57 protein-coding genes (1 of these 57 cut by a window edge) are annotated in these 55,897 nt (G+C 61.9%); 31 read left to right on the forward strand and 26 right to left on the reverse strand.

From position 1 onward, the window contains the following. On the reverse strand, positions 1–547 hold a 547-nt coding region (locus NKH04_RS23365), incomplete at its 3' end, for a helix-turn-helix domain-containing protein (RefSeq protein ID WP_353045043.1). A 178-nt stretch (positions 548–725) separates the two neighbouring features. Next, positions 726–2,291, reverse strand: a complete 1,566-nt coding sequence (locus tag NKH04_RS23370; RefSeq protein WP_352970556.1) for a hypothetical protein — start codon at positions 2,289–2,291, stop codon at positions 726–728. A gap of 177 nt (positions 2,292–2,468) precedes the next feature. Here NKH04_RS23370 and NKH04_RS23375 point away from each other — a divergent pair, with 177 nt between their 5' ends. Both NKH04_RS23375 and NKH04_RS23380 read left to right on the forward strand, forming a co-directional pair. Continuing rightward, entirely contained in the window at positions 2,469–3,554 is a 1,086-nt protein-coding gene (locus NKH04_RS23375) for a hypothetical protein (protein ID WP_353045044.1), read from the forward strand. 408 nt (positions 3,555–3,962) lie between these two features. After that, positions 3,963–4,202: a hypothetical protein gene (locus tag NKH04_RS23380; protein WP_352541361.1), complete on the forward strand. Its 240-nt coding sequence runs from the start codon at positions 3,963–3,965 to the stop codon at positions 4,200–4,202. 207 nt (positions 4,203–4,409) lie between these two features. Here the strand turns inward: NKH04_RS23380 and NKH04_RS23385 are convergent, their stop codons facing one another. Beyond that, positions 4,410–4,796: a hypothetical protein gene (locus NKH04_RS23385; RefSeq protein WP_352970552.1), complete on the reverse strand. Its 387-nt coding sequence runs from the start codon at positions 4,794–4,796 to the stop codon at positions 4,410–4,412. On the opposite strand from NKH04_RS23385, the gene NKH04_RS23390 reads away from it, so the two are divergent. Together NKH04_RS23390 and NKH04_RS23395 are read left to right on the forward strand one after the other, a co-directional pair. Then, the gene (locus tag NKH04_RS23390; RefSeq protein ID WP_352472779.1) at positions 4,795–5,433 is read left to right on the forward strand and encodes a cupin domain-containing protein; all 639 of its coding nucleotides are present in this window, start codon (positions 4,795–4,797) and stop codon (positions 5,431–5,433) included. The genes NKH04_RS23385 and NKH04_RS23390 overlap by 2 nt on opposite strands. A 48-nt stretch (positions 5,434–5,481) precedes the next feature. Further along, complete coding sequence (locus tag NKH04_RS23395; RefSeq protein ID WP_352457462.1) at positions 5,482–5,682, forward strand: DUF2905 domain-containing protein; 201 nt, start codon at positions 5,482–5,484, stop codon at positions 5,680–5,682. 55 nt (positions 5,683–5,737) lie between these two features. Here NKH04_RS23395 and NKH04_RS23400 read toward each other — a convergent pair whose 3' ends face one another. Continuing rightward, the gene (locus NKH04_RS23400) at positions 5,738–6,352 is read right to left on the reverse strand and encodes a TetR/AcrR family transcriptional regulator (RefSeq protein ID WP_352702335.1); all 615 of its coding nucleotides are present in this window, start codon (positions 6,350–6,352) and stop codon (positions 5,738–5,740) included. Between the two features lie 90 nt (positions 6,353–6,442). Between NKH04_RS23400 and NKH04_RS23405 the strand changes: the two genes are divergently transcribed. The 6 genes from NKH04_RS23405 to NKH04_RS23430 all read left to right on the forward strand — a co-directional run bounded on the left by NKH04_RS23405 (position 6,443) and on the right by NKH04_RS23430 (position 12,250). Further along, complete coding sequence (locus NKH04_RS23405) at positions 6,443–7,549, forward strand: polyamine ABC transporter substrate-binding protein (RefSeq protein WP_352970549.1); 1,107 nt, start codon at positions 6,443–6,445, stop codon at positions 7,547–7,549. 13 nt (positions 7,550–7,562) lie between these two features. Beyond that, positions 7,563–8,405, forward strand: a complete 843-nt coding sequence (locus NKH04_RS23410) for an ABC transporter permease (RefSeq protein WP_352472776.1) — start codon at positions 7,563–7,565, stop codon at positions 8,403–8,405. Positions 8,406–8,407: 2 nt separating this feature from the next. Beyond that, entirely contained in the window at positions 8,408–9,190 is a 783-nt protein-coding gene (locus NKH04_RS23415) for an ABC transporter permease (protein WP_352451075.1), read from the forward strand. Then, positions 9,187–10,257, forward strand: coding sequence for an ABC transporter ATP-binding protein (locus NKH04_RS23420; protein WP_352835930.1), 1,071 nt, complete (start codon positions 9,187–9,189; stop codon positions 10,255–10,257). Before NKH04_RS23415 ends, NKH04_RS23420 begins: the two co-directional genes overlap by 4 nt. After that, complete coding sequence (locus NKH04_RS23425) at positions 10,254–11,015, forward strand: MBL fold metallo-hydrolase (protein WP_352970545.1); 762 nt, start codon at positions 10,254–10,256, stop codon at positions 11,013–11,015. Before NKH04_RS23420 ends, NKH04_RS23425 begins: the two co-directional genes overlap by 4 nt. 461 nt (positions 11,016–11,476) lie before the next feature. Continuing rightward, positions 11,477–12,250, forward strand: a complete 774-nt coding sequence (locus tag NKH04_RS23430; RefSeq protein ID WP_023679915.1) for an NAD kinase — start codon at positions 11,477–11,479, stop codon at positions 12,248–12,250. Between the two features lie 81 nt (positions 12,251–12,331). Here NKH04_RS23430 and NKH04_RS23435 read toward each other — a convergent pair whose 3' ends face one another. Further along, a complete protein-coding gene (locus NKH04_RS23435) occupies positions 12,332–12,985 on the reverse strand; it encodes an outer membrane protein (RefSeq protein WP_352451078.1) in 654 nt (217 codons plus the stop codon). Positions 12,986–13,332: 347 nt separating this feature from the next. Between NKH04_RS23435 and NKH04_RS23440 the strand changes: the two genes are divergently transcribed. After that, positions 13,333–14,928 carry a DEAD/DEAH box helicase gene (locus NKH04_RS23440; protein ID WP_352970542.1) on the forward strand — a complete coding sequence of 532 codons (1,596 nt, stop codon included), beginning with the start codon at positions 13,333–13,335 and terminating at the stop codon, positions 14,926–14,928. 140 nt (positions 14,929–15,068) lie between these two features. On the opposite strand, the gene NKH04_RS23445 is transcribed toward NKH04_RS23440, so the two are convergent. Further along, a complete protein-coding gene (locus NKH04_RS23445) occupies positions 15,069–15,962 on the reverse strand; it encodes a LysR family transcriptional regulator (protein WP_352472770.1) in 894 nt (297 codons plus the stop codon). A 127-nt stretch (positions 15,963–16,089) separates the two neighbouring features. Between NKH04_RS23445 and NKH04_RS23450 the strand changes: the two genes are divergently transcribed. Both NKH04_RS23450 and NKH04_RS23455 read left to right on the forward strand, forming a co-directional pair. Beyond that, entirely contained in the window at positions 16,090–16,974 is an 885-nt protein-coding gene (locus NKH04_RS23450; protein WP_353045045.1) for an NmrA/HSCARG family protein, read from the forward strand. Positions 16,975–17,024: 50 nt separating this feature from the next. Beyond that, complete coding sequence (locus tag NKH04_RS23455) at positions 17,025–17,297, forward strand: DUF2798 domain-containing protein (protein WP_023679921.1); 273 nt, start codon at positions 17,025–17,027, stop codon at positions 17,295–17,297. A 90-nt stretch (positions 17,298–17,387) separates the two neighbouring features. Here NKH04_RS23455 and NKH04_RS23460 read toward each other — a convergent pair whose 3' ends face one another. From NKH04_RS23460 to NKH04_RS23485, 6 genes are all read right to left on the reverse strand, one after another. After that, positions 17,388–18,035 (reverse strand): YiaD family glycine zipper/OmpA-like lipoprotein, encoded by a 648-nt coding sequence (locus tag NKH04_RS23460; protein ID WP_254817106.1) that lies wholly within the window; start codon positions 18,033–18,035, stop codon positions 17,388–17,390. A gap of 174 nt (positions 18,036–18,209) precedes the next feature. Next, positions 18,210–18,578 carry a GFA family protein gene (locus NKH04_RS23465; protein WP_023679923.1) on the reverse strand — a complete coding sequence of 123 codons (369 nt, stop codon included), beginning with the start codon at positions 18,576–18,578 and terminating at the stop codon, positions 18,210–18,212. Between the two features lie 192 nt (positions 18,579–18,770). Further along, positions 18,771–19,157 (reverse strand): hypothetical protein, encoded by a 387-nt coding sequence (locus NKH04_RS23470; RefSeq protein ID WP_352970538.1) that lies wholly within the window; start codon positions 19,155–19,157, stop codon positions 18,771–18,773. A 473-nt stretch (positions 19,158–19,630) separates the two neighbouring features. Then, positions 19,631–20,762, reverse strand: a protein-coding gene (gene prfB, locus NKH04_RS23475) for a peptide chain release factor 2 (protein ID WP_352451084.1) whose coding sequence is annotated in 2 segments (ribosomal slippage) — positions 19,631–20,695 and positions 20,697–20,762 — 1,131 coding nt in all. Because the reading frame shifts where the segments join, the coding sequence is not laid out codon by codon here. 168 nt (positions 20,763–20,930) lie between these two features. After that, a complete protein-coding gene (locus NKH04_RS23480; RefSeq protein ID WP_352472768.1) occupies positions 20,931–23,387 on the reverse strand; it encodes a penicillin-binding protein 1A in 2,457 nt (818 codons plus the stop codon). 213 nt (positions 23,388–23,600) lie between these two features. Further along, positions 23,601–24,863: an N-acetylmuramoyl-L-alanine amidase gene (locus NKH04_RS23485; protein WP_352970535.1), complete on the reverse strand. Its 1,263-nt coding sequence runs from the start codon at positions 24,861–24,863 to the stop codon at positions 23,601–23,603. A gap of 668 nt (positions 24,864–25,531) precedes the next feature. Between NKH04_RS23485 and NKH04_RS23490 the strand changes: the two genes are divergently transcribed. Further along, a complete protein-coding gene (locus tag NKH04_RS23490) occupies positions 25,532–28,510 on the forward strand; it encodes an Rne/Rng family ribonuclease (RefSeq protein WP_353045046.1) in 2,979 nt (992 codons plus the stop codon). Positions 28,511–28,602: 92 nt separating this feature from the next. Here the strand turns inward: NKH04_RS23490 and NKH04_RS23495 are convergent, their stop codons facing one another. Together NKH04_RS23495 and NKH04_RS23500 are read right to left on the reverse strand one after the other, a co-directional pair. After that, entirely contained in the window at positions 28,603–29,550 is a 948-nt protein-coding gene (locus tag NKH04_RS23495; protein ID WP_352766713.1) for a glutaminase, read from the reverse strand. An 11-nt stretch (positions 29,551–29,561) separates the two neighbouring features. Beyond that, positions 29,562–30,710, reverse strand: a complete 1,149-nt coding sequence (locus NKH04_RS23500; protein WP_352766715.1) for a pyridoxal phosphate-dependent aminotransferase — start codon at positions 30,708–30,710, stop codon at positions 29,562–29,564. 145 nt (positions 30,711–30,855) lie between these two features. On the opposite strand from NKH04_RS23500, the gene NKH04_RS23505 reads away from it, so the two are divergent. The 6 genes from NKH04_RS23505 to aat all read left to right on the forward strand — a co-directional run bounded on the left by NKH04_RS23505 (position 30,856) and on the right by aat (position 36,202). Beyond that, the gene (locus tag NKH04_RS23505; RefSeq protein WP_352501647.1) at positions 30,856–32,250 is read left to right on the forward strand and encodes a M48 family metalloprotease; all 1,395 of its coding nucleotides are present in this window, start codon (positions 30,856–30,858) and stop codon (positions 32,248–32,250) included. Positions 32,251–32,320: 70 nt separating this feature from the next. Next, a complete protein-coding gene (locus NKH04_RS23510) occupies positions 32,321–33,124 on the forward strand; it encodes a DsbA family protein (protein ID WP_352451092.1) in 804 nt (267 codons plus the stop codon). A 163-nt stretch (positions 33,125–33,287) separates the two neighbouring features. Beyond that, positions 33,288–33,722 carry a type II 3-dehydroquinate dehydratase gene (aroQ, locus tag NKH04_RS23515; protein ID WP_023717478.1) on the forward strand — a complete coding sequence of 145 codons (435 nt, stop codon included), beginning with the start codon at positions 33,288–33,290 and terminating at the stop codon, positions 33,720–33,722. Between the two features lie 26 nt (positions 33,723–33,748). Then, positions 33,749–34,207 (forward strand): acetyl-CoA carboxylase biotin carboxyl carrier protein, encoded by a 459-nt coding sequence (gene accB / locus NKH04_RS23520; RefSeq protein ID WP_292662508.1) that lies wholly within the window; start codon positions 33,749–33,751, stop codon positions 34,205–34,207. Between the two features lie 19 nt (positions 34,208–34,226). Beyond that, the gene (accC, locus tag NKH04_RS23525; RefSeq protein ID WP_023674822.1) at positions 34,227–35,570 is read left to right on the forward strand and encodes an acetyl-CoA carboxylase biotin carboxylase subunit; all 1,344 of its coding nucleotides are present in this window, start codon (positions 34,227–34,229) and stop codon (positions 35,568–35,570) included. A gap of 14 nt (positions 35,571–35,584) precedes the next feature. Beyond that, positions 35,585–36,202 carry a leucyl/phenylalanyl-tRNA--protein transferase gene (aat, locus tag NKH04_RS23530; RefSeq protein WP_352766716.1) on the forward strand — a complete coding sequence of 206 codons (618 nt, stop codon included), beginning with the start codon at positions 35,585–35,587 and terminating at the stop codon, positions 36,200–36,202. Between the two features lie 82 nt (positions 36,203–36,284). On the opposite strand, the gene NKH04_RS23535 is transcribed toward aat, so the two are convergent. From NKH04_RS23535 to NKH04_RS23545, 3 genes are all read right to left on the reverse strand, one after another. After that, positions 36,285–36,653, reverse strand: coding sequence for a hypothetical protein (locus NKH04_RS23535; protein WP_352472795.1), 369 nt, complete (start codon positions 36,651–36,653; stop codon positions 36,285–36,287). 88 nt (positions 36,654–36,741) lie between these two features. Further along, positions 36,742–37,224 carry a DUF2155 domain-containing protein gene (locus tag NKH04_RS23540; protein WP_023674819.1) on the reverse strand — a complete coding sequence of 161 codons (483 nt, stop codon included), beginning with the start codon at positions 37,222–37,224 and terminating at the stop codon, positions 36,742–36,744. 156 nt (positions 37,225–37,380) lie between these two features. Further along, positions 37,381–37,779: an NADH:ubiquinone oxidoreductase subunit NDUFA12 gene (locus NKH04_RS23545; protein ID WP_352970529.1), complete on the reverse strand. Its 399-nt coding sequence runs from the start codon at positions 37,777–37,779 to the stop codon at positions 37,381–37,383. 255 nt (positions 37,780–38,034) lie between these two features. On the opposite strand from NKH04_RS23545, the gene NKH04_RS23550 reads away from it, so the two are divergent. The 5 genes from NKH04_RS23550 (at position 38,035) to NKH04_RS23570 (ending at position 43,050) form a co-directional block, all read left to right on the forward strand. Then, complete coding sequence (locus tag NKH04_RS23550) at positions 38,035–39,195, forward strand: helix-turn-helix transcriptional regulator (RefSeq protein WP_352472759.1); 1,161 nt, start codon at positions 38,035–38,037, stop codon at positions 39,193–39,195. Positions 39,196–39,403: 208 nt separating this feature from the next. Continuing rightward, a complete protein-coding gene (locus tag NKH04_RS23555; protein WP_352970526.1) occupies positions 39,404–40,804 on the forward strand; it encodes an ArnT family glycosyltransferase in 1,401 nt (466 codons plus the stop codon). Positions 40,805–40,898: 94 nt separating this feature from the next. Next, positions 40,899–41,198, forward strand: coding sequence for a hypothetical protein (locus NKH04_RS23560; RefSeq protein WP_352570904.1), 300 nt, complete (start codon positions 40,899–40,901; stop codon positions 41,196–41,198). A gap of 147 nt (positions 41,199–41,345) precedes the next feature. Continuing rightward, complete coding sequence (locus NKH04_RS23565; protein WP_353045047.1) at positions 41,346–42,557, forward strand: hypothetical protein; 1,212 nt, start codon at positions 41,346–41,348, stop codon at positions 42,555–42,557. 151 nt (positions 42,558–42,708) lie between these two features. After that, positions 42,709–43,050, forward strand: coding sequence for a hypothetical protein (locus NKH04_RS23570; RefSeq protein WP_352501642.1), 342 nt, complete (start codon positions 42,709–42,711; stop codon positions 43,048–43,050). A 16-nt stretch (positions 43,051–43,066) separates the two neighbouring features. On the opposite strand, the gene NKH04_RS23575 is transcribed toward NKH04_RS23570, so the two are convergent. The 4 genes from NKH04_RS23575 to NKH04_RS23590 all read right to left on the reverse strand — a co-directional run bounded on the left by NKH04_RS23575 (position 43,067) and on the right by NKH04_RS23590 (position 46,545). Beyond that, positions 43,067–43,555, reverse strand: a complete 489-nt coding sequence (locus NKH04_RS23575; protein WP_352970522.1) for a GNAT family N-acetyltransferase — start codon at positions 43,553–43,555, stop codon at positions 43,067–43,069. Position 43,556: 1 nt separating this feature from the next. Further along, positions 43,557–45,056, reverse strand: coding sequence for an Asp-tRNA(Asn)/Glu-tRNA(Gln) amidotransferase subunit GatB (gatB, locus tag NKH04_RS23580; protein ID WP_352970520.1), 1,500 nt, complete (start codon positions 45,054–45,056; stop codon positions 43,557–43,559). A 189-nt stretch (positions 45,057–45,245) separates the two neighbouring features. After that, positions 45,246–45,677 carry a CBS domain-containing protein gene (locus NKH04_RS23585; RefSeq protein WP_023674810.1) on the reverse strand — a complete coding sequence of 144 codons (432 nt, stop codon included), beginning with the start codon at positions 45,675–45,677 and terminating at the stop codon, positions 45,246–45,248. A 100-nt stretch (positions 45,678–45,777) separates the two neighbouring features. Next, a complete protein-coding gene (locus NKH04_RS23590; RefSeq protein ID WP_352614202.1) occupies positions 45,778–46,545 on the reverse strand; it encodes a rhomboid family intramembrane serine protease in 768 nt (255 codons plus the stop codon). Between the two features lie 392 nt (positions 46,546–46,937). On the opposite strand from NKH04_RS23590, the gene NKH04_RS23595 reads away from it, so the two are divergent. From NKH04_RS23595 to NKH04_RS23605, 3 genes are all read left to right on the forward strand, one after another. Next, complete coding sequence (locus NKH04_RS23595; RefSeq protein WP_023674809.1) at positions 46,938–47,576, forward strand: PAS domain-containing protein; 639 nt, start codon at positions 46,938–46,940, stop codon at positions 47,574–47,576. A gap of 117 nt (positions 47,577–47,693) precedes the next feature. Continuing rightward, positions 47,694–48,311, forward strand: coding sequence for a PilZ domain-containing protein (locus NKH04_RS23600; RefSeq protein WP_352702380.1), 618 nt, complete (start codon positions 47,694–47,696; stop codon positions 48,309–48,311). Between the two features lie 395 nt (positions 48,312–48,706). Beyond that, complete coding sequence (locus NKH04_RS23605) at positions 48,707–49,306, forward strand: transglutaminase-like cysteine peptidase (RefSeq protein ID WP_352451124.1); 600 nt, start codon at positions 48,707–48,709, stop codon at positions 49,304–49,306. A gap of 721 nt (positions 49,307–50,027) precedes the next feature. On the opposite strand, the gene NKH04_RS23610 is transcribed toward NKH04_RS23605, so the two are convergent. Continuing rightward, complete coding sequence (locus tag NKH04_RS23610) at positions 50,028–50,924, reverse strand: LysR family transcriptional regulator (RefSeq protein ID WP_352541384.1); 897 nt, start codon at positions 50,922–50,924, stop codon at positions 50,028–50,030. Positions 50,925–51,020: 96 nt separating this feature from the next. Here NKH04_RS23610 and NKH04_RS23615 point away from each other — a divergent pair, with 96 nt between their 5' ends. Next, complete coding sequence (locus NKH04_RS23615; RefSeq protein ID WP_353045048.1) at positions 51,021–52,208, forward strand: MFS transporter; 1,188 nt, start codon at positions 51,021–51,023, stop codon at positions 52,206–52,208. 30 nt (positions 52,209–52,238) lie between these two features. Beyond that, positions 52,239–52,985, forward strand: a complete 747-nt coding sequence (locus NKH04_RS23620) for an SDR family oxidoreductase (protein ID WP_353045049.1) — start codon at positions 52,239–52,241, stop codon at positions 52,983–52,985. A gap of 57 nt (positions 52,986–53,042) precedes the next feature. Here NKH04_RS23620 and NKH04_RS23625 read toward each other — a convergent pair whose 3' ends face one another. Then, positions 53,043–53,570 carry a gamma carbonic anhydrase family protein gene (locus NKH04_RS23625; RefSeq protein ID WP_352472744.1) on the reverse strand — a complete coding sequence of 176 codons (528 nt, stop codon included), beginning with the start codon at positions 53,568–53,570 and terminating at the stop codon, positions 53,043–53,045. A gap of 18 nt (positions 53,571–53,588) precedes the next feature. Next, on the reverse strand, positions 53,589–53,933 hold the full coding sequence (locus tag NKH04_RS23630; protein ID WP_254817711.1) for a DUF6949 family protein: 345 nt from the start codon (positions 53,931–53,933) through the stop codon (positions 53,589–53,591). 119 nt (positions 53,934–54,052) lie between these two features. On the opposite strand from NKH04_RS23630, the gene NKH04_RS23635 reads away from it, so the two are divergent. Beyond that, a complete protein-coding gene (locus NKH04_RS23635) occupies positions 54,053–54,784 on the forward strand; it encodes a hypothetical protein (RefSeq protein WP_352684867.1) in 732 nt (243 codons plus the stop codon). 260 nt (positions 54,785–55,044) lie between these two features. On the opposite strand, the gene NKH04_RS23640 is transcribed toward NKH04_RS23635, so the two are convergent. Continuing rightward, a complete protein-coding gene (locus NKH04_RS23640) occupies positions 55,045–55,248 on the reverse strand; it encodes a DUF3126 family protein (RefSeq protein WP_023674799.1) in 204 nt (67 codons plus the stop codon). A 113-nt stretch (positions 55,249–55,361) separates the two neighbouring features. Further along, a protein-coding gene (gene cysE, locus NKH04_RS23645) for a serine O-acetyltransferase (RefSeq protein WP_023717455.1) crosses the window boundary here: on the reverse strand, positions 55,362–55,897 show its 3' portion. It continues 313 nt past the right edge of the window; only the last 536 of its 849 coding nucleotides appear in the window; its start codon lies beyond the right edge, outside the window; the stop codon is at positions 55,362–55,364.

Below are 55,897 nucleotides of genomic sequence, written 5' to 3' on the forward strand. Positions count from 1 at the left end.
GCGCTTCGCAGGCGAGCACATAGCGCGAGATCTGGTCGGTGACCGTCAGGGGGTAACAGTAGCTACCGTTGCCGAGCCTGAACTCCCCCTTGAAGTCGGTGCACCACAGATCGTTAGGGGCGGCGGCTTGCGACAATGGCGTGCCCACGGCCTTGCTCGCCCGGTTCCTCTTGCGGGCCTGGCTCACAAGGCCGTGACGGTCGAGCACGGCATGCACGGTGCTTTTGGCCGGGATACGCACATCACCGGCGAGCTTCCTGACCAGCAACTCCCTGATCTTGCGAGCGCCCCAATGCGGCTTCTCGCGCTTGGTCTCGACGATCAGCCGCTCGATCTGCTCGGGCAACTGGTTGGCGTACCTCACCGGCCGCCGCGAGCGGTCGCAAAGCGCCTCCAGCCCTTCCTCCCTATAGCGGTTGAAGATCTTGTAGCCAGTCTTGCGCGAAATCCCGAAATCCCGGCACACATCGCTCATGCCTTCTCCCTCGAGAAGGCGGGCAACGAAATGTAGACGTTCCTCCATCACCGAACACTCTCTCCACGGCATCAACACCTCCGGCCAAAAGCCAAAAGTGTTACCCATGTGTCCGGTACAAAACGTCACCTATGTCTCAGGCCGCGCAATTACTTAGATACGTCCCGATATCTGATTGGTGCCACTAAACGCAGTTGCGGGTAATGTCAGGGGTAAAAGTCGACTACCTCTTGGCTGGCGGATTACCCCTTCAAGCAGCACCATCCAGCTTCTTTGCCCACCAAGGTAGCAGTTCACTCGGATCGAACGCATATTTTTTTGTCCCTTTGAGCGTCGGCACAGCGTCTGCTCGCACCTGGGCGATGCTCCAACCTTGATAATATGGTTCGCATCCAGCCCTGAAGGCTGCGAGCAGTTGCTCTTCGTTTGAGAGCGTAAGCATAACGTCTAGCTCTCTGATGGGACAAAAGATCGGATGTCTCCTGTCTTCATCGGTCATATCAGGCTCTTTCTCATAAGAGATTTTCCTCGCCTCAGTGATTAACCGGTCACGGAGTGGGCGTGACATCTGGGTCCACGCGTCCATGGTGAGAACCACCGCTGGAGCATCGGCATCGATGTCGAATTTGATAATCCCTCGTCGGACATGTGAAAAGAATCGCCAAAGTTGAAAAATCGCCTTCGCGATCTGCGCATAGCCGTCGTTAGCGCTTTCTACAGGATCGTCGGCGTACTGAGCTTCAAAGGTAAGTTTAGTGGCCTTGCATTCAAAGACAGCGACGATGCGCCCGGCCTGCATCAAAAGGATGTCCGGTGTCTCGACCGGGTTCTTTTTGTATCTGTATTTCACTGCCGGCGCGCATTCGAATCCTGGGCAATGCGCACTGATCGATCGGCGGGCATAATCCTCGAACCGTTTCGTAGCTTCGTTGGTAATAGTGGTGCCTCCGCCTTGGAGATCATAGTACAGGCCCACAGTGGCCCGCAGGATGATAAGCGCTGGCAGCGGCGCGATATATTGCTGCCGGAGGCCTAAATCCCGGCGGATGATAGGTTTGATGCGCAGGTGGCTAGGTTGGTAGATAACAGGCAAAATTGAACGGGCGCTGGCCTCGAACTTACTCAAAAGTTGGCGCGATTCATGCCGAGCGGACCAGATGTCTGCGGAAAGGAGTTTGAGACTCTTTTCGACTGCATCCGACGAAATCCCCAAGAAACTTAAGTCATGAATTGGTGGGCTCCATGGACCCCGCATCAAATGTGCGAAATAACTGAAAGCAACTGCAAAGAAGTCAGCGATGGTCACACAGTAGATCTTTTCGAAGTAATCGGCACACTCTCCCTGCCCGTAAATGAATATGTACCGGTAAATGTCGGAAACGCTAGCAAATCTCCGTTGCCAACCAAATTGCCTATGACCAATGCGATGAACCTCCATTAATACGTTGGTTTCATCCACCCTGCCCGGCGTCTCGTCGTCTTCGACTGAGCGAAGCAGGTTTACAATGTCTGCGACCGTGTTGAATTCACGTGTGTTCAACGGTCGAGTTGGCATTCTGATTTTGGGAGTATTAAAATCTAGAGTGATGAGCGTCTCAAGGTCCCAAGGGAATGCCATGTATGTTGAGCCCAAATCTTGTGTAGCAGCCTCTTTCGGGTAGTTCAAAAATTTTGCGGCCCCGCTATTTCGTCCGTCTTGAATGGCGTGGACAGCCCAAATCATGCACAAAAAGTGCGCGTCGTCAGTTTCGGAGAGAAGCCTTCTCAACGTTGGAAGCGCTAGCGCGGGATCAATTTTATTTGTTTGTTTTGCCAAGACGTAGGTCTTTCGCGAAGACAATTATTTTCAAGCAGTGAACTAGGGCAACGGGCGGGTCGCCTGCAATCGGTTTCGATCTTTGATATAGGCTGGACTTTGGACGACGGTTGATCTCGCTAGCCGGCAATGTAGAAATGCCGCTATACGTGAATAAGAAATCGGAATGGGGGCTTCGTGAACATATTCGAACTTTATGATTTGGCGAGTTGGTACAAAACGTACCTTAAGCCCTTGAGGACTCTTTACACCGAACTGCACAACGCGACCAGCAACAACGCTAGTCAGCCGAGCAAAGTACCGATTGAGGCTCCCTTGTCGGCACTTGTGCAATTCCTAAATGAGATGGCGATTGGTCAGTTGTCCCTTCAGCAGTTAGCGCTCTTGCGCGACTTAAAAGTGCAGGAGTTGGTAGGGCCTGAGGGAGCGCGGTGGATCGGAAGCATAGTGAGGGCCGAAGCCTACGATCCCGCGACGACCAATCAAAACGTCGCCGATGCAATCGAAGCAATCAACGCTGCAGGTCAAAAGCTCAGTGGATATGCGACCGCCGTCGACCAGCTTGGTCTTGACCGTGAAAAACTATCCGACGAGGACGGACGGATAACGGTTCGAATTGGCTTTCGAAATGACGCGTCAATCCGAAATATTAAGGACTGGAAGACGTCGGCGGACGAATGGTATCAGATCGTTCGCGGGGTTGCGATGATGAGCGGAGAGGCACCCGAAGACGCCAAGGTGATCGGTGCCTCGACGGGTTCGGTAATTCTGGTCCTGTCTGTTACGTATGCTCTGAGCAGACTTCTCGCGACTATCGCGAAGCACATCACTAGCACCGCCAAGGAGGTGCTATCGCTTCAAGCAGCACTGGAAAACTTGCGACAGCAGAAAATCCTGACGAAAACTATGGAAGCCGAATTTGATAGGCTCCGGAACGAAGCGAGAGCAGGAGCCGAAAAGCGCATCGAGGCGCAGATTGCGGCCATGGTGCCGGGCGCTGTCGATGGGGACAAAACCAACGCGTTGGGCAAAGCCATTCAGAAACTACTCCGGTTTGGAGAGAGCGGGGGAGAAATTGATTTCGTCGCTCCTCCCCCGCCAGATGAAAACACGGAAGACAACGGGGCCGATGGTGATGGCGAAACGAAAGAGTTGATTGCCGCTATCTTGGGGGCTCGCAACGCAATTCTGCCTTACCAACAAGAGCGCGAGGCGGTGAAACTGCTGTCCGATAAAGCCGGTGGCGGCGGCCCCGGATGGTAGTTCTCACAGCAGATTTACGGACGTGCATTGGACGGCACTTTGCCCCTGCCATTCCCCTGCTCGCACCCATTTGCGTCTTGGCAATCGTTAGTTGTTGAAACTACAAGGAATTCACGTTTGCTGAGCAGTACCAGCGGCTCTTTGAATGTTTGCTGCTCATACCTGGAGGAGAAGCTGTCGCAGCCGGCTGGTGTCGTTGAGGTCCGAACATCCATGTGACGTTATTCGCCAAAATGGAATGAACCCTTGGCGTCCTTGGCGTTATAGACCCCATGCAGTATTCTAGATTCCCGCCTTCAAGGGCATCGACGTCAGGTCATCCCCGATTTCCACAGGGTCGGGCCGTCAAGAGCGGTGGCACATCAATTCAAACGCATATAACTGCATCGGAAACCATGGGAGTTTCCGTTGGAGCAGAAACGCACGACCGCCCCCTTCATCAACGGGATGTTTGGCGGCCTTATCGTCTTCGCCTTCGCGTTCGGTTTTCGTTTGCTGACAAGTCCCGACCCCGATCCAACATCAAGAGCAACGACAAGCCTTTCCGTACTGGCCTTCGCCATTTGTTTCGGCGCAGCCTTCCTGCGCGAGCACCGGCGCCAGATTGCCGCCGCCAGAGAATATCTTAGCCGCCCAAGAACGTTTTAGGGCCACGCGTTCCGTCCCCGTCGGGAACCACAAACGTCGCGTGAAATTGCCGGCTTAATCTGACGCCAGATTGCGCTTTGGCATCTCATACCAAGAGACGCCGAGCCCATTAGTGCCTAGCCCTTACAGCCATCATTTCGGCCCCTCTCCGGCTCCGGCCATTTAACAGCATTCGATTAAATTGCCCCTGTGTATATTAGCACTCGCTCAATTAAGCGCGCCGACAATGCCCCGTGGCGGGCCAAACCAACGGGTGTTGTCATGCGAAGTGATTTCGCCGCGGCGCGCGAGCTTTTGGAGTGCGCACAAAACCGCCTCTGCGGCGCAGATGAAACGAGCCGACGCGTCAACGAGGTCCTCGACGCGCTGATTGAAGAAATAGCCATCGCGGAATTCCGCAAGGCGCCACTGACGGTCGTGCCGTTTCCGCGTGCGCGGCCGCCCAAGCATGTTCGATAGAGCGCTGATCGCCCGCGTCGCCGAAGAGCCGGCAGCTGGTGTTTCCGCAATCGCCTGTTCGAGCGTCGTTGAACGATCAATCGGTTGACGATAAAGTTGCTGGACACCGGTGCTCTGAACCCGGAGCTGATCCATGTCACACTGTGGAGATGTCTACGAGAACAAGGTGACCGGCGAATATGCCGTCATCCTGCGTGGCACAGAAGACCGCGGCCAGGGACCTGGCATCGCTCATCTGACCGCCCGGCCGGGAGCCGCAGTGGTGGGCGAGCACTTCCACCCGAACCTGACGGAACGGTTTACCGTCCTCCGTGGCCGTCTCGACGCTTGCATCGCCGGGAAGACTTTGTCCCTGGAGCCTGGCCAATCCGCCACGGTCGAAGCAGGCGTCGCACATGATTGGTGGAACAGCAGCAAAACCGAAGAAGCGCATGTCCTGGTCGAAGTCGACCGGGCGCCAGGTGCGGACAATGTCGACCCGAACCGTTTCGAGCTGCTGATCGGCATGCTCTTCGGCCTGGCCAATGCCGGCAAGGTGGACAGAAAAGGTAGACCTTCGCCGCTTCAGGCAGCAGTCATCGCCAGGGAATTTGCCGACGTGATCGTCTTCACGCACCCGCCACCTGCGATTCAGCGAGTGGCGCTGGCGATCCTGGCGCCACTCGGCCATCTGCTCGGCTATCGCGCGATCGACCCGGACTACTGCAAGCCGCACGGGCATGTCACGCCGGCTCCTGAAATCCTCGCTCGAGCAGGCCTAGTAGCCGGATGATCGGGGTCCATATTGGGCGCCCGGCATTTTTGTCGGCTGGATGCTGCCATGTCGCGAACTCTGATCGTCGTTGGTCTCAGCATAGTCGCCTTAGGCCTGCTGTGGCCTTGGTTGGCTCGGACCGGCCTTGGCAGGCTGCCCGGCGATATCGTGATCGAGCGTGAGAACTTCAGGCTTTATGTCCCTATCACCACGGGGATACTGGTCAGCATCGTGCTCTCGGCCATTCTATGGCTGATCAACCGGTAGGCGATGCTCCGGCTGCGGCGATTTGTGTTGCAGGCTCAACTCGCCCTTGATCTTCTTACACTCCGATCGCCGCCACCAAAATCCGGTTCTGCCGTCGTATCGCCGCCCGCAACTCGGCAATCCTCGCCTCCTCGCGCTTCACGAATTCGATGAACATCATGTTCATGTTGTTGAAGATGAGTTCGCCGAGTGCCGGCCCGTCGATGTCGCGACGCACCAGCCCGAGCGCCTGCAGGCGGACGATCAGCGCGCGGATCTGCTCGGTCAGGGCGCGGTCCAGCCCGGTATAAGCCTGGCCGAACGGGCTGTCGGGCAGCTGCGTCGAGATCGCCATCGCCTGCCGCCACATCTCCTTGCTGAGATAATGCAGCGAGTGCTCGATATAGATGCCGAGCAGCGTATCGAGAGCGTCGCCGACATTGGCCGGCGGGTTGGCGACGACGCCGCGCCCGGCATTCAGCACCTCATTGACCTCCATCGAGACGATGGCGCCGAGGATGTCGCCCTTGTTCTGGTAGTAATTGTAGATGGTGCCGACCGAGACTTCGGCCTGCGCCGCGATGGTCTCGATCTTGGCGCCTTCATAACCGGCATCGCGGAAAAGCGCCGCCGCCGCCTCGATGATGCGGCGGTGCCGATCCGCCTTCTGCCTTGCCCGCAATCCGCTCATAACGGCTGTTTGCCACAAAATCAGAATTGACTCAATTCTAGAATTGGTTCAATTTTTTCTACAAGCCAAAAAGGCAAGGGAGAACACTCGATGTCCGTCAATCCAAAGACCCCCAATCCAACCGTCAGGAATCCGCTTTCCGTTCTGAAGAGCCATCTCCAAGGCGCGTGTGCCGCGGCAGCACTGCTGCTGGCGGCGGGCAGCCTCGCTCAGGCGCAGGATCTCAACGCGCTGATCTGGTGCGATCACGCCGATCCGGCGCTGCTGCAGCCGTTCGAGGAAGCGAACGGCGTCAAGGTCAATGTCAAGGAGTTTGAAGGCACGGGCGCCGGCCTGGCGATCGTCGAACAATCGCAGCCCGGCGACTGGGACGTGATGGTGATCGACAGCATCGACATACCGCGCGGCGTCGAAAAAGGCCTGTTCGAGCCGCTGCCGGAAGACAAGCTGCCGCTGGCCGATCTGTTTCCGCAGGTGAAGATGGACAGCTCCACCGTCGTTGACGGCAAGCGTTACGGCATCACCGAAAAGTTCGGCTACAACACGATCGGCTACAACAAGACTAAGGTCGACCCGGCCGACATGCAGACGATGGCGGCGCTGACCGGCGACAAATACAAGGGCAAGATCGCCATCTACGATTATTACCTGCCGGTCATCGGCATGGCCGCACTGGCGATCGGCAAAAAGACCGCCGACCTGACCGAAGCCGACCTTCCCGCCATCAAGGAAGAGTTGCTCAAAATGAAGGCCAACGCCAAGCTGGTCGGCGAAGTGACCGCCAGCCAGACGGCGCTGGCGACCGGCGAGGTCGACATTCTGGTCGGCGGCGGCGAATGGGTGACGGCGGGGCTGGCCAAGGAAAACCCTGCCCTGGACTTCTCTATCCCGAAAGAAGGCGCCGTGCTGTGGTCGCAGTCGCTGGCAATGTTCAAGGATTCCAAGAACAAGGAGCTGGCGCTTAAATTCATCCAGCACATTATGAGCCCCGAAGGCCAGGCGCGGCTCGCCACCTCGTCCTGCTATTGGGGCATGCCGGCCAACAGCAAGGCGGCGTTGAGCGACGAGCAGAAGAAGATCCTGCGCTTTGACGAGCAGCCGGAATTCCTCGCCCGCGCCCAGTCCTATCCTGCGCCGAACGCCGACCTCGACAAGAAGATGCAGGACGTCTGGACCGAAATGCTGCAGGCGCAATGACCGGCTGCCGGTCGTGAACGCCGTCAACAGTGGGCGTGCCCTGCCCTGGGCGCTGGTCACGCCGGCGCTCGGCTGGACGCTGCTGTTCTTCGTGCTGCCCTTCGTCGCCATGGCGGTATCCAGCCTGACGGCACATGAAGGCGGCGGCTTCACGCTGTCCAACTACAGCCAGTTCTTTGCCAATCCGTCCTACTGGCAGGCGATGGTGAACTCGCTGCAGGTCACAGCGATCGTCACCGTGATCTCCGTGCTGCTCGCCTATCCTTTTGCCTGGATCCTGGCCGAGCAGGTGCCGGAGCGCTGGCAGCGGCTGGCGCTGATGCTGGCAGTGCTGCCGTTCTGGACCTCCTATGTCGTGCGCTCCTATTCGTGGCTGCTGGTGCTGGCGCAGAACGGCGTCGTCAACCATGCGTTGACCGGCTCCGGCCTGTTCAGCGAACCGCTGCAGCTCGCCAATACGCGGCTGGCCACCGTCATCGGCTTCGTGCATTTCTTCGTCATGCTGTTGACGCTGACGATCTTCGCCAATCTGAAGCAGCTCAGCCCCAGCTATCGCAAGGCCGCCGCCGACCTCGGCGCCGGGCCGGTTCGGACTTTCCTGCATGTCGTTCTGCCGCTGACGCTCCCCGGTATCATGGTCGGCGCCTTCCTCACCTTCGTGCTGTGCATCGGCGACTACATCACGCCGCAGATCCTCGGCGGCAACAACGAGCTTTTGATGCCGCAGCTCGTCATGATGCAGATCGGCCGGCGCGGCGACTTTCCGCTCGCTTCGGCGTTGTCGATCATCCTGATGGCGGTGGTCACCATTGCCTATCTCGCCTGCTCCCGCTGGCTGAAGATCGAGCGGGCCTGACCATGCGCGCGCTCATCCGCCTCGTCTCCGGCCTTTACGCCATCGCAATCTACGGCTTCATCTTTCTACCGGTCATCGTTCTGGTGCTGTTTTCGCTGCAGGCAACGTCGTTTCCGATCCCGCCCTTCACCGGACCGTCGCTGCGCTGGTACGAGGCCGTGCTCGCCGACACGCGGCTGACTTCGGCTCTGGTCAATTCGCTGCTGGTGGCGGTCGTCTCCTCGGCTGCCGCCGTCACGTTGGGCTTTCTCTCCGCCTGGGGTTTTGCGCGCTTCGCTTTGCCGGGCTCGGGCCTGATGCGCGGGCTGATCACCTTGCCACTGACCGTCAGCTATCTCATCATCGGCATGGGGCTGCTGGTGCTGTTCAACTGGGCCGGCGTGCCGAAGTCGCTCATTGCCGCCGGCATCGGCCACGTGGTGATCAACCTGCCGCTCTGCTTTGCCATCGTCTACAGCCAGATGGGCGACCACCAGATCAACATCGAGCGCGCCGCGCGCGACCTCGGCGCGCCCGAATGGAAGGTGCTGCTGCTGATCACCGTGCCTGTCATGGCACCGGCGATCTTCGCCGGTTTCTTTCTGTCGATGACCTTCTCCTGGGACGAATTCGTCATCTCGTTCCTGTTGACGCGCTTCGATACGACGCTGCCGGTCGAGATCTGGAACCTGCTGCGCTCCGGCCTCAATCCCAAGACCAACGCCGTCGGCTCGCTGGTCTTCGCCGTCTCCATCGTGCTGGTGGTATTGTTCGAGCTGATGCTGTTGCGGAGGAAGCCGGCATGAGTGCGCCACTGGTCGATATAAGCTCCGTCTCGCATCGCTTCGGCCAGCATACCGTGCTGAAGAACGTCTCGCTGACGATCGAGCCTGGCAGCTACACGATCCTGCTCGGGCCGTCCGGGTCCGGCAAGACGACGCTTCTGTCCATCCTCGGCGGCTTCGTCACGCCGAGCGAAGGCAAGGTGCTGATCCGCGGCGAGGACTGCACTGCCGTGCCACCGGCGAAGCGGCCGACGACGACCGTGTTCCAGGACTACGCGCTGTTTCCGCATATGAGCGTCGGCAGCAATGTCGGCTTCGGCCTGCGCATGCGGGGTGTCGATGCCGCAACCCGGGCAGCAAGGGCGCGCGAGGCGCTGGCGCTGGTTGGGCTGGCCACTGCCTTCGACAAGAAGCCGCACCAGCTTTCCGGCGGTCAGCGGCAGCGCGTGGCACTGGCGCGCGCCCTGGTGGTCGAGCCGGCGGTGCTGTTGCTCGACGAGCCGCTCGGCGCGCTCGACCTGAAATTGCGCCGGCAGATGCAGGACGAGTTGAAGGCGATCCAGAAACGCGTCGGCACCGCCTTCATCCACGTCACTCACGATCAGGAAGAGGCGATGGCGCTGGCCGATCATTGCGTGGTGATGAATGACGGGCGCATCGAGGACGAAGGACCGCCCGAGCGCGTCTATGCCCGGCCAGCGACGCGCTTTTCCGCGACTTTCATGGGCGAAAGCACGCTGATATCGGGAACGGTGACCGAGGCGAAGAGCGGCAAAATCGCCGTCACCACGAAGCTTGGGTCGCTCTCGCTGCCCGGCACATTGCCGCCCGGCTTGGCCGTTGCGCTGGCCATCCGCCCGGAGCATCTTGTTCTCGGCGCTGCAGGCGGTGCTGTGGCGCTTGGCATGGTCAAGGTCAGCGACGTCGTCTTCCAGGGCAGCTTCAAGCGTGTGCTGGGGACCTCCACGACCGACCCGGCGCTGCACTTCATCGCCAAGGTCGCGGCCGCATCGGCCGTCCAGCCGGGCGACGTTGTCGCGGTATCGTGCGATGCTGGCGACATCATCCTGCTTGCGGACCAAACATGAGCACGCTTCCAATCATCGACGCTCCTGACTGGTACGAAAGTATCCGCATGGGCGATGGCGTGACGCTGATCCACGAGCCGTGGATCAAGCCGTTCTTCCGCTGCAACATCTGGCATGTGCGCGGCCGCGACCGCGATCTTCTGTTCGATACCGGCCTCGGCCATTTCAGCCTGCGCCGCCACGTGCCGCTGGTCACGGAGCGCAAGCTCACCTGCGTGGCCAGTCACACCCATTTCGATCATATCGGCTGCCATCACGAATTTCCCGACCGCTGCGTGCACCCGGCCGAGGCCGAAATCCTCGCCGATCCACGCAACGAATGGACGGTTGCCGACCGCTATGCCACTGACGAGATGTTCGACGGCATGCCGCAAGGCTGGGACACCAAGCGCTACCAGATCCTGCCCGCACCAGCCGGCCGGTTGCTCGAGCAAGGCGACATGGTCGATCTCGGCGACCGTGCCTTCGAGGTCATCCACACGCCCGGCCATTCACCCGGCGGCATTGCGCTCTACGAAAACAGGACGGGCATCCTGTTTTCCGGCGACATCATCTATGACGGCCCGCTGATCGACGACGTCTATCACTCCGATATCGACGATTATGTCGAAACGCTGCTGCGCATGCGCGATCTCGATGTCTCGGTCGTGCACGGCGGCCATTTCCCGAGCTTCGGCAAAGTCCGCTATCGCCAGCTTGTCGACGAGTATCTCGCGCAAAAGCGCCAGGCCGGCTGCCATCTGTTGCAAGCCCGATAAGCACTGGCGCTGTGGCGTCAAAGCGCCCTTTGCGGACAGGGTGTCCCCGCCGCGTCGCCGCAGCGCGAGGCCGTGGGCTCGGGTCTAAAGCTCTTTTCCTCCGCCTGGCGCACCAGTTCCGCGAAAGCCAGGGCAAAACTTGCCAGCATCAGGAAGACAATAATCAAGCGTGCCAGCGGCAATAGATCGGCCTCGACTGGTTAGCCCCCACGCCGCCCGTCCGCTGCCGGCTAACATGATCGATATGGCTTTACGAGAGTTTAAGGCGAGTCTTAACCATCACATCATTTTGTCCTCCGACATGATGCGCGAGTGCGGCTTGTTTGGTCGCCATCTCCAGGCACCTCCCTCCCTTTGCAGAAATGCCCACCCATGCTAACCCGGCGCTGGCGCGGCCCAGCAACCGGTCGCCGCCAATCGGTCGCCAGACGGTCGTCGCCAATCGGTTGTCGTTGAGAGCCATGAGCAAAACCGCCAGCCGTTTCGCCTTCGTCTCATCCGGTACAGCCGACGCCAATGCAGCGCTGGAAAGCCTCTCTGCGCGTTACGGCCAGGCCTCCGTCGAAGAAGCCGGGATCGTCGTGGCGCTCGGCGGCGACGGCTTTCTGCTGCAGACCCTGCGTGAGACGATGAGCACGGGAAAGAAGGTCTACGGCATGAACCGTGGCACCATCGGTTTTCTGATGAACGAATACCGCGCCAGCGGCTTGACCGGGCGCATCGCGGCGGCCGTTGCCGAAACGATCCGTCCGCTGGAGATGCAGGCGGTGACGGCCGAAGGCGAGACGATTTCGGCGCTCGCGATCAACGAGGTCGCGCTTTGGCGCCAGTCGTACCAGACGGCCAAGATCCGCATCACCGTGGATGGGCAAGAGCGGCTGGAGGAATTGCACTGCGACGGCGTGATGATTGCGACGCCGGCCGGCTCGACCGCATATAATCTGTCGGCGCACGGGCCGATCCTGCCGCTCGACGCTCCGCTGCTGGCGCTGACCCCGGTCAGCCCGTTTCGTCCGCGCCGCTGGCGCGGCGCGCTGCTCTCCAACAAGGCGATCGTGCGTTTCGACATTCTGGAGCCGGAAAAGCGGCCGGTGAACGCCGCCGCCGACCACACCGAGGTCAAGGCGGTGACGACGGTCACGGTGAGGGAATCGCCGACGGCAACGGCGACGCTGCTGTTCGATCCCAACCATTCGTGGAACGAGCGCATTCTCGCCGAACAGTTCAGGTATTGAACAGACCGTGCAAATAAAAACCCGGCACGAGGCCGGGTTCCTATTTGACAACACAAGTGTTGCGGCGGCCGATCGTTGCGATCAGAACTTGTAATTCAAGCCGATGACTCCGGTGTGTATGCGGACCTTTGCTTCGACATTCAGGCCGGTGTCGACTGTATAATCGCTCTTGCCCAGATCGAAATATTTGTATTCGCCCTTAAGCGACCAGTGATCGGTAAAGGCATATTCCAGGCCCGCGCCCAGGGTCCAGCCTGCTCTGGTTTTCGAGGTGCCGTTGGTCCCGATCGGACCGCTTGTGCTAATCTCAACCCTGCCGAAGCCGAGACCGCCGGTACCGTAGATCAGCAGCCTATCCATCGCATAGCCAATTCGGCCACGCAGCGATCCGAGCATCTTTACATCGGAATCGCAAGAGAAGGTGGGGTTCGGACAGTCCGTGCCGCCATCGATATGGGCGGCCGAGATGTCCGCCTCGACGCCATAGACTATATTTCCGCTCTGGAAATTGTAACCGGCCTGGACGCCGCCCAGGGCGCCGCTGCCATCATGATCAGCCGTCCCGCCACCAGTATATTCCCAGTCTACTTTGCTGCTGCCACCGCCGACATGTGCGCCTAGATAGAGGCCCGTCCAATTATACGTTGATGCGACCGGCAACTCCACGACATCGGCCGCGATCGCCGGAGTCAAGGCCGCTGCCAGAAACGCAGCGGAGAGAAAAGCTTTCTTCATAATGTGGCCCCCTTAGCCAAGAAAATGGATGAATCGTTTGTGGCTAGTTTTCTGAGTTATTTCAAATCTCAAATGATACTTTGGCGTGTGGTCAGAATGAATGCACCCTGGCGTTGCTGATCTGCAACACCTGCGCTGGTGCGAGAATCTCGCCTTGCTGAACAGCAGGCCATCGACGAGCGGTAACCATCGCGATTAAGCTTACGGCTTCACAATCGCGCCAATGCCGCCCGTTTGTGTTGACAAATCGTGGGCTTGCGCCTACCTGCAGTACCGATCTTGCAGGCGCGCGGCGCTTGCCGCGACTGCATATGTTGCGCCCCCGAACCAGCCAAAGACAGCCAAACTTGTCCTCAGACACCCAGATCGCTCAAGAAGCGTTGACCTTCGCAGACCTCGGCCTGTCGCCGAAGGTCCTTTCCGCAGTTACCGATGCCGGCTACACCGAGCCGACGCCGATCCAGGCTGGTGCTATCCCGCACGCCTTGCTCGGCAAGGACGTGCTGGGCATTGCCCAGACCGGCACCGGCAAGACGGCGTCCTTCGTCCTGCCGATGCTCACCCGGCTGGAAAAGGGCCGCGCCCGCGCGCGCATGCCGCGCACGCTGATCCTCGAGCCGACGCGCGAGCTCGCCGCGCAGGTCGAGGAAAACTTCGTCAAATACGGCAAGAACCACAAGCTCAACATCGCACTGCTGATCGGCGGCGTGTCCTTCGACGAGCAGGACAAGAAGCTCGAGCGCGGCGCCGATGTGCTGATCGCGACCCCCGGCCGCCTGCTCGACCATCGCGAGCGCGGCAAGCTCCTGCTCAACGGCGTCGAGATCCTCGTCATCGACGAGGCCGACCGCATGCTCGACATGGGCTTCATCCCCGACATCGAGCGTATCTGCGAGATGATTCCGTTCACCAGGCAGACGCTGTTCTTCTCGGCGACGATGCCACCGGAAATCACCAAGCTCACCGAGAAATTCCTGCACGCACCGGTGCGCGTCGAAGTGTCGAAGGCAGCATCGGCCGCCACCAACATCACCCAGCGGCTGGTGAAATCCGGCCCGAAACCCTGGGACAAGCGCGAGACGCTGCGCAATCTGATGAAAGCCGAGGATGCCGAGCTGAAGAACGCCATCATCTTCTGCAACCGCAAGATCGAGGTATCGGAGCTGTTCCGCTCGCTGCTGAAATATGACTTCGACGCCGGCGCCCTGCACGGCGACATGGACCAGCGCGCGCGCATGCAGATGCTGGCCAATTTCCGTGACGGCAAGCTGCGCTACCTCGTTGCTTCGGATGTCGCGGCGCGCGGCCTCGACATTCCCGATGTCAGCCATGTCTTCAATTACGACGTGCCGATCCACGCGGAGGATTACGTCCACCGCATCGGCCGTACCGGCCGCGCCGGGCGCTCGGGCAAATCCTTCACCATCGCGACCAAGTCGGACACCAAATACATCGACGCCATCGAGCGGCTGATCGGCACGAAGATCGAGTGGCATGACGGCGATTTGTCGACGGTCGTTGCCAGCGAAGGCGGCGAGGATGAGGCCCCGCGCCGTGGCCGCGGTGCGCCACGCCGTGCCGGCCGCAAGGACGACGCCAAGGACAGGGGCGAGCGCAAACCGCGTGAACGCCACGCCAGGCGCAGCGAAGAAGCAGCGCCGGAAGCAGTTAGCGAAGAACAGCCGGTCGTGGCCGAGGCCACCGTCGCCGACATCGACGAGCGGCGTACCCGCAAAGAGGCGATCCGCTCGGAAAACAGCGAGCGCCAGGCTTCACCTGAACGCAAGGCTTCGCCCGATCGCAACGAACGGCGCGCGCCGGAACGGGGCGACACCAGGCCGCAGCGCGAGCGCCCTGCCCGCCAGCGCCAGGAAGACAATGACGCGACCGTCGGCTTCGGCGACGACATGCCGGCCTTCATGCGGATCGTCGCCAAGGTCTGACACGGCTCGCGCGCGGCCCCGCCGACGCGCGAAGCACCCTCTTTTGAGAAGTACTGCTCTCGGTAATCTTGTGGCGTTGCTGCGAGGCGGTCGATTTTGGTGCTGCCGGCGATCCGTATGCCGCTAGGCTCGCTATGTAGCTAAAGATCCCTGAGTTCCAGGCGGGATGCCAGCAGGTCCAGAAAAGCGCGAACTTTGGCTGAGGACGACCTGCCTTCCGGCCACACGGCGTGTATCGGCACCGGCACCGGCTCGAATTCGGTTAGAACCAGTTCCAGGCGGCCATCGTCCACCAGGTGCTTTACCTGCCAAAGCGGCGAGTAGCCCAGACCCAATCCGTGAACCGCGGCCGCATAGATCGATATCATCAAATTCGACCGGAAGGTACCCGCGACCTTCACCGGCCGGGGCTTGCCTTCAATCTGAAACATCCATTCGCCTGGGCGGCCGTCGACGGTTCGTACGATGCATTGATGCTCACGCAATTCGAGCGGATGGGCCGGTCGGCCGTGTTGCTGGAAGTAGGCAGGTGCGCCGAACACCACGCGCCGCAGCGCGCCCAGGCGCTTCGCACGTAAATTGGAATCCGGCAAATTGCCGATTCGGACAGCCAAATCGAGGCGCTCGGCATCGAGATCGACAAATTCATCGGAAAGCTGGAGGTCAACCTCGACCCGGGGATATGTCCGCATATAATCGGCGATGACCGGCACGAGGAAGTCCGGGCCGAACAGAACCGGGGCACTGACACGCAGGATGCCCCATGGCTCCGACCGTCGATTGGCCGCCTGAAGCCTGGCTTCGTTAATTTCCTCGACGGCGGGTTTGATGCGCTGGAAAAAGGCCGCTCCGGCTTCGCTCGGCGTCGAGCGGCGTGTCGTCCTGTGCAGAAGCTCGACCCCGATTGATTCCTCCAATGTCGCCAGGGACCGGCTGACCGACTGCAGTGAGCGGTTCAGCCGGCGTGCGGCAGCCGTCAGACTGCCATGCTCGACAATGGCAATGAAGGCTTCGAAATCATCTATCCGGCTCATCGCTCATCGCTCCTTTCTACCGAAAATCGGGAGAACCTATCGCAAAATCGATCAATTGTAACGAAGTTCGCTAGATTTTATCTTCCCTGCACAGGCCGAAAGGCAGACTCGAAGGAAGGAGATCGTCATGCGAACACCCAGTCCAACGGTCCTGGTCGTAGGCGCCGCAGGCCGCGTTGCCGGTTTGGTGGTGCCTGAACTCGTCCGCCGCAATGCCAGGGTTCGAGCGCTTGTTCGTGACGCCGCGAGTGCCGAAAAAGCCCGGAAAGCCGGCGCATCCGAGATCGCGATCGGAGATCTGCGCAACCATCGGAGCCTTGAGCAGGCCGTGAAAGGTGTCGACGGTCTCTTTCACATCGGACCGGCCTTTGCTCCCGACGAAGCCGCCATGGGGGTTGCCATGGTTGAGGCGGCGGCGCGAGCAGGCGTTCGAAAGTTCGTCTTTTCGTCGGTGATCCAGCCGACCAATACGAGGCTGGAAAACCATGCAAGCAAGGTACCCGTTGAAGCTGCCCTCTATTCGACGAACATGGAGTACACCATTCTGCACCCGGCCAATTTCATGCAAAATATCGCGCCGGCCTGGCCGTCCGTCGTCGAGCACGGCGTTTTCGCCGAGCCGTTTCCAAGGACGGCGAAGCTCGCCCGCGTCGACTATCGCGATGTGGCTGAAGTGGCGGCAATCGCACTGACCGAAGCGCGTTTGTCCTATGCGACCCTCGAGCTGTGCGCCGACGGTATGCACAGCCGCGAAGAGGTCGTCGCCATGATGAGCGAAGCGCTTGGCCGGCCGGTTTCGGCGGGCGAGCCGACATTTCAGGACTGGGCGGCGAAGGCCCGCCTTCCCTATACCGACCGGCAGTTGCAGATGCTGGCCAAAGTACACAGCCACTACGCCAAATACGGCCTCGGCGGAAACAGCCTGACGTTGCGTGCCGTGCTTGGCCGCGAGCCGCGTTCGCTGCGAAGCTTCATTCAGGAATTGGCGCTGCAGACGGCATATGCCGCCTGATCGTCCTCACAATAACGCTGACGCACATTTTTTCTGATTGGGAGATTTCGATGCAAGCATCACCGGACCGAGCCTTCAAATTGAGAAAGCTGCCGCCCTCCTACGGCGCGGTGGTGATGCCGTTGGTTCTTTCGATTCTGATGTCCTCGATTGTCTCGGCGGTTTCGACGGCAATCGGCGCAGGCTGGACGAACGGGTTTATAGCGGCCTGGAGCTATGCATGGGGCGCTTCATGGCTTGTCGCGTTTCCCAGTCTGCTGATTGTGCTTCCGATCGTGCGCCGGATCGTTGCCGCGATTGTCGATCAGCCGGCCCGGTCCTGACATCACGAACGAAGGATGCCGGCGGACGGAGGGCCGACATAGCCATTAGAGCGGCCCCTTGCGGGGCCGCGGCCGGTTCGTGCGCTTGCCTCAGGTAAGCGGCGACAGCTGGATCTCGACGCGGCGGTTCTGAGCCCGGCCGGCAGCGGTCGCGTTGGAGGCGATCGGACGTGTCTTGCCGAAGCCGGTGACGGCGAAGCGGCGGGAATCGACGCCCTGTCCGGACAGATAGTTGGCGACCGCCAAAGCACGGCGCTGCGACAGGTCGAAATTGTGCTCGTCGCTGCCGGTCGAGTCGGTGTGGCCGAACACGTCGACGGTGGTCTGGCGGAACTTTTTCAGCACAAGGGCCACCGAATTCAGCACCGGATAGAAACCGGCCTTCACCGCGTCCTGGTCGACGTTGAAGGTGATGTCGGACGGCATATTGAGGATGATCTGATCGCCGGTGCGGGTGACGCTGACGCCTGTGCCCTGAAGCTGTCGGCGCAGTTCGGCCTCGTTCTGGTCCATGGTGGCACCGATGGCACCGCCGGCAAGCGCGCCGATGCCCGCGCCGATCAGCGCGTTGCGGCGGTCGTTACCGCCGGCAAGCATGCCGAGCCCGGCACCCGCCAAAGCACCGAGACCGGCGCCGGCAGCGGTGTTGGAAACCTTCTGTTCCCCGGTGTAGGGATCGGTGGTGCATGCGCTCACGAGCACAGCCGTCGCCACGACGGCGAGCACAATCTTTTTCATATGGTGGTCCCTCTCCATTCCACGGCCGCGCAACGGCGCACCGCATCAGCCCTTCCAGCGACTTGTAACATGAAATGCGGCGAAAAGCGGACCAGCAAAAGCCGCTGCCGCGGCTTTCCCCGGCTCAATTCCACACGCCTGCAGCGGCTCGCGCGACCACCGCAATTCGACCGGCTACCAGAGATTCTTGCCGTCGATGACCACCACTTCGACCTTGTCGAGATCGAAATCGTCGAACAGCCGCGAGTTCACGCTGATCTTCGGATTGTCGAAATTCGGCTCGCCTGTCGACCAGTCCGGCGTCTCGGTGAAGGTGCCACAGCCGCAGGTGGCGCAAAAGCCGTGTTTTATGGTTTTCGATCCCCACTGGTAGAACGAAACATTCTCCGGCGGGCTGGTGAGCCTGAATTGCGATGGGGTGTAATAGGCCCACAACGAACCGCGTTTCGAACAGAAGGAACAGGTGCATCGCGTCACTGTCTGCGGCGCTTGCGAGACCTCGAACGTCGTCGCCTTGCAGTGGCAGCTTGCCTTGATCGTCATGGATTGGTCCCTCACAATGCCGCCCGTAAGCAAAGGCAGCATAAAGAAACGCTCCTGACAACTGCCTGTCAGCGACCTGTGAGCCTGCGATGCACAGGTTAAAAGTGCTGGAGTGCCGACCGAAGGCTCATCGATCCAAAGCCGCCGCACACCCCCGGGTCAGCCCGTCGGCAAGCTTTCGGGCGTCATGCGCTAATAGGACGATGGCGGCACGAACAGGCAGATGGTCTTTCCGTCATTGGCACCGGCAACGGAGCACCAATGATATTCGCCGTCGGGCGAATTCTTGATCCGCTTGTCGCTATAGGCCACGACTTCCCCGGTTCCTTTGATGACATAGCCCTCGGGACGTTCGCTGATCGATGTCTGAGAGACCTCGCGGCAATCATAGCCCGAGCAGCAGGAGAAGGGATAGCTCCAGCCTTGCGGCATGGCCGCGGTCGGCCTGGCATCATGCGCCAGAGCAGGCGCCGCAAATGGAATGGCGGCAGCTATCAAAACCACTGCCGCGACAAGTGAATTCAGGAGTCGGCGCGCCGTGCGGGCGACTGGGGCCGGTCTGGTTGTGAGAGCAGGCATGAGCGCAGTTCCTATCAACGGTTGTCAAGCATTTCGCTTGCCCGTTCCCGGAACGTGTCTTCCCAGTGGCCGGATCGTCAGGTCGCAGATACGCCGCGTCCGGCCATAAATGCTTTTTTCCTCCCCAGCGCATGAATGCTGGGCTGATTCCTTGGTCGGCGCAAGCAATTGCTGTCGCAACCGAACGCCGACCTCTGCAGCCGGAACCAACCTGCCGTCCTGATTGACGAAACCTGGTCAACCCCGGCAGCGGGATCGCCAATAACGGGATTTGGCTCGCGCTGGTTCCAGGCTTGGCACCGGCGGCCCGCGGCATCCGCGTCAAAAGCGGAAATCGATTTTTGAAAAATCCGATGAAAAACAAAGTTGTAGAACGACAGGTAAGTGCAAATTGAGAGCTCGTCACTCTCGCGCGATGGCCGTAACTCTCGCGTGATGAACCCACATTCCTGCCGGATTGGTGCCCGGCGGCCTCAGTCGATATCGGCCACCGTTTCGCCGGCGCCACCTTCGATCCGCTGCGACAGTGAGGCTTCCATGAAATCGTCGAGGTCACCGTCGAGCACGCTCGACGGGCTGGTGCTCTCGACACCGGTGCGCAGATCTTTCACCAGCTGATAGGGCTGCAGCACGTAGGACCGTATCTGGTGGCCCCAGCCAATATCGCTCTTCGACGCTTCGGTGGCGTTCGCCACCGCTTCGCGCTTCTTCAGCTCTTCCTCGTAAAGCCGCGAGCGCAGCATTTCCCAGGCCTTGGCCTTGTTCTTGTGCTGGGAGCGCTCGGCCTGGCAGGCAACCGCGATGCCGGTGGCGAGATGGGTTATGCGCACCGCCGAATCGGTGGTGTTGACGTGCTGGCCGCCCGATCCCGACGACCGATAGGTGTCGATACGGACGTCGGATTCGGAAACGTCGATGTCGATCGTATCGTCGATGACGGGATAGACCCAGACGCTGGCGAAGGAGGTGTGGCGGCGCGCATTGCTGTCATAGGGCGAAATCCGCACGAGACGATGCACGCCCGATTCCGTCTTCAGCCAGCCATAGGCGTTGTGGCCCTTGATCAGCAGCGTGGCCGACTTGATGCCGGCTTCTTCGCCGTCATGCACTTCAAGCACCTCGACCTTGAAGCGCCGGCGCTCGGCCCAGCGCGTATACATGCGCAGAAGCATCGAGGCCCAGTCCTGGCTTTCGGTGCCGCCGGCGCCGGCATGGACTTCCAGATAGCTATCGTTGGCGTCAGCCTCGCCCGACAGCAGCGTTTCGATCTGGCGCGCCTTGGCCTCGCCGCGCATCGAGCGGATCGCCGCTTCGGCCTCCGCGATGACGCCCTCGTCGCCCTCTTCCTCGCCAAGCTCGATCAGGCCGATATTGTCTTCCAGGGCCTGGGTGAGGCCTTTGACGGCGGCAATGCCTTCCTCGAGGCCCTGACGCTCGCGCATCAGCTTTTGTGCTTCCAGCGGCTCGTTCCAGAGGCTCGAATCCTCGGCACGGACGTTCAGGTACTCAAGCCGCTTTATGGCTTGGTCCCAGTCAAAGATGCCTCCTCAGCAGGGTGATCGCCTGCCTGATCTCGTCGACAATGTTTTGCGTTTCCGCGCGCATGGCTGGCTGTTCTGTCCTGTTGCTGGATGGCGGTTTGGTGGCGCGATACATAGGGACGGCACGGTCTCCTGTAAAGCGCCGGCCGCTGTAATGTACCGGCCCCCGTTAAAGCGGAATGGACCGGCTCGACCATCATCGTCAAGCCGGCCCGACCCGATGTAGCGATTGTCAGTAGAGCCCGCCGCCGCCCGACTGGATGGCCTGGTTGGCCTGCGGCGACAGCGCCCCGCCGGTGGCGTTGGAGCCGTCCGCACCCATGCCGATCACCCAGTAGCTGTCGGCGGGACCGGTACCCGGCTTGAAGGCTTCGATGATGGTTCCGGCGTCACCCGCGTTGGCTCGCATGCCGGTCTTGCGATTGATCGCAATCAGCTTCATGCCGTCCGGAACCTTGAAGTCGACATTGGGCGTGCCGTCCAGCGCCACGCGCATGAAATCCTTGAAGATCGGCGCGGCAAGGCCGCCGCCGGTCGCGCCCTTGCCAAGGCCTTTCGGCTGATCGTAGCCCATATAGAGGCCAACAACGAGGTTCGGCGTATAGCCGATGAACCAGGCATCCTTTTCGTCGTTGGTCGTTCCGGTCTTGCCGGCGATGTGACGGCCGAGCTCGTTGATGGTGGCGCCGGTGCCGCGTTGCACGACGCCCTCCATCATCGATGTGATCTGGTAGGCGGTCATCGGATCGAGCACCTGCTCGGAATTGTCGACCAGCTCCGGCTCTGGCTGGTTCTGCCACTCGGCGGCGTTGCAGTTCGAGCAGCCGCGTTCGTCCTGCCTGAAGACGGTCTTGCCGTAGCGGTCCTGGATGCGGTCGATCAGCGACGGCTTGATCGACTTGCCGCCATTGGCCATGATCGAATAGGCCGACACCATGCGCATCACCGTCGTCTCGCCGGATCCCAGCGCCATCGGCAGATACGGCGCCAGGTGATCGTAGACACCGAAACGCTCGGCATATTCCACGACCAGCTTCATGCCCATGTCGTTGGCAAGCCGCACCGTCATCAGGTTGCGCGATTTCTCGATGCCGGACCGCAAGGTCGCCGGGCCGGCCACCGTTCCGTCGTAATTCTTGGGCGTCCAGGTCGTGTTGCCGCTCTGGATGGTGATCGGCCCGTCCATGATCACGGAGGCGGGCGTATAGCCATTGTCGAGGGCGGCCGAATAGACGATCGGCTTGAACGACGATCCCGGCTGGCGCATAGCCTGCGTCGCCCGGTTGAACTCCGACTGCGCGTAGGAGAAACCGCCGACCATGGCCAGGACGCGTCCGGTATGCGGATCCATGGCGATCAGGCCGCCTTCCACTTCGGGAACCTGGCGCAAGCTGTAGCTGTTGTCCGAGCCGTCGTTCTTCTGCACAAAAATCACGTCGCCCGGCTTCAGCACGTCGGCCGGCGACTTCGCCTTGACGGTCCTGCCGTCGACGACGTGGCGCATGGCGAAGCTCATGTCTTCCTTGCTGACGGTGCCTTCGACGCGGTCCTTGACGATTTCGCCGGAGATCTGGCGCGTCGGCTGCAGGCCGATGGACAGGCCGGTGGCCGAGCTGTCGAGCACGACGGCGAGCGACCATTCCGGCACATCCTCTAACCGCTTGACGTTGCCCAGCGGCACACCCCAGTCGCCGGAAACGTCGATGCTCGTGACCGGCCCGCGGTAGCCGCGCAGCGTGTCGAACTTCATAAGTCCGTTCTGCATGGCCTTGCGGGCAATCAGCTGCATCTTCGGATCGAGCGTCGTGCGGACGGAAAGGCCGCCTTCGTAGAGCGCATTCTCGCCGTAGCGCGCGATGATCTGGCGACGCACTTCCTCGGTGAAATACTCCCCGGCGAAGAGATAGTTGCCGGTGCGGCGCGGCGTGACGCCGAGCGGCTCGGCCTTGGCCTTCTCGCCTTCCTCATGCGTGACGTAGCCGTTCTCGACCATCTGGTCGATGACCCAGTTGCGGCGCTCCAAGGCGCGATCGGCATGCTTGAAGGGATGGTAGTTGTTCGGCCCCTTCGGCAGGGAGGCGAGATAGGCGGCTTCGGCCACGGTGAGCTCGTTCACCGATTTGTCGAAATAGGTGAGCGCAGCACCGGCGACGCCATAGGCGCCGAAGCCGAAGAAAATCTCGTTGAGATAGAGCTCGAGAATGCGATCCTTCGAGTAGGCCTGCTCGATGCGGAAGGCGAGGATCATCTCCTTGATCTTGCGCTCGTAGGTCTGGTCTGAAGACAACAGGAAGTTCTTCGCCACCTGCTGGGTAATCGTCGAGGCGCCGACCTGGCGCTTTCCCGAACCAACATTCTGCAGGTTGACGACAATGGCCCGGCCAAGGCCGGTCACGTCGATGCCGGGGTGATTGTAAAAATTCTTGTCCTCGGCCGACAGGAAGGCCGCCTTGACACGATCCGGGATCGCCTGAATCGGCAGATAAAGCCGCCGCTCACGCGCATATTCGGCCATCAGCGCGCCATCCGACGCGTGGATGCGGGTCGTCACCGGCGGCTCGTATTTGGCCAGCACCTCGTAATCGGGCAGGTCCTTCGACAAATGGCCGATATAGATCGCCACGCCCGCCGCGACCAAAAGGGCCAGCGTCGTGCCGATGCCGAAGAAATAGCCAATGAGACGAATCATACCCGCTCCAGTCCTTGGTTCGGGAATTTCCTAAACGAAGCCGCCCTTCACGCAAGCTTTCGGGACGATCCAAACCGTAATCGCAAAATCCATGTCGCGACCATGTGGGCAAAATACGGCAGCGCGGGATTTCGGTTTCGAATGCCGGAAATAAAAGCACAGGGTGTTGTCGCCGTGCAACGCTGCTTCAGGTTGTGGGCGCCGGCGGACATTTCAGCCTCCGGCCCCCGTTCCGCTCTTGGCCGAAGCAAACAGGGCAACGGCGTTGGTTATGCTCTGGGTCGCCTTGTTGCGCCAATCGGCGCTGAGCAACTGCGCTTCGTCCTTGGCGTTCGACAGATAGCCGAGTTCGACCAGCACGGATGGAACGTCCGGCGCCTTCAGCACCTTGAAGCCGGCAGAACGCTGCGGGTTGTTGATCAGACCGACGCTGGTGGAAAGCTGGCCGACGAGAGTATGGGCGAAGCTCATCGAAAAATTATGCGTCTCGCGGCGGATCAGGTCGATCAGGATATCGGTCACTTCCTTGCTGTCGTCCTTGATCTCCATGCCGGCGAACTGGTCGGAAAGATTTTCACGGTCGGCAAGCGCCTGCGCCTCGGGATCGGAAGCCTTGTCGGACACGGTGTAGACGGTTGCGCCGCGAATGCCCTTGAGGCTGATCGTGTCCGCATGGATCGAGATGAGCAGGTCGGCCTCATGCTGGCGGGCAATGCGCACGCGGTCGTCGAGCCGCAGGAACTCGTCCGTTTCGCGCGTCAGGAACACGTCGTATTTGCCGCTGGCGGCGAGCTTGTCGCGCAGTTCCATGGCAAAGGCGAGCGTCACGTTCTTTTCGACCGTACCGTTCAGGCCCTCGGCACCGCCGTCGATGCCGCCATGGCCGGGATCGACGACGACGGTGAAACGATGGCCCGGATTGGAGACCGGCCCGGTACCGACCCTGCCGGCCTTGTCGGCGGAGACCGTCGAACCGGTGGTCAGCGCCTGATTGGCGAGCGCTGCGTCGAATTCCCGCTGCGAGGCCGCCGACATGTCGATGGCGATCCGGTAGCCGTTGCCGTCACCGTTCTTGAGCACGTCGAGATTGTCGACGGCGAACGGTCCCTTGCCGGTGAGAATCAGCCGCGATTTCCCCTCGCCGAGTTCGCCGTAACGCACGGCGCGGACAAGGCCGCGCGGCTTCACATCCTTGGCATTGAAGGCGAATCTCGTGGCCGGCAGATCGATGACCAGGCGATCGGGGCCGCGCAGCAGGAACCATTTGATGTCGGGCTCGCGGTCGAAATTGATGACGATGCGCATCTTGGTGGCATCGCCGGCCATCTTGTAGCTTGTGGCACCAAGCGGTGCGTCGGCAGCACGCGAAAGCGGCGAAAAGACCAGGCAAGCCAGGATCAGCGACAGCAGGCAGACGGTACGGAAGAACCAGCCTCCATGATGACGGCCCTTGTCTGCGAAGCCTGCCAGTCCCATCTTTCTACCAATCGCTCCCGTTTTGGCGTCATGCCCGATCGCTTGTCGAAGTGCCCTGTCGCTTGTCAAAGTGCCGGCAGACCGCGAACTCGATTAACGATTGGTATCCAGAGAAGGTTAACCAAGCCTTTTCATGGAAGGCTTGGGACCGGGGCTTCCGCTGCGGAACGGCTTTTTGCCGGCATCGGGAATCGGGGTTGCCTTCCAACCCGCCAAATCATAAAAGCGATGGTGGATCACTGCAATCCTGGAACCGTCCTCCTCCGCAGCTTCCTGCTACAGGTCAGACGCAAGACGGCTCCTTTCGCTTCAGGCGAAGAAGGCATCGGTGATCGCGACGATTTTCGCAGGCGTGCTCCCGTGGCGGGGGAATCGCCTGCGTGAGCAAAACGGCCGGGATTGTCCCGTGCCGGCTCTGTATGAGCAAACAAGCTGGTCCGGTTTTTCCCGGGCTTTGGTTCAAAAGGTTCTGCTGGTGACGATGGCTTCAAGCGCAATCATGGAAAGGTCCGCAACAAACCGCGCCACTACGGCTGCGGGCGGCACCGCCATGGCGCTCAGGCAGCGGCCGGCGGACGTTCAATTGTCCGGCACCCATGTTCCAGGTCCACGGCAGCGGGCATTGCCTCGCAAGCTGCGGCCGACGGCTGCCGGGAGGAAACGAAATAATGCCCAACAAAATGCTGATAGACGCCTCCCACCCGGAGGAAACACGCGTTGTCGTCGTTCGCGGTAACCGTATTGAAGAATTCGACTTTGAATCCCAGGACAAGAAGCAGCTCAAAGGAAACATCTATCTCGCCCGCGTAACGCGCGTCGAACCTTCCCTTCAGGCAGCCTTTGTCGAATATGGCGGCAACCGTCATGGTTTCCTCGCCTTCAGTGAAATACACCCCGACTACTACCAGATTCCGGTCGCCGACCGTCAGGCGCTGCTGCGTGCGGAAGCACAGGAAGCCCAGGACGAAGAGGACGAGGAAGCCGCCGAAGGCGAGGACCGCCAGAGCCGCGACCGTGGCAAGCGCGGACGCCGGCGCGGCGGCAAGAGCCGCGACCGCGGCGAGCACAGGCGCGAGGCAGGCGCGGCCGACGGCGAGAATGGCGAAGATGCCGTCGCAGAAAAGCTGGACGCCGTTGACGACAACACCATGTCCGACATTGCCGGACAGAGCGAGGGTGCCGCCGGGCAGAGCGATGAAGCCGCCGATCGCGGTGAGACCGAGCCGTCCGAAGGCGGTTCGAGTTCCATCGCTGCCAGCGTCGATGCCGACGTAATCTCGGAAGCCGTCCCGCAAGTCGAGGTAAGCGGGCCCGAGACAAGCGGGGCCGAGACAAGCGGCGAAGCAACCTCCGAAGACAATGATCGCGGCATGCTGGAAGAGGTGCAATCCTCGCATCCGGACGATCACGAGGTCGAATCGGTCGGCGCCGAGGACGCGCTGGAAGAAGTGCGCAACCGCCGCAAGCCGGTCCGTCGCCAGTACAAGATCCAGGAAGTGATCAAGCGCCGGCAGATCCTGCTGGTGCAGGTCGTCAAGGAAGAGCGCGGCAACAAGGGTGCAGCGCTGACCACCTACCTGTCGTTGGCCGGCCGCTATTCGGTGCTGATGCCGAACACGGCCCGCGGCGGCGGTATTTCGCGCAAGATCACCAATGCGCAGGACCGCAAGCGGCTGAAGGAAGTGGTCGCCGATCTCGAAGTGCCGCAAGGCATGGGTGTCATCCTGCGTACGGCAGGCGAAAGCCGCACCAAGGCAGAGATCAAGCGCGACTACGAATATTTGATGCGGCTTTGGGAAAACGTCCGCAATCTGACGCTGCAATCCACGGCCCCTGCCCTGGTTTACGAGGAAGGCAGCCTGATCAAGCGCTCGGTGCGCGACCTTTACAACAAGGATATCGACGAGATCCTGGTTTCCGGCGAAGAAGGCTACCGCGAGGCCAAGGACTTCATGCGCATGCTGATGCCGAGCCACGCCAAGGTGGTTCAGCCGTTCCGCGACACGACGCCGATCTTTGTGCGCAACGGCATCGAAGCGCAACTCGACCGCATGCTGCAGCCGCAGGTGACGCTGAAGAGCGGCGGCTACATCATCATCAACCAGACGGAAGCGCTGGTCGCCATCGACGTCAATTCGGGCCGTTCCACCAAGGAGCACTCGATCGAGGACACCGCACTTCACACCAATCTGGAAGCCGCCGAGGAAGTCGCCCGGCAATTGAGGCTGCGCGATCTCGCCGGCCTCATCGTCATCGACTTCATCGATATGGAAGAGAACCGCAACAACCGCTCCGTCGAGAAGCGGCTGAAGGATCACCTCAAGAACGATCGTGCCCGCATCCAGGTCGGCCGCATCTCGCATTTCGGCCTGATGGAGATGTCGCGCCAGCGCATCCGCGCCAGCGTGCTGGAATCGACGATGAAGCCTTGCCCGCATTGCGGCGGCACCGGCCATGTGCGCTCCGATTCGTCGGTCGCGCTGATGGTGGTGCGGGCAATCGAGGAATTCCTGCTCAAGGATTCGCGCAGCCACATCACGGTGCGGACGCCGGCGGCGACCGCGCTCTATGTGCTCAATCACAAGCGCGGCACGCTGGTGGAATTCGAGCATCGCTTCGGCGTGACCATCACCATCGAAGCCGATGACGCGGTCGGTGCACAACACTATGCCATCTTCCGCGGCGCGCTGGCCGAAAAGCCGGAAGGCTTTGTCGAGGCGCGCACGTTCCCGGCCTATGTCGAGCCGGAAGAACCCGAGGACGAGATCGTCATCGAAGAGGAAGACGAGGCACCGGTGCAGGCCGAGCAGCCACGCCCTGCCCAGCAGCCGCAGCAGCCAAGGTCCGGCGAGGACGGCGAAGGCCGCGATCGCAAGCGCCGCAAGCGCCGCAGACGGCGCGGCGGCAAGGATCGTGAACACGGGGATCGTGAACACGCGGACCGCGAACATGGCGCTGCTGTGGAAGGTGCTTCCGTTTCGGCGCCGACGGACGACGCCTTCGTAGCCGCGGGCGACCAAGGCGCCGAAGCGGAACATGAAGCGCCGGCAGGTGTTGTGGCCGAAACGGCGGAAGCGGCGGACGACGGTCACGGCAAGAAGCGCCGGCGCGGCAAGCGCGGCGGCAAGCGCAATCGCCGTGAGGACGGCGAGGACGGCTTGGAAGCTGCCCCCGGCGAACCAGCCGCCATGACGGAAGGTGCCGTGTCGGAAGCAGAGCCCGTAACCGGCGAGCCGGAAGGTGCGCCGCCGGCCGAAGAGCTTGCGGTGCTCGCTCCGGCGAACGACGACATGCCGAGCGCCGAAAAGCCGAAGAAGCCGCGCCGTACCGCCAAGCCGAAGAAAGTTGCGGCGGAAGCAGTTGCCGAGATTGCGGGCGCCGAGACATCGGCTGCCGGGGCCGCCTCCGTGGCTTCCGGCGAGACCGCTGCGCCGCCTTCGCAGGAGACTGAAGTGGCGGCTGCCGAGGAAACGCCGAAGGTCCGGCCGTCGCGGCGCAAGCCGGTACCGGTGGATGCTCCGGTCGTGCCGGTCGTCTCCTCGATCGTCCCGGACGAGGCAAAGACCGACGAGGCAAAGACCGAGGAAGCAAAGGCCGAGGACAAGCCGAAGCGTGCCGGCTGGTGGCAACGGAAGGGCTTTTTCTAAGCCTTTCCGTGCATTAGCCAGACTTTCTGAAAAAAAATCCCGCGCTGCCGATCGGCTGCGCGGGATTTTTTGCTCCAATTCAGGCGACGACACTATGGCGCGAAGATCGACCAGTTCATCATCTTCGCCAGTTTTTCCAGCGCGATCGAACCCAGCCTGGAATTGCCGTTGGCGTTGAGGCCTGGCGACCATACGGCAAGCGAGGCGACGCCCGGCACGATCCCCAATATGCCGCCGCCAACGCCGCTCTTGCCGGGAATGCCGACGCGGAAAGCGAAGTCGCCGGAGCCGTCATAGTGGCCGCAGGTCAGCATCATCGCGCCGATGCGGCGGGCGCGCTCTGCCGACACGACGGAATGCCCGGTCGCCGGGTTCTTGCCGCCATTGGCAAGGAAGCGGCCGGCCAGGGCCAGTTGCCGGCAGCTCATGGCGATAGCGCAATGGTGGAAATAGACGCCCAGCGCCAGTTCCGGCGCATGGTGGAGATTGCCGAACGATTTCATGTAATTGGCAAGCGCGAAATTGCGAAAGCCGGTGGCGCGTTCGGACGCCGCGACCTCGCGGTCGATGACGATGGTGTCGTCATCGGCCAGGAACTGGATGAAGCGCAGGATCTCGCCGATCGCCTCGCGCGGCTGATGGCCGGCAAGCAGGATGTCGGAGACGACGATGGCGCCGGCATTGATGAATGGATTGCGCGGAATGCCGTTCTCGTGCTCGAGCTGGACGATCGAGTTGAACGGATTGCCCGAAGGTTCGCGCCCAACCCGCTGCCACAGCGCGTCGCCGACATTGCCGAGCGCCAGCGTCAGCGTGAACACCTTTGAGATGCTCTGGATCGAAAACGCCTCGTCGGCGTCGCCCGCGGTCAGCACGCGGCCGTCATTGGTCACCGCGGAAATGCCGAATTTTTTCGAATCGATCTTGCCGAGCTGGGGAATATAGCTGGCGACGTCGCCGCGATCGGTACGCTCCGCCATTTCGGCGGCGACCTCGCGCAACGCCTGTTCGAGTTGAGGCGCCTGTTCAAGCTCCGGCATCGTCGCCCCCGCTACTTCAGCCAGCGTTCGATACGCGCCATCGCCTCGACCATGTCGTCGTGGCTGCCGGCATAGGAAAAGCGCATCGTGCGATGGCCTTGCAGCGGGTCGAAATCGCGGCCCGGCGTCGCCGCCACATGCGCCTCGGCAAGCATCCGGCGCGCAAACGCCATGCTGTCATTGGTGTGCCTGGTGACGTCGCAGAAGGCGTAGAACGCGCCGTCCATGGGCGCGGCCAAAGCAAAGCCGAGCTCCGGCAGGCGTTGCATCAGGAGCTCGCGGTTCCAGGCATAGCGCGCCTTCACCGCTTCCAGCTCTGACGTCGCCTTGAATGCCTCGATCGCGGCAATCTGGGACAGTTCGGGCGGCGAGATGTAGAGGCTTTGGGCGATGCGCTCGACTGGCCGCACCAGTTCCTGCGGCAGCACCATCCACCCGATGCGCCAGCCGGTCATGCAATAATATTTCGAGAAGGAATTGATCACCGTCACATCCGCGCCGAAAGCAAGCGCCGTCGTGTCGGGCGCCGCATAGGCCAGCCGGTGGTAGATTTCGTCCGAGATGATGGCGATGCCGAGCTCTTGCGCCGTCTCGACCAGCGCCTCGAGATCGCCGGCGGGAATGACCGCGCCGGTCGGGTTGGCCGGGCTGGCGAACAGCACGCCCTTCAGCGGTTTTTCGCGGTGCGCGGCTTGCAGGTGCTCGGCATGCAGATAGGCGGCGCCGTCCAACTCGATCTCGGCGATGTCGATGCCGAGCGCGGCCATGATGTTGCGATAGGCAGGATAGCCGGGCGCAGCGATGGCGACGCGGTCGCCTGGATCGAACATTGCCAGGAAAGCGAGGTTGAAGGCAGCCGACGATCCGGTGGTGACGGCTATCCGCTCGGGCGAAACGTCAAGCCCGTAATGCTCGCCATAATGCGCCGCGATCGCCTTGCGCAGGCCGGCGAGGCCCAGCGCGTCGGTATAGCCGATGCGGCCTGTCTTCAAGGCATTGGCCGCCGCTTCGCGAACCCCGGCCGGCGCCGGATCGGAAGGCTGGCCGACGGCCATAGAAACGACCGGCAGGCCCTTGGCTTTCAGCCGATTCGCCTCGGCCAGGATGTCCATGGCATGGAACGGTTCGACCGCGCCGCGGCGCGAAAGCGAAACAACCATTTTTCAATCCACCACACTTGTCCACACGTGCCGGCCATGCTGGCCGCGCCGCACAAATGCCCGATTGGTGTGGGGATCACAAGTTCGGTAAGTTTAGGCTGCCGACTTTTCATCCTTCGCCCACTCGTCTACCAGTGGACCTGCCATGTTGAGCCGACCCAAATCGACGATCGCCAGGACAGCGCGCGCCCTCGCGATGCTTTCGCTTGCCGTGGTGGTCGCCATAGCCGGCTCGGTCAATGCCTTTGCGCAGAATGTGCCGGTTGTGCGCGATGCCGAGATCGAGGCGCTGGTGCGCGATTACGCGCGGCCGATCTTCAAGGCGGCGGGCTTGTCGGGCGACGCCATCAACATCGTGCTGGTCAACGACCAGAGCTTCAACGCCTTTGTTGCCGGCCGCCGGCTGTTCATCAACACCGGCGCGCTGATGACGGCCGAAACGCCCAACGAGATCATTGGCGTCATTGCCCACGAGGCCGGCCATATCGCCGGCGGACACCAGCAGAAATTGCGAGAACAGCTCGAGCGCGCCAAGACGATGGCGATCCTGGCGACGCTGCTTGGCGCCGGCGCCATGGTGGCCGGCGCCACCAGCAACAGCCGCGGTCTCGCCGGCGCCGGCATGGGCGTGGTGGCCGGCGGCGGCGAGATGGCGCAACGCAGTATCCTCGCTTATCAGCGCACCGAAGAGATGACCGCCGACCGTTCGGCGATCACCTATCTCAATGCAACCGGCCAGTCCGGCATGGGCATGCTGAAGACGTTTGGCCGCTTCCAGAACGCATTGTCGCTCTCGGGCGCGCAAGTCGATCCCTACAGGATCAGCCATCCGATGCCGCAGGAGCGTATCGCCAATCTCGAAGTGCTGGTGAAGCAGAGCCCTTACGTCGACAAGGTGGACCCGCCGGCACTGCAGCAGCGCCACGACATGATGCGCATAAAGATCGCCGCCTACATGCAGGGCCAGGCGGCGGCGTCGCGATTGATGCGCAAGAACCCCGGCAGCGTCGCCTCACGCTATGGCGACGCGCAGATGACCTATCTGTTCGGCAATCTGGCGTCGGCGCTCACCAAGACCAACGCGTTGATCAAGGAACAGCCGAAAAATCCCTATTTCCAGGAATTACGCGGCGACATCCTGATGAAGGCGAACCGGCCGAAGGATGCGGCGGACGCCTATGCCAAGTCGGTCAGCCTCGATCCGGCGCGATCGGGGCTGCTGCCGGTCTCTTACGGCCAGGCACTGATGGCGATCGGCACGCAGGATTCGCTGAAGAAGGCGGTGGCGCAGATCAACACCGGCCTCGGACGGGATCGCGAAAACGCCGCCGGATACCGCTATCTGGCACAGGCTTACGGGGAACTCGGCAACATCCCGGCCGCCGAGCTTGCAACCGCCGAAGGGCATTTCTATTCCGGCGACTACAAGAATGCGAAAATCTTCGCCATGCGGGCGCAGCAGAGCATGAAGCGGGGCGAGCCGGGCTGGCTTCGCGCGCAGGACATTATAAACTACGCACCATCAGGTAAGAAGAAGTGAACCTTTCGGACGCAGGCTGCGACACAGCCAAACCGGGCGGACCCGAACACAGGCAAGAGGATCGAGGATCATGACCAAGGCAATTCTGCTGGGCACTACCGGAGTGGCAGCGGCTCTCGCCATGCTGGCGTTCGGCTTCGTCGCCGGCAATCCGCAGACGGCGAAGGCCGGCACGGCACAGCTTGCCCAGACGACGTCCTCAGGTACCAAGCTCGACCGTGCCGAAGTCGAAGGCATCGTCCGCGACTATCTGCTGAAGAACCCGGAAGTGCTTCTGGAAGCCCAGCAGGCACTCGAGGCCAAGCAGAAAGAAGAACAGCGCGTCGCCAGTCTCGGCGTCATCAAAGACGCCAAGGACCAGATCTTCAATTCCTCATTCGACGGTGTTGTCGGCAATCCGAACGGCAAGGTCACCATCGTCGAATTCTATGATTATAATTGCGGCTACTGCAAACGCGCCATCGACGACATGCGCGCGCTGACCAAGGCCGATCCGGACCTGCGCTTCGTACTCAAGGAGTTCCCGATCCTCGGCCCGGATTCGCAGAAGGCGAGCGTCGTCTCGATGGCCTTCCATTTGATGAAGCCGGAGAAATACGGCGAATTCCACAATGCGCTGCTCGGCGGCCAGGGGCGCGCCACCGAGGCGGCGGCGATCAAGGTGGCGCTGTCGCTCGGCGCCGACGAGGCGGCGCTGCGCGAAAAGATGAAGGACCCGAGCATCACCGAGGCCTTCTCCAAGACCTATGACCTCGCCACCAAGCTCGCCATCACCGGAACGCCGTCCTATGTCGTCGGCAACGAGGTGGTGTTCGGCGCGCTTGGCCAGGAAGTGCTGGCCGAAAAGATCGAGGCGGCGAAGGCCGCGCTCTGATCAGCGTTCGGGTTTCGATTAGGCTGCGGGTTTCCGGCACGGGCCGTTTTCCGGCTGTTGTGGACGGCGAAAGAACGCACTTGCGCTCTTTTCGCCAGCGTCTATGCCCATTATAGAGGGTCCGGCGCGCCGGCTTAGCCGCGCCGGGAAAGGTCGGCATTTTTTGAAAACGGTTTTCGTCCTGAACGGCCCCAATCTCAACGCGCTCGGCAAGCGCGAGCCGGGCATCTATGGCGGCAAGACGCTTGCCGCGATCGCCGACGACTGCAAGCAGGCAGGTGCCGCACTTGGGCTGGAGATCGATTTCCGCCAGTCGAACCATGAGGGCGACCTCGTCGACTGGATCCACGAGGCCGCCGACAAGGCCGCCGCAATCGTCATCAATCCGGGCGCCTACGGCCATACCTCGATCGCCATTCACGATGCCATCCGCGCCGTCGCGCCGCTGCCGGTGGCTGAGGTGCATCTCTCCAACATCCACGCGCGGGAACCATTCCGCCACGTCTCCATGGTCGCGCCGGTCGCCGTCGGCATGATCTGCGGGTTCGGGCCGCTCGGCTACACGCTGGCGCTGCAGGCGCTGGCTGCACGCCTATGACCGGCCAACAAACAGAAGGCTCGAAAATGTCGATAAAGAAGAACGGTGTTGACCAGCAGCTGATCCGCGATCTGGCGGGCATACTGAACGACACCAACCTGACCGAGATCGAGGTCGAGCTGGGCGATCTGAAGGTGCGCGTCTCGCGGCAGGCGCCGGCCGTCCATGCGGTCGCCGCAGCTCAGCCGGCCTATGCCCCGGCAGCCGCGCAGCCCGCGGCAGCGGCCGCCCCGGCGACGCCCGACGTGTCGAAGAACGCCGTCGCCTCGCCGATGGTCGGCACCGCCTATCTGGCACCGTCGCCGGACGCCAGGCCGTTCATCGAAATCGGCCAGAAGGTCAAGGAAGGCCAGACGCTGCTGATCATCGAAGCAATGAAGACGATGAACCAGATCCCCTCGCCGCGCGCCGGCACGGTGACGGCGATCCTGTTCGAAGATGCGCAGCCGGTCGAATATGGCATGCCGCTCGTCGTGATCGAGTAGAGCCGGGAACAGGCGAAAGATGTTCCAGAAAATCCTCATCGCCAATCGCGGCGAAATCGCCCTCAGGGTGCTGCGCGCCTGCAAGGAGCTCGGCATCCAGACGGTGGTGGTGCATTCGACCGCCGACGCCGACGCCATGCATGTGCGTCTCGCCGACGAGAGCGTCTGCATCGGCCCGCCGCCGTCGCGCGACAGCTATCTCAACATCCACCAGATCGTCGCCGCCTGCGAGATCACCGGCGCCGACGCGGTGCATCCCGGCTACGGTTTTCTGTCGGAGAACGCCAAGTTCGCCGACATCCTCGCCGCGCACAACATCACCTTCATCGGCCCGACCGGCGACCATATCCGCATCATGGGTGACAAGATCGAGGCCAAGCGTACCGCAAAACGCCTCGGTATTCCCGTGGTGCCCGGCTCCGACGGCGCGGTCACCGAGGACAAGGAAGCCAAGCGCATTGCCGCCGCGATCGGCTACCCCGTGATCATCAAGGCATCGGCCGGCGGCGGCGGGCGCGGCATGAAAGTGGCGCGTAGCGAGGCCGATCTCGAGGTGGCGCTGCAGACGGCACGCTCGGAGGCGGGTGCGGCCTTCGGCGACGACGCAGTCTATATCGAGAAATATCTGCAGAAGCCGCGCCATATCGAAGTGCAGGTGTTCGGCGACGGCGCCGGGCGCGGCGTGCATTTCGGCGAGCGCGACTGCTCGCTGCAGCGCCGCCACCAGAAGGTCTGGGAAGAAGCGCCCTCGCCGGCGCTCAATGCCGAGGAGCGCGCGCATATTGGCGGCGTCTGCGCCAGGGCGATCGCCGATCTCGGCTATTCCGGCGCCGGCACCATCGAATTCCTCTATGAGGACGGCGAGTTCTATTTCATCGAGATGAACACGCGCCTGCAGGTCGAACATCCGGTGACCGAGGCGATCACCGGCATCGACCTCGTGCACGAGCAGATCCGCGTCGCCTCGGGCGGCGGGCTTTCGGTGCGCCAGGAGGATATCCGCTTCCACGGCCATGCCATCGAATGCCGCATCAATGCCGAGGATCCGCGCACCTTTACGCCCTCGCCGGGCACCATCACCCATTTCCACACGCCGGGCGGCCTCGGTATCCGCGTCGATTCCGGCGTCTATTCGGGCTACAAGATCCCGCCCTACTACGACAGCCTGATCGGCAAGCTGATCGTGCACGGCCGCAACCGCGTCGAATGCATGATGCGGCTGCGGCGCGCGCTCGACGAATTCGTCGTCGACGGCATCAAGACGACGCTGCCACTGTTTCGCGACCTCGTTGGCAACGCCGACATCGCCAATGGCGACTACGACATCCATTGGCTGGAAAAATACCTGGCCGAAGGCGAGTGATACAGGGCGAAGCGATGACCCGTCCCTACGCACCCGGTTATCGCATCCCGACCGACCTTTTGCTCAAAGCCTATGCCTCCGGCGTCTTCCCGATGGCCGAAAGCGCCAATGACCCCGAAGTATTCTGGGTGCGGCCGGAGACGCGCGGCATCATTCCGCTCGACGGGTTCCACATACCGAAAAGCCTGAGAAAGACGATCCGCAAGAACCTGTTCGAGTTCCGCATCGATTTCGACTTTGAGGCGACGATCGAGGCCTGCGCTGAAAGGCGCGAGGAACGTCGGTCGACGTGGATCAACGCGCCGATCCGCGAAGCCTATATCGAGCTGCATCGGATGGGCCATTGCCATTCGGTCGAGGCCTGGCACAACGACCGATTGGTCGGGGGGCTCTACGGCGTATCGCTCGGCCGCGTGTTCTTCGGCGAGAGCATGTTCGCCAGGGAGACCGACGCGTCAAAGGCCTGCCTGGTTCACCTCGTCGAACGCCTGAGGGCGCGTGGCTTTGCACTGCTCGATACGCAGTTCACCACCGAGCATCTCAAACGCTTCGGTGCAATCGACGTGCCGCGCGGCAAGTACGAGAAGATGCTGGCCGAGGCGCTGAAGGGCGAGGCTGTGTTTTTTCCATAACCTGGAATGGCTCATCGTTTCACAGAAACGCAATTCGGGACGGAAAGCCGTTCACACTTCCTGGAATTGCTCTTGCGGCCGGTCAGCCTTTTGCTGCCGTCACCAGCGGCGTCTGTGCGTGGAACATCATCTTCCAGCCATTGACGCGGTGGACATAGCCGGTGCTGACCAGCGCCGCATAGGCTTCGCCATCTTGCCGCGTCGCACGCGCCTCGTAGGTCAGCATGACGATGTCGCTGCCCGGCTCGATGATGCCCTTGAGGTCGATGTCGAGATCGCGCCAGCGGTTCGGGTCCGTGGCAGTTGCGGCCAGATCGGTATTGCTCATCACCCGCGCCATCTGCGGGAAGGCCACCAGGCAGTCGGTATCGGCATTGGCCTTGAAATAGTCGGCACCGCCGGTCCAGAATCCCCTTTCGATGTCGAGAAGTTCGTTCTTGTTGGCCATCATCATGGCAACCTCCTCCGTAGAGAGGCACCAACGCTCGGGCAACGCGGCGGTTCCGCAGGGCGCGGTATGCGCCGCGCACTGACAGATTCTAGTTGGTTTTGGGGGCGGCGGGTGCCGGCACGTCGGACTTCTGCTTGCAGCCCTTCAGCCAGATATCATAGACGGCATGCTCGACGGCGTTGATCCCGGGGCTTTCGGCAAACATCCAGCCGGTGAAGATACGGCGTATTTTCCGATCGAGCGTGATCTCGTCGACCTCGACGAACGAATCCGTCTTCGGCTCTTCGTTTTCGGGCCGCGAATAGCAGATGCGCGGCGTCACCTGCAAAGCGCCGAACTGAACCGTCTCGTCGATATAAACATCGAAGGTGATGATACGGCCGGTGATCTTGTCGATGCCGGCGAATTCAGCGACTGGATTGGTGATGCGCTCGGATACTGCCGGTGCTGCAGGCGCCACCGACGCGTCCGGCGCAGGCGGCGCCAATTCCTGCGCAGTAGCGAGCGCCACCATAGAAGCGAGAACGACCGCGGTTAATCCGCCCGTCAAAATTCGGCTGAACATGCTCATGCAAGGTCCGGTGGTTTGCGCCCGGGTGATTCTCTTAACGCCAAGGCTAGTTGCTGCTGTCGGATCAGCAAACAGCTAAACAGCAATTGTGGCGACAAAGGACCGCCCTCGTGGGACCGCTCCCCGTGGGGACCGCGCGCGTGTCGCGGCGATCGATCACGAACCAGGCGTCCAGGCGTCGTAGTCGCCCGTCACCTGCGGACGATGCTGGTTGGTCAGCACCGAGCCTTTCGGGCGATAGGCCGCGGGGCTGCCGGTGAGGTTCGGCACATGCGGCTTTTGCCAGTCGCGTGGCTTGTAGTCTTCGCTTGGCGGCGCAAGGTCGACACGATGATGGATCCAGCCATGCCAGCCGGGCGGAATCGCCGAGGCTTCCGAATAGTCGCGGTAGATGACCCAGCGACGGGTGCGGCCTTCCGAATCGACGCCGCCCTCATAGTAGACGTTGCCGACCTCGTCCTGCCCGACCTTCTTGCCGTGCCGCCAGGTGTGGAAGCGCGTTCCCAATGTCTGGCTGTTCCACCAGGTGAAAAACTGCAGAAGGAAAGTCTTCATCCAAATCCTCGTGGCAAGTCCTTGAAGCAAGTCCTCGCGGCGGCTGCGGCGCCTGTTCCTGCTTATGGCGTCACGGCATTGCGAAGGCAAGGGTCTTGCCGCACCAGGCGAGCAAATGGCTGACGGGAAAGCAATACGTTCATGCTATTTTCGCGGCCGTCCGAAGCAGATGAAATAGGTTGTTGGCAACCTTACGCAGCGTTATTCTAGCAGTTGAAGCTTCGTTGCCTCAAGGACGGCAAATGAGAGGGGCTCATGTCATCGCTGGCGGGCACGGCCGGTCGCGCATTGCCGCAGGTCGTTGAGGCGATCTACGATTCGATTGCCGACGTCGACCGCTGGCAGGCGACACTCGAGGCCATCTGCAATCTGGCGGAAGGCCAGCTTGCCATGCTCGCCGTCATCGACACGATCAGCAGCTCCGCGCGATTTTCGGTGTCCTGCGGCGATCCCGCAGTTCTTGAGCCGTTGAAGCATGACTACGGCTCGCAAGTGCCGTTCTATGCGGCGGTTCCCAAGATGGAGATCGACGTGCCGTTCACCGTCGATTCGATCTACGCTTTGCAAGGCCCGGATACGCGACAGAGATGGCTCGAAAGCCGCATCGTGCGCGAATGGGTGCAACCCAACCGCCTAGACGATTTCTTCTGGGTGGCGTTGATGAAGCGGCCGACCCGGATCGGCACGTTGATGGTGGTGACCGACAGGGACAGGCGCCAGATTTCCCGCGAGGATCTCGAGCTTGTCAGCCTGCTGGCACCGCATGTGCGGCGCGCGGTGACCATCGGCGACCTGTTCGAAGCCGAGCGGCGCAAGGCGGAAATCTTCCGTTCCATCATCGAAAGCCTCGACCATCCGGTGCTGATCGTGGCCGAAGACATGACCATCATCTTCGCCAACCCGTCAGCCGAAGCGCTGCTCGCCGAAAACATCTCGGTCGCTTGCGTGCGCGGACAGCTTTCCTTCACCTATGCCAACGCCAACGCCGCAATCGGCCGTGCCGTCCAGCTCGGCACGCGCGACGAATTCGCGCTCGGACCTTGCGGCATCAACATTCCCCTGGCCAGGACGGTCGTTCCGGCAGTGGCCCATGTCATGCCGCTGGCGCGGCGTGAAATCTCGGCGCGCATCTCGCAACGCGCCGCCGCAGCGATCTTCATCGCCGCGGCCGGTTCGACACCGACCCCGGCGCTGGACGCCATTGCGGCGCTGTTCGGACTGACCGCGGCAGAAAGGCGAGTCGCCGGTCACGTTGCCGCCGGCCTGACGCGAAAGGAAATTGCCGCGGCCGGCGGCGTCTCGGACGGCACCGTCAAGTCGCAGCTGGCGACGATCTTCGACAAGACCGGTACCGGCGATCAGCGCGAGCTCGAACTGTTGATGCGCGAATTGTCACCGCCGTTGCGCTCCAGTTGATTTTGCTCAGGTTCCCCGGACCGGCAGCGGTCCAAAAGACTCGGCCGGTAAGTTTTTCAAACCTTTGACACCATCGTCCGCAAAATCTGGGAAACGAAACCGGCATCGTTGCAATTCGGCCAAAATCATGGTGCGGTCGTTCGCGGTCCAGAAACGCGGCACTATGCTCGGCTGGAATGAAAATGGTTTCTGGCGCGGATCTCGATCTTTGACACCGACATCTACCGAGCGACTGCTCCCCTACCTCTTTCTGCTTGGGCTGATCGTAATCGCGGTCGCTTTCCGGCCACTGCTGCCCGTCGACGAAACGCGATATCTCAGCGTCACCTGGGAAATGTATCTGAGCGGACAGATCTTCGTCCCGACGATGAATTTCGCGCCCTATCTGCAGAAGCCGCCACTGCTGTTTTGGCTTATCGACCTTGTCTGGAACATTTTCGGCGCCAGCAGGCCGGCGGCGATGCTGGTCATCTTCGCCGCCTCCTCGCTCGTCATCTGGCTGACGACGGCGTTGGCAAAGACCCTGTTTCCGGGCCGCGACGACATCGCGCGGCGCATCCCCTGGCTGGTTGCCGGAAGCAGCGTGTTCGTCATCTATTCGACGCTGATCCTGTTCGACCTGTTGCTGACGGTCTTTGTGCTCGCCGCGCTGTTGTCGTTGATTGCCTTTGCCCGCAGCGGCAACCGCTGGCAGGCCGTTCTGGCCGGGCTGTTCATCGGCATGGGCGTGCTGACGAAAGGCCCAGTGGTGCTGATCCATATCGGCGCGCCCATCCTGTTCTACCCGTTCTGGCGCGACCGGCGGGCGGGACTGACGACACCGAACTTCCTCGCTGGAGTGGGCCTGGCCCTGCTCGCCGCACTAATTCCGGTGGCGATCTGGCTGGTGCCGGCGACCATCCTGACAAAAGGCAATTTCGTTTATGATCTCGTCTGGAACCAGTCGGCGGGGCGCGTCACCGGCAATTTGCGCAATTCGCATGGCCGGCCGTTCTATTTCTATCTGCTGCTGCTGCCCGTCATGTTCATACCGTGGATCTTCATACCCGAGGTGTGGCGGTTGAAGCTGCGCACGCGGATACGCAACCTGATCGACGCGAAGTCGCCGGATCTGCGCGCCTTGCGCCTGCTGTCATTCTCGTTCGTTGCCGTGTTTCTCGTGTTCAGCGCGATATCCGGCAAGCAGCCTCATTATGTCGTGCCGATGTTGCCGTTCGTGGTCATCCTGTTCGGCTATTTCATGGCGGAGATCCCGCTCGCCAGGCTGAAGAGCTCGGCCATCGTCATGCTTGTCATTTTCGGCATCGGCCACGCGGTGGCATCGGCAACCGCGTTCAAACGCTATGATCTGACGCCGCTCGCCAACTTCATCGACGAGCGAAAGGATGCGGACTGGGCCGTGGCTTTCGACTATCAAGGCGAAGTCGGCATCCTGGCCCGGTTGCAAAAGCCATTCGAAAGCACCGACAAACCGGAAGAATGGCTTGGCTCGCATCCCAGCGGCTATGTCATCGACAAGGTTTCCAAGGATCCCGGCACTGCAGGGCAAATCGCGTTCCGGCTTCGCGTCGAACGCGGCTATCTCGTCGTGCTGAAGGGACAGCATTGACGATCGTCACCGGTATGCGAGTTCGTCCCCCGCGCGGGAGATGAAGGCGTTGCTGCTTCGTGGTTCCATCGCTCGATAGAACCGGGAGGTATTCATGCGCAAGCTCATCTCGACGACGCTTTTTGCCTTATCGCTCGCTGTGGCCGGCCTTGCCGCCGATCCGGCATGGAGCTTCAAATGTCAGTCCGGAACGATTGGGCAAGGCAGTTGCTCCTGCTCCGGGACCGCCGACTGCACCGATATGCGGCATTCCAAAATGTGCAAGGGCGACCTGAACTGCGGTTCGGGCAAATGCTCCTGCACGGCCGCATTGGTAGTCGACCCCGGCCCGAAAACCCCCAAGCCCAAGGTCGTCGCGCCGATGGCGACAACCAAAGGCGTCGTGAAGCAGTAGATATCCAATCCGAAAGGACGGCGGCCCGACGTCGCTGGGCCGGCCCGATGTTTCGCGGTTCGTCCCCCGTGCGGGCGATGAACCGCTGTCGAAGAAATGGTGTTGTCTAGCCGGAGGGTGGTTTCCAACCGAAAGAGCGAGGATACCATGTTGAAAACCTGCACGATGCTGTTTTTCTGCCTGATGGCGGCCGCCGCGGCCGCCCAGCCGCCGCCGTCGGGGCCGCCGGTTCCCAGTGCGGCACTTGCCCCATGCAACGCCACACAATCGAACAGGCCCTGCAAAGCCGAACTCGGCGTGTTCCTGATCACCAACACCGTCCGCAACCTGGCGCAAGCCAAGGTCGACGCCACCAACGCACAGCTGGCCGCCCAGGGACGATCATCACGCGCATCGATCGAATCGCTGAAGCAATGGCGGCCGTCGCGCTTTGCGACGCAGATGCTGAACCAGCCGAACAGCTGGTTTGTCAAAGTTCCTTACATCCTGACCATCAAAGTCTCCATCCCGGTGACCTCCGACCGCCACATCGGCATTCCCATAGACGTCAACGTCTTCTGCAGCGGCTGGCAGACCGATTCCAGCCAGGTCATCATTCGCTCGCAACCCGGCCCGGCGAGCTTCGAGGGCGGCAACATCCTCGAAGACGTTTTCAACGTCGGCAACTACATCGACGCTCAGGTTCGCAGCTCGTTTTCGGCACCTCTGCCGGTGACGACGCCGGTTCCAAATTCGAAATGCTCGGCAATAGACGGCTCCGATGCCGGCACGCAGGCCACCGGCGATGATCTCATCTTCTGGACGGTGCCGCGGCGCAACCTGGTGGTGACGGACGCCATAGCCAAGCCGACGGTTGAAGTGACCTTCGACAGCCTCACACGCCTGCCAGCCCGCGACTTCCACAACAGTGTCGTCTATGCGGAATCCGAGGCCATAAACCTCAACGTCTATGCCAATGAGGATGGCCGTCAGAAGGCGCTGACGATGCGCGAAGGCGACGTGGCTGCGCTGAACGTTCCCGCAGTACGGCTGGACGCGCGAAAATACGATTCGCTGGTCGTCATCGGCAATGTCGACCAGCCGCCGAACGACCCCAGAGACAGCGCCTTCGCAGTAGCGGCCAAGACTGCGGGATTCGGTGCCGGTTCCAAGATCATGCAGATCCCGAAGTGGTATTCGAGGCCGCCGGACCAGTTCAATCCCAAGCCTACATGGATCAGAGTTCCCGGCTATGAGCTGCACTATACGGTACGCTATCTCAACAGCGGCGGGCTGGCCGTCGATGGTGGAACCAGTACGGTCCGGCCTCCAAAAGTCGCCGTTCCGATAGAGACGCTCATCAAGCCGAAAACGCCCTGACGCGGCCGCTCGCGGATGACGGCGGCGGTTCAGACCGCTACCGCCTTCCCCCGCGCGGCAGATGCGGCAGCACCGGCATCATGGCCTGATCTTGCCGGAACAAACGCGCCGCTGCGCCACGAGCGAGCGGCGCCATCGATGGAGACAAACGATGCAGCACCTTCCCCTCACCATGCCCGCCGTCAGGATCATTGCGGCAATCTCGCTGCTTGCCTTCCCGAACTTCCTGCCGCCGGTCACGAGCCCGGCGAACGCGCTGCCGGTCAGCCAATCCTGCCGGATCACCACCTATTACAAGACTGCGGCAAAGGCGACGGAGGTTGGCGTGCGCTCGACGTGCCAGGGCGTCAAAAAATGGGGTGTCACCTCGAAATATTACGAGGTGGAAAAAATCGAAGCCGCCACGCCCCCGCACACGTCGGGCGGCGGCGGCAGCCTGCCGTGCGAGTTTCTCGCTGCCGGCTGCTCCAACCTGCCTGAGAAACGCAACTGAGCGCCAGGCAAACGAGCTAGCCGATCGCCTTCTCCAAAACCAGCGCCGGCAATCCCGAGGCGCCGCCGCAATCGGCCGTGTTGCCGGCGGGCAAGAACCCCCTCGAGCGGTAGAAGGCGACAGCCGGAGCATTTGCTTCCTCGACCTCGACACGCAGCGTCCGGGCCTCCGGAAAGCTGGCCTCGATCTCGCCCAGCAGCGCCTGGCCGATGCCTTGCCTCTGCCAGGCAGGATGCACGTAAAGCTGGTTCAGCATGACGATCCTGGCATCCGTGGTAGCGGCGGCGAAAGCCATGCCGCCGATGTTTTTGCCGTCGTCGGCGACCAGGAACTCCGAGTTCGGCCGCGTCAGCCGTGCCTTGAGCGCGGCGATAGAATGCCATTCATCGATGATTTCGCTGACCCGCGGCCCGCCGTAGATGGCATCATAGGTGGCATGCCATGTCTCGACCAGCAATGCGCGCACCGCCGCAAGATCGCGCTCGCCGGCGGTGCGGACGAACATCCTACTCGATCCCGAGCCTGGCCTTGACCAGCTCGTTGACCGCCTGCGGGTTGGCCTTGCCGCCGGTCGCCTTCATCACCTGGCCGACGAACCAGCCGGCCATGGTCGGCTTGGCGCGCGCCTGTTCGACCTTGTCCGGGTTGGCAGCGATCACCTCGTCCACCGCCTTTTCGATGGCGCCGGTATCGGTGACCTGCTTCATGCCGCGGCTTTCGACCAGCTGACGCGGATCGCCGCCCTCGTTCCAGACGATCTCGAACAGATCCTTGGCGATCTTGCCGGAGATGGTGCCTTCCTTGATCAGGTCGATGACCGCGCCGAGCTGATCGGGCGAAACCGGAGCATTTTCAATACTCTTGCCGGCTCTGTTCAACGCACCCAGCAAATCGTTGATGACCCAGTTGGCGGCAAGCTTGCCATCGCGACCGGCGGCCACCTTCTCGAAATAGTCGGCGACCGCCTTTTCCGATACCAGGATCGAGGCGTCGTAGGTCGACAGGCCGAGCGAGGTGATCAGCCGCGCCTTTTTCGCGTCGGGAAGTTCCGGCAGGTCCGTTGCCAACGCGTCGACATAGGCCTGGTCGAATTCCAGCGGCAGAAGGTCGGGATCGGGGAAATAGCGGTAGTCGTGCGCTTCTTCCTTGGAACGCATCGAGCGCGTTTCGCCCTTGTTGGGGTCGAACAGCCGCGTTTCCTGGTCGATCTTGCCGCCGTCCTCCAGGATGGCGATCTGGCGGCGCGCCTCGTAGTCGATGGCCTGGCCGATGAAACGGATGGAGTTGACGTTCTTGATCTCGCAGCGCGTACCGAATTCGCCGCCGGGCCGGCGCACCGAGACGTTGACGTCGGCGCGCAGGGAGCCTTCGTCCATATTGCCATCGCACGTGCCGAGGTAGCGCACGATGGTGCGCAGCTTGGTGACATAGGCCTTGGCTTCATCGGCGGAGCGCATATCCGGCTTGGAGACGATCTCCATCAGCGCCACGCCGGAGCGGTTGAGATCGACATAGGACATCGTCGCATGCTGGTCGTGCATCGACTTGCCGGCGTCCTGCTCCAGGTGCAGGCGCTCGATGCCGACCTCGATGTCCTCGAATTCGCCCTGCCGGTCCGGGCCGACCGAGACGATCACCTTCCCCTCGCCGACGATCGGCTGCTTGAACTGCGAGATCTGGTAGCCCTGCGGCAGGTCGGGATAGAAATAGTTTTTCCTGTCGAAGACCGATTTGTGGTTGATCTCGGCCTTCAGGCCCAGCCCGGTGCGGATCGCCTGCTTGACGCATTCCTCGTTGATGACCGGCAGCATGCCGGGCATCGCCGCGTCGACCAGGCTGACATTGGCGTTGGGCGCGGCGCCGAAAATGGTCGAGGCGCCGGAAAACAGCTTTGCCTGCGAGGTCACCTGCGCGTGGACCTCGAGGCCGATGATGATCTCCCAGTCGCCGGTGGCGCCGGGAACCAGGCGCTTGGCGTCGGGCGTGCGGGTGTCGATAATGCTCATAAGGGCCTGCATATTGAAATTGCGGATATGCGAGAACGCATATTTTGCTGTGCAACTTCGCTAGTGCAAACCGCCAAAAGAGACAAGCGCAAAGCCGCACGCGCCGACGCGGCACAGGCCCGCACCTGCCGCGACGAACTGCGATAGCAGCTTGAAAAATCGACCTGCCGGCAACCCGGCCGCCGTCACCTATGCCGTGGCGATATAGGCCCTGATCTCCTCGGCCTCGCGCTCGACATCCTCGATGCGCCGCTTGACCACGTCGCCGATCGACACGATGCCGTCGAGCAGCCCGTTCTTTTCCACCGGCAGATGGCGGAAGCGGCCCTTGGTCATGATCTCCATGACCTCGTTGACGGTGTGGTTCTCATTGCAGATCTTCACCTTGGGCGTCATCGCCGAGCGGACGGCAAGGTCGAGCGCCGCCGCCCCCTCTTTGGCGAGAACCCGCACCACATCGCGCTCGGAAAGAATGCCGACGATCTTGTGATCGCCGTTGGTGATGACCAGCGCGCCGATCCTGTGTTCGGAAAGCATGCGGATGGCTTCGCTGAGCTTTTCGTTCGGCCCGAGCGTCACCACGTCGTGGCCTTTTGCCTCGAGAATTGCCTTAACAGTCATGGCGTCCTCCTCTGCATTTCCTGCCGGCTCCTGCCCTGGCCGGCTTGCCCTGGGATGAACATGGTGCGCCGCGAACGGTTGCATTTCAAGTGCGGCCGTCTCAGGTCTCCGGCTCGTCCGCCTGCCGGGGCACCTGCTCTCGCCGATCAAAAAACCGCAGGCCGAAAAAGCCGGCAAGAAAGCCGCCAATATGGGCTTCCCAGGCGATCTGGCCGTCAATGCCAGGCGCCAGGCCGAAGAGGCCGGTCGCGAGGTTGATCACCATCCACATGGCGAGAAAGGTGACGACGCCGCGCGAGCGCAGCACCGCCGCCATCGGCAAAGGCTGGCCGGCGAAGGCGGCCTTGCCCGACGATCGGTCGATGCGGAAGCCGTAGCGTGCCGCGGCGCCCATCATGCCGGAAATCGCGCCGGAGGCGCCGACCAGCGGGGCCTCGCCAAGCGGGTGCATGGCCCAGAACAGCGCCACCGCCGCCAGTCCGGTCGCGGCGAAGAACAGGCTGAAGCGCAGCGCGCCGAAGCGGTTGGCCAACGGTGAGCCGAAGGCCGCGAGCCACACCATGTTGATGGCAAGATGGGCAAAGCCGCCATGCAGGAAGGCATAGGTAAAGGGGCTCGAAAACGCGAAGAAATCCAGATCGAAGCGGCCCGAATAGCGGATGGGGACAAAGGCAGCCCGGACAAGCAGTTCGAAATCCTGGTCGTCGGTCAGCCAATAGACCCGGATCAGATGGACCGCGACGCAGATGCCGATCACCGCCAGCACCACGGGCGGCAGGTTGAACACCGGTTCGCGGCGCTCCGGTTCGCGGGCGACAGGCCCGCTCTCGCCCTGCTCGATCTCCGGTGGGCTTTCTGGGTCGCTCATATGGCTTGCACTCAGTCGCTGGATTGGACTTGGCGAGCATGTAGATCACGGCCAACCGAATCACAAACGGCGAATCAGCAGCCCCGAATCAAAAAAGAAGCCGTCCAAGGTTTCCCTTGAACGGCTGGTCGAGCCCCCTTGCTCCCCCTGAACTCTTGACTGAAGTGCTGCCGATCGTCGCAAAACGACCGCTTCTGGAGTGGTTTTGGTGTGCCACAGGCCTGGCCGGCGCGCAACGTAAACCAGTTGTTAACCTTAACCGCCCCGACCCGTGAACAAGTATTAACGATGCTGGCACGCATCCTGCTCCGCAACGCATGTAGGTCTTCGGAGGGCGCCCTTCTGTTCACCGATGGGACATCAGAAGACAGAATGCGCGGAGCAGCATTAGCATGAACCAGACCGGATCGATCACGCTGTTCCATTATTGGAACCGGTTGCGTGACGGACGCCCTGCCCCGAAGCGCTCGGAAGTCGAACCCGCCGACATCAAGTCGCTGCTGGCCGACACGTTCATCCTGGAAAAGGACACGCGCGGCGAAGCGGTGTTCCGGCTCGCCGGCACCAGGCTCTGCGCGGTCTATGGCCGCGAACTCAAGGGGTTTTCATTCCCTTCGCTGTGGCGCGAGAAGGACCAGCGGCTGATCTCGAAGCTGACCGATGGCGTCTTCGACCTGAAATCGGTGGTGCTCATCACCTATGAAGGTTTCAGCCGCAGCGGCCGTTCCAACAGGTTCGAGCTGCTCGCGCTGCCGCTCGACGGCGGTGTCGAGAGCCCGCGCTGCCTCGGCGTGATAAGCGCCGTCGAAAAGCCCTTCTGGCTGGGCGCCGACCCGGTTCTCGACGCCTTGATCGATTCGATCCGCGTCGTCGATCCCGACAAGGAGCCGATGTTCCCGGGGAACCGTCCGGCGATCGAGGTTCCCTCGCTCGCCCCATCGGAATTCGACCCGCCCGAGACGATTTCGGCGCTCGGCCAGGCCCGCCGCATCCGTCACCTGGTCGTCTTCGACGGCGGACGCGAGGAATGATGCCCAATGCTTAAAGCAACAGCGCCGGGCTTTCCCCTTTGTTAACCTGCTTTGTTGTACTTTTCCGCTGAAATTCCCCGCATCCATGCGCGGAATGCCGAACGGGGTATGGCAGTGATGAGGTCAGCGGCGGTCGACCATGCGCCGTCCCAAGCTGAAAGGCGTAACTTTCAGCGCGTCCGCGTGAAAATTTACGGACGCTTCATGCTGGAAGACCGCACCGAACATCCCTGCCAGGTGGTCGACATGTCGCCCGGCAACGTCGCGCTGCGCACCGAGCGCGCCGGCCTGGCTGGCGAAAAGGTCATTGCCTATATCGATCACATCGGCCGCATCGAAGGCGTCATCACCCGCACTTTGCAGGATGGCTTTGCGATGACCGTCATCGCGTCGGACCGCAAGAGGGACAAGCTCGCCGCGCAACTGACCTGGCTTGCCAACAAGCACGAGCTCGACCTGCCGGAAGACCGCCGCCATGAACGCGTGGCGCCGCGCAACCCGACGAGCGTGCTGCAGCTTGCCGACGGGCGCCAGTACCAGTGCCGCATCATCGACCTGTCGCTGTCTGGCGCGGCGATCGAGATCGACGTCAAGCCGGCCATCGGCGTCCAGGTGATGCTGGGCACCATGCGCGGCCAGATAGTGCGCCATTTCGAAGATGGCGTCGCCATCGAGTTCGCCGTCATCCAGCGGCCGGAAACGCTCGACACTGAATTCAGCTCGTCGCGCGGCTGACGCGGAAGCGTTAGCCCCATCGGGAAGAGAGGCTGGCGATCCTTTGCGCCCCCCTCTGTCTTGCCCTCTTTGCCACCACTTGGCATCTCCCTCACGAGGGGGGAGATCGGCTTTCAAAACGGCTTTCACCAATCTCAAGCGTCCCAGGAATGAGCGGAACGCCGGAACTGCCAATCTCCCCGCTTGTGGGGGAGATGTCCGGCAGGACAGAGGGGGGCGCTGTCCCGCTGTCGCGGATGCACCCGAAGGGCACCCTAACAATTCTATACTCAATTGCGTCAAATTTTATGTTTATTCTACTGGCGTTTTACTTAATGTCTACTTCGCGCTTTTGCGTCAAATAAATCCAGCCGTGTCATTGTCTCCTCAAACGGGGAGACTGAATAATGAACAGGATGAGGGGCAAGCTGTTGCTGGCGGCAATAGCGATGCAGCTTTTCGGTTGGGGGACTGTAAACGCGGCGGAGCCGGCCTTCATGCACACCGGCGGCCGCACCACGCAGCCGGTCGGACACTACGAATTGTGCCAGCAGCTTCCGCAGGAATGCAATCAGAGGACGCCTGGCCGGGCACCCGTCGAGCTGACCCGCAAGCTGTGGGCGACGATCGTCAAGATCAACAATTCGGTCAACAGCAGGGTCGCGCCGCGCACCGACATGGAAATGTGGGGCAAGGAGGAAGTCTGGTCCTTTCCCAATAGCGGCTTCGGCGACTGCGAGGACTATGCGCTGGAAAAGCGCCGCGAGCTGATGAGCATCGGCGTGCCGGCCGGCGATCTGCTGATGACGGTGGTGCGCCAGCGCAATGGTGACGGCCATGCGGTGCTGACCGTGCGCACCAGCCTTGGCGAGTTCATCCTCGACAATCTCCAGCCCAAGGTGCTGTCCTGGACCAATACCGGCTACACCTACCTGAAGCGCCAGTCCGAGCGGAATTCCGGCGCCTGGGTGACGATCAACGACGGCCGCTCCGACGCGGTCGCCAGCGTCCGCTGAGGACGCCAAGGCATGTCGCCCAAAAGTGCGTAGCGGTTTTGGGATAACGACATGCATAAAACAGAGGTTAAGTGCGTCGCATGACTTCGCGCTTTAGGAGAAACCCGGTCGAGTCCCCACCCTCCCCGTCCCCAACGACCGGGTTTAAGGAGCCGGCCCCGTCCCCGGGCCGGCTCCACCATTTTTGGGGAGCGTTTCGGACATCCGGACAGACAGCGGCTATCTTCCACGAAACTCTAGAGCCAAGCAGTTCCCATGATGCCAGTGACATCAGAGACCGCGATCCTAAGCGACACAGTGGGAAGCAGTATCCTTTTTGTGGTTCTCTCCTCGGCCACATTCTACTGCGTTCGTGAACTCGTGTCTGCGTGGAGAACAGGCTCCATTCGGTCAAAAACTGGACTCGTTCTGCGAAGCTCAGATCTTCTGATTTTCCGGCGGCTGGTTCGCGCGATCGCCTTCGCAGTTGCTTTACTTACACTTTGCCTTTTTGCTGTCACCGCCGAACTTATGCGGCATATGTTCGGTATCAGCGAGCTACGGGTGGGAGCGGCAATCGCTGTCTTAACTCTCTTTTTTCTGGTGGCTTTGGCTGCCAAGTTTAGTCGATGAGAAGCGCCGGTTACAGTTATCTCGGCTTTGCCTCCAACTGCGCTTCGTCATCCAAGCTGTCTCACGATCGTTTGTGGGATACGAGCTGCCGTTTGCCGTCGAAACGCTGTTACTTGCCCCTGATACGGAACGCGTCGACAAAGGCGGAAAACGCCGGAGAGGGATGGCGCCGGCTTGGATAGTACAGGTGGTAACCCTGGAACGTTGGGCACCATTTGGTCAGGACTTCCTGGAGAAGGCCACTCTCAATGTGAGGAAGGACGAGTTCGCGCGGCAGATAGGCCAAGCCCACTCCGTCAAGCGCGGCCTGGATCGCCGGCCCCATGTTGTTAAGCGTCAGTTGTCCCTCGACCCGAGCATTGAACTCGCGCGCTCCTTCCCGCAATTCCCAGGCATAGACCGATCCTGACGTCGGCAGCCGGTAGTTGATGCAGTTATGGTCGGTCAGCTCCTGCGGCGTCTCCGGCGGTGTCCGGTGGGCGAAGTAATGGGGTGAGCCGACCACAGTGTAGGTCACGTCGGCTCCGATGCGCACGGCTACCATATCCCGGGCAATGGACTCGCCCAGACGCACGCCGGCATCGAACTGGCGCTCGACGATGTTGGTGAAGGCGTTGTCGACCACCAACTCGACATTGATATCGGGGAAGTCGCTCAGGAACTTTGGCAGCCGGGCGCGGAAGACAATGTCGACCGAATCATCGGTGCACACCAGGCGAATGTTGCCGGACGGCCTGTCGCGAAGGACGCCGAGAGCGCTGACCTCAGCCGCGATGCCTTCGAAATGCGGTTCGATGCCTTCCTTGAGGCGTTGACCGGCCGCCGTCGGGGCCACGTCGCGCGTGGTGCGAGACAGAAGACGGACGCCAAGCCGCGACTCCAGCGACTTGATGGTGTGGCTAAGGGCCGAAGGAGTGACCCCGAGCTTGGCGGCTGCTCGGGTGAAGCTCCGCGTCCGGGTGATCTCCAGGAACGCGCGCATTTCGGCGAACTCGTCGCGTGGCATTGATGAGCCTCATTCACAACCACATCAAAATTATACCCGCTAGTCGCATTTGGCCAGCCCGACTACTTAGTTCGGAAACGGACAGGAGACTGCCTTATGACCATCGATTTCGTGCTGGACGGGGCCACTGCTGCTGACAGCGGGACGACCCCATGGTCTGCGGTGGTCTGCCTGTCGCTGCTGACCTTCCTTCTGGTCGGACTGGAGTTCCTCCCGGTGAGCCTGCTCACCCCGATCGCTCAGGATCTGGCCGTCTCCGAGGGTCAGGCAGGCCAGGCAATCGCGGTATCCGGATTCTTCGCCGTGGTTACCAGCCTCTTCGGCAACTCGCTGTTGCGAAACGTCGATCGACGGACGGTGGTTCTGGTCTATACGGCAGTGCTGGCCGCATCGAGCCTGGCGGTGGCGCTTGCTCCCAACTTCCTGGTCTTCCTGGCCGGGCGGGCGCTGGTGGGCATCGCGATCGGCGGTTTCTGGTCACTGTCGACGGCCATTCTGGCCCGCCTGGCCGCGGGACCCGACCTGCCCAAGGCCATTGCCTTGCTCCAGGGTGGCACTGCCTTCGCATTGGTGATCGCCGCGCCCGTCGGCAGCTTCCTCGGATCGCTGATCGGATGGCGGGGAACGTTTTTCGTCACTGTCCCCATCGGCCTTGCGGCGCTCGTGTGGCAGTTGGCCGTTCTCCCGAAGATGCCGCCGATAGAGATCGCCTCGGTGTCGAGCATGTTCGGCCTGCTGCGGAATCCCAGATTCGCCATCGGCATGGGCGCGACCGGGCTCGCTTTCATCGGGCAGAACGCGCTCTCGATCTATCTGCGGCCGTTTCTGGAAAACGTGACGGGCCTTGAGGTCAACACCCTCTCACTGGCTCTATTGGGCGTCGGCCTCGGTGGCGTGGCGGGACTGTCGATTGTCGGCTTCATACTCCGGCGGCACCTCACAGCCGTGCTGATCGGGCTGCCGAGTGCACTCGCGGTCTTCGCTCTACTGCTGATTGCCTTTGGACCGTTTGCACGCGCCACGGCCGGCCTGCTGGTTCTTTGGGGACTGTTCGCTACCCCGATCCCGGTGGCGTGGAACACCTGGATGAGCACGCTCATCCCTGAAGACCTGGAGGCCGGGGGCGGACTCCAGGTCGCCCTGATCCAGTTCGCGATCGCAGGCGGCGCTATTGCAGGAGGCCTGCTGTTCGACGTGGCCGGCTGGTGGAGCGCCTTCCTTCTCGCCGCCGTCCTGCTCACGGGATCGGCCTTGCTCGCCGCCTCGGCCGGCCCCCGCACCTGAACTCTTTCAATTCTTGTCAAGGAGAATCTCATGTCCGAAGGAATCGAGAACAAGGTCGTCGTCATCACCGGTGCCAGCAGCGGCCTCGGTGAAGCGACGGCACGCCATCTTGCCGCACGAGGCGCTTCCGTGGTCCTGGGTGCACGGCGGTCACACCGCATCGACGCCCTTGTCCAGGAACTGACCGGCGCTGGGCACAAAGCCAAGGCCGTTACTACGGACGTCACCGATGCCGGCCAGGTCCAGAACCTGGTGAACACGGCGGTCCGGGAATTCGGCCGCATCGACGTGATGCTCAACAATGCGGGCCTCATGCCGTTGGCCCCGCTCGAACGGCTCAAGGTCGACGAATGGGACCGGATGATCGACGTCAACATCAAGGGCGTCCTTTACGGCATCGCGGCCGCGCTTCCGTACATGAAGGAGCAGCGATCGGGGCACATTATCAATGTCTCGTCCGTATACGGCCATGTGGTCGACCCGGGTGCGGCGGTCTATTGCGCCACCAAGTTCGCGATGCGTGCGCTATCCGAGGGTCTGCGGAAAGAGGTGAAACCCTACAATATCCGCACCACGGTGATCTCGCCGGGCGCTGTCAGCACAGAGTTGCTCGAGCATATCAGCGAGAAGGATATCCAGCAGGGGACCAGGGACTTCGTGAGCAAGATCGCCGTGGGGCCAGATACGTTTGCCCGAACGGTCGCCTTCGCGATCAACGAGCCCGACGACGTCGATATCAACGAGATCTTGTTCCGGCCGACCGCCCAGCCGGTTTGACTTGGAAGGGGTTATGCTTCGATATCTTGAGGCCCGGCTCCGCCATTTCCGGGTCGGCTAGACCTTCCTCAGCCCCGCCCTGAACCGCCTGCCGTTTGCCACATAATGCGCGGCCGAGGCGCGCAGCCTGGCGACTGCGTCCTCGTCGAGCATCCTGACGACGCGCGCGGGCGAGCCGACGATCAGCGAATTGTCGGGAAATTGCTTGCCTTCGGTGACCAGCGCGCCGGCACCGACCAGCGAGTTGTTGCCGATCTTCGCCCCATTCAGCACGATGGCGCCCATGCCGATCAGGCTGTTGTCGCCGATCGTGCATCCGTGCAGCAAGGCACGGTGGCCGATCGTGCAGCCTTGGCCGACGGTCAGCGGAAAGCCGGCGTCGGTGTGCATGATTGTGTGCTCCTGCACGTTTGTGTCGGCGCCGACGACGATCGGCTCGTCGTCGCCGCGGACGACGACGCCGAACCAGAAGCCGGCATTGCGGCCGATCCTGATATTGCCGATCAGGGTGGCATCGGGCGCGATCCAGTTGCTGTCGGCGTCCTCGAAGGCGGGCGCTTTTCCGTCAATCGCGTAGATCGGCATTGCTGTCTCCAGATCGTCTCACACCGACAAGCTGCCAGACCCTAGAAGCGAAGCCGCCCAGGACGCAATGGCGATCACCACCATGCCCAGCGCCAGCGCCCAGATGGTCGCCGTACAGCCGCAGGAGATCAGCCCCAGCACCGAGATGCGACGCTCGCGCCAGGCGTCCAGCGCCTCGTTGGCGAACATCAGCGGCCCGGCGCAAGCCGTCGCGGCGAGTGAGCGCAGCATGTGCTTCGACGATACATAGGGCTGGACGAAGGCAAGCCTGCGGCCGGCGATCAGCTCCATCGCCGATCCGGCCAGGCCGCAAGCCGTCAGCCCAGCCATAAAACTGAATATGATTTGTTCGACCGGGCCCATCTTTACCCTCCGTTTACCATGAAATCGCACAGTCGCCCGCAAAGCTGCGAAGCAAGAGCCGTGCCGCGCCGAGATGTGCCGTTCAGGTACACCCGATGGGACGGCAAATGAGGGTCGCGATGAAGCAGGCAGCCGCCACTGAGGGCCCGCAACTCAGCGTCGTCGATTCGACGCTGATGAGGCGGGTGTTTTATGCATTCGCGACGCTGGCGCTGCTTTCGGTGGCGATCAGCCTCGGCGGCAAATGGTTCGGCCGCTCGATCGCCATGGCCGGGTACACCGACGACACCACGGTCCACAGGGTCGTCATCGGCAACAACGTCATCGCCGTGCCGGCCAATGTCATCCGCTTTGCCCAGGCCCGGCGCGACGGCATCGCCTCGCGACTCGACCTCTATCTGCGCTATCCCGAGATGGACGGCTACAGCGAGGCTGCCCGCAACGACTTCAACCACACCGGACCCAGCAAGGACATCGTCTTCCTGTCGTTCGAGCCGCAGATGATGTCGCGCGACATGAGCGGCCGCTTCGCGCCGATCTACAGCGCGCTGATCGCCAAGCCGGGTACGCCCGGCCCTGGCGGCACCACGCTTTACGCCTTCAGCGAAAAATCAGGCTATCTCAACGAAGTGCTGGCGGTCGCCGATCGCCCCGGCAAGGATCCGTTCGTCGCACGCTGCCTGAGCGGCCCGAGCGCGGACGAATCGCTGGCGCCCTGCGAACGCGACATCCTGGTCGGCGACAATCTCAGCCTCACCTACCGCTTCCCCCGGGAATTCCTGGGCGACTGGCAGGGGCTCGACGCGGCGATTTCTGCCGAAGCAGCGCGTGTGCAGAAGACCGGGCGATAAGCAACGAAACGAGCCGTTCCGTAGCGATCCTTCGCGCCCCTCTCTGTCCTGCCGGACATCTCCCCCACGAGGGGGGAGATCGGCCATCATCTTGGCTTTCGCCAATCTCCAATGTTGCAAGAAGAGCGCGGCGCCGAGGCTGCCCATCTCCCCCCTCCTGGGGGAGATGGGCAGGCCAGAGGGGCGCTGTCCCACCGGCGTCCTGCAAGGTTCCGTACCGCCGCAGCACTTGAGGCGTAGCGGGCAGCTAAACTCCCAGCTCAGGCCAGATCGATGTCGAGGATCGCCATCGAGAAATTATAGTCGCCGTCGTCCTCGTCCTTGAAGACGATGCCAAGGAACTCGTCTCCGACATAGACCTCGGCCGAATCTTCCTTGCGCGGCCGCGCCTTCACTTCGAGTTTAGGGTTCTGGAAGGTGCGCTTGAAATAGGCATCCAGCTTTCTGATTTCGTCCGGCTTCAACAGTCTTCTCCGATCGTCGGCTTCATCGTTTGAGCGCGCTTCTGGCACGTCGACAATGGCCATGTAAAGGCAAGCCGGCATGGGGGGCAGGAATTCAGCCCCTGCCCGAGCACTCAGATGTCGAAGCTGACGACGTGGTCCATCGTCTGCGATGGCAACAGCTGGTCCATCTGCCGCGAAGGCTGGTCGCAGCCGGTCTCGCCGACGACGCGGGCCGGCACGCCGGCAACCGTCTTGTTGTGCGGTACCGGCGACAGCACCACCGAGCCGGCCGCGATCTTCGAGCAATGGCCGATCTCGATGTTGCCGAGGATCTTGGCGCCGGCGCCGATCAGCACGCCGTAGCGGATCTTGGGATGGCGGTCGCCGCCGGCCTTGCCGGTGCCGCCCAGCGTCACGCCGTGCAGGATCGAGACGTCGTCCTCGATCACCGCCGTCTGGCCGACGACGAGGCCGGTGGCGTGGTCGAGGAAGATGCCCTTGCCGATGCGGGCAGCCGGATTGATGTCGGTCTGGAACACCGAGGACGACCGGCTCTGCAAATACAGCGCGAAGTCCTGACGGCCCTGGTTCCACAGCCAATGCGCCAGCCGGTGCGTCTGGATGGCGTGAAAACCCTTGAAGTAGAGCACCGGCATGATGAAGCGGT

Origin of the sequence: Mesorhizobium sp. M1365, from assembly GCF_040317865.1 — a bacterium.
In the GTDB taxonomy this organism is placed as follows: domain Bacteria; phylum Pseudomonadota; class Alphaproteobacteria; order Rhizobiales; family Rhizobiaceae; genus Mesorhizobium.

What these genes read in the sequence shown, in the direction of transcription:
- NKH04_RS23400 (WP_352702335.1), bottom strand. Translation starts at nt 6,352, where the DNA reads ATGAGCGGATTGCGGGCAAGGCAGAAGGCGGATCGGCACCGCCGCATC.
- NKH04_RS23575 (WP_352970522.1), bottom strand. Translation starts at nt 43,555, where the DNA reads ATGTTCGTCCGCACCGCCGGCGAGCGCGATCTTGCGGCGGTGCGCGCA.
- NKH04_RS23430 (WP_023679915.1), top strand. Translation starts at nt 11,477, where the DNA reads ATGAGCAAAACCGCCAGCCGTTTCGCCTTCGTCTCATCCGGTACAGCC.
- NKH04_RS23445 (WP_352472770.1), bottom strand. Translation starts at nt 15,962, where the DNA reads ATGAGCCGGATAGATGATTTCGAAGCCTTCATTGCCATTGTCGAGCAT.
- NKH04_RS23460 (WP_254817106.1), bottom strand. Translation starts at nt 18,035, where the DNA reads ATGAAAAAGATTGTGCTCGCCGTCGTGGCGACGGCTGTGCTCGTGAGC.
- NKH04_RS23550 (WP_352472759.1), top strand. Translation starts at nt 38,035, where the DNA reads ATGTCATCGCTGGCGGGCACGGCCGGTCGCGCATTGCCGCAGGTCGTT.
- NKH04_RS23565 (WP_353045047.1), top strand. Translation starts at nt 41,346, where the DNA reads ATGTTGAAAACCTGCACGATGCTGTTTTTCTGCCTGATGGCGGCCGCC.
- NKH04_RS23480 (WP_352472768.1), bottom strand. Translation starts at nt 23,387, where the DNA reads ATGATTCGTCTCATTGGCTATTTCTTCGGCATCGGCACGACGCTGGCC.
- NKH04_RS23485 (WP_352970535.1), bottom strand. Translation starts at nt 24,863, where the DNA reads ATGGGACTGGCAGGCTTCGCAGACAAGGGCCGTCATCATGGAGGCTGG.
- NKH04_RS23415 (WP_352451075.1), top strand. Translation starts at nt 8,408, where the DNA reads ATGCGCGCGCTCATCCGCCTCGTCTCCGGCCTTTACGCCATCGCAATC.
- aat (WP_352766716.1), top strand. Translation starts at nt 35,585, where the DNA reads ATGACCCGTCCCTACGCACCCGGTTATCGCATCCCGACCGACCTTTTG.
- NKH04_RS23615 (WP_353045048.1), top strand. Translation starts at nt 51,021, where the DNA reads ATGACCATCGATTTCGTGCTGGACGGGGCCACTGCTGCTGACAGCGGG.
- NKH04_RS23545 (WP_352970529.1), bottom strand. Translation starts at nt 37,779, where the DNA reads ATGAAGACTTTCCTTCTGCAGTTTTTCACCTGGTGGAACAGCCAGACA.
- NKH04_RS23505 (WP_352501647.1), top strand. Translation starts at nt 30,856, where the DNA reads ATGTTGAGCCGACCCAAATCGACGATCGCCAGGACAGCGCGCGCCCTC.
- NKH04_RS23590 (WP_352614202.1), bottom strand. Translation starts at nt 46,545, where the DNA reads ATGAGCGACCCAGAAAGCCCACCGGAGATCGAGCAGGGCGAGAGCGGG.
- NKH04_RS23435 (WP_352451078.1), bottom strand. Translation starts at nt 12,985, where the DNA reads ATGAAGAAAGCTTTTCTCTCCGCTGCGTTTCTGGCAGCGGCCTTGACT.
- NKH04_RS23595 (WP_023674809.1), top strand. Translation starts at nt 46,938, where the DNA reads ATGAACCAGACCGGATCGATCACGCTGTTCCATTATTGGAACCGGTTG.
- NKH04_RS23535 (WP_352472795.1), bottom strand. Translation starts at nt 36,653, where the DNA reads ATGATGGCCAACAAGAACGAACTTCTCGACATCGAAAGGGGATTCTGG.
- NKH04_RS23495 (WP_352766713.1), bottom strand. Translation starts at nt 29,550, where the DNA reads ATGCCGGAGCTTGAACAGGCGCCTCAACTCGAACAGGCGTTGCGCGAG.
- NKH04_RS23630 (WP_254817711.1), bottom strand. Translation starts at nt 53,933, where the DNA reads ATGGGCCCGGTCGAACAAATCATATTCAGTTTTATGGCTGGGCTGACG.
- NKH04_RS23605 (WP_352451124.1), top strand. Translation starts at nt 48,707, where the DNA reads ATGAGGGGCAAGCTGTTGCTGGCGGCAATAGCGATGCAGCTTTTCGGT.
- NKH04_RS23450 (WP_353045045.1), top strand. Translation starts at nt 16,090, where the DNA reads ATGCGAACACCCAGTCCAACGGTCCTGGTCGTAGGCGCCGCAGGCCGC.
- accC (WP_023674822.1), top strand. Translation starts at nt 34,227, where the DNA reads ATGTTCCAGAAAATCCTCATCGCCAATCGCGGCGAAATCGCCCTCAGG.
- NKH04_RS23390 (WP_352472779.1), top strand. Translation starts at nt 4,795, where the DNA reads ATGTCACACTGTGGAGATGTCTACGAGAACAAGGTGACCGGCGAATAT.
- gatB (WP_352970520.1), bottom strand. Translation starts at nt 45,056, where the DNA reads ATGAGCATTATCGACACCCGCACGCCCGACGCCAAGCGCCTGGTTCCC.
- NKH04_RS23560 (WP_352570904.1), top strand. Translation starts at nt 40,899, where the DNA reads ATGCGCAAGCTCATCTCGACGACGCTTTTTGCCTTATCGCTCGCTGTG.
- NKH04_RS23570 (WP_352501642.1), top strand. Translation starts at nt 42,709, where the DNA reads ATGCAGCACCTTCCCCTCACCATGCCCGCCGTCAGGATCATTGCGGCA.
- NKH04_RS23610 (WP_352541384.1), bottom strand. Translation starts at nt 50,924, where the DNA reads ATGCCACGCGACGAGTTCGCCGAAATGCGCGCGTTCCTGGAGATCACC.
- NKH04_RS23625 (WP_352472744.1), bottom strand. Translation starts at nt 53,570, where the DNA reads ATGCCGATCTACGCGATTGACGGAAAAGCGCCCGCCTTCGAGGACGCC.
- NKH04_RS23455 (WP_023679921.1), top strand. Translation starts at nt 17,025, where the DNA reads ATGCAAGCATCACCGGACCGAGCCTTCAAATTGAGAAAGCTGCCGCCC.
- NKH04_RS23465 (WP_023679923.1), bottom strand. Translation starts at nt 18,578, where the DNA reads ATGACGATCAAGGCAAGCTGCCACTGCAAGGCGACGACGTTCGAGGTC.
- NKH04_RS23540 (WP_023674819.1), bottom strand. Translation starts at nt 37,224, where the DNA reads ATGAGCATGTTCAGCCGAATTTTGACGGGCGGATTAACCGCGGTCGTT.
- NKH04_RS23585 (WP_023674810.1), bottom strand. Translation starts at nt 45,677, where the DNA reads ATGACTGTTAAGGCAATTCTCGAGGCAAAAGGCCACGACGTGGTGACG.
- NKH04_RS23385 (WP_352970552.1), bottom strand. Translation starts at nt 4,796, where the DNA reads ATGGATCAGCTCCGGGTTCAGAGCACCGGTGTCCAGCAACTTTATCGT.
- NKH04_RS23490 (WP_353045046.1), top strand. Translation starts at nt 25,532, where the DNA reads ATGCCCAACAAAATGCTGATAGACGCCTCCCACCCGGAGGAAACACGC.
- NKH04_RS23420 (WP_352835930.1), top strand. Translation starts at nt 9,187, where the DNA reads ATGAGTGCGCCACTGGTCGATATAAGCTCCGTCTCGCATCGCTTCGGC.
- NKH04_RS23600 (WP_352702380.1), top strand. Translation starts at nt 47,694, where the DNA reads ATGAGGTCAGCGGCGGTCGACCATGCGCCGTCCCAAGCTGAAAGGCGT.
- NKH04_RS23500 (WP_352766715.1), bottom strand. Translation starts at nt 30,710, where the DNA reads ATGGTTGTTTCGCTTTCGCGCCGCGGCGCGGTCGAACCGTTCCATGCC.
- accB (WP_292662508.1), top strand. Translation starts at nt 33,749, where the DNA reads ATGTCGATAAAGAAGAACGGTGTTGACCAGCAGCTGATCCGCGATCTG.
- NKH04_RS23470 (WP_352970538.1), bottom strand. Translation starts at nt 19,157, where the DNA reads ATGCCTGCTCTCACAACCAGACCGGCCCCAGTCGCCCGCACGGCGCGC.
- NKH04_RS23405 (WP_352970549.1), top strand. Translation starts at nt 6,443, where the DNA reads ATGTCCGTCAATCCAAAGACCCCCAATCCAACCGTCAGGAATCCGCTT.
- NKH04_RS23425 (WP_352970545.1), top strand. Translation starts at nt 10,254, where the DNA reads ATGAGCACGCTTCCAATCATCGACGCTCCTGACTGGTACGAAAGTATC.
- NKH04_RS23620 (WP_353045049.1), top strand. Translation starts at nt 52,239, where the DNA reads ATGTCCGAAGGAATCGAGAACAAGGTCGTCGTCATCACCGGTGCCAGC.
- NKH04_RS23395 (WP_352457462.1), top strand. Translation starts at nt 5,482, where the DNA reads ATGTCGCGAACTCTGATCGTCGTTGGTCTCAGCATAGTCGCCTTAGGC.
- NKH04_RS23635 (WP_352684867.1), top strand. Translation starts at nt 54,053, where the DNA reads ATGAAGCAGGCAGCCGCCACTGAGGGCCCGCAACTCAGCGTCGTCGAT.
- NKH04_RS23510 (WP_352451092.1), top strand. Translation starts at nt 32,321, where the DNA reads ATGACCAAGGCAATTCTGCTGGGCACTACCGGAGTGGCAGCGGCTCTC.